Source organism: candidate division KSB1 bacterium, assembly GCA_034506255.1.
GTDB lineage: Bacteria > Zhuqueibacterota > Zhuqueibacteria > Zhuqueibacterales > Zhuqueibacteraceae > Coneutiohabitans > Coneutiohabitans thermophilus.
Map to the genome: position 1 here is coordinate 374,314 of JAPDPX010000002.1, position 57,671 is coordinate 431,984.

Annotated in this window: 37 protein-coding genes (2 of these 37 only partly in view); 25 read left to right on the forward strand and 12 right to left on the reverse strand. The window is 61.2% G+C overall.

The features are described from left to right. The 17 genes from crtI to ONB52_05240 form a co-directional block, all read left to right on the forward strand. A protein-coding gene (crtI, locus tag ONB52_05160; protein ID MDZ7415536.1) for a phytoene desaturase family protein crosses the window boundary here: on the forward strand, positions 1–22 show its 3' portion. Its footprint begins 1,505 nt before the window's first position; 22 of the gene's 1,527 nt are visible here — the last part of the coding sequence; its start codon lies off the left edge, out of view; its stop codon occupies positions 20–22. A gap of 169 nt (positions 23–191) precedes the next feature. Beyond that, entirely contained in the window at positions 192–1,124 is a 933-nt protein-coding gene (locus ONB52_05165) for a phytoene/squalene synthase family protein (GenBank protein ID MDZ7415537.1), read from the forward strand. A gap of 4 nt (positions 1,125–1,128) precedes the next feature. Beyond that, on the forward strand, positions 1,129–1,791 hold the full coding sequence (locus ONB52_05170) for a lysophospholipid acyltransferase family protein (protein MDZ7415538.1): 663 nt from the start codon (positions 1,129–1,131) through the stop codon (positions 1,789–1,791). 293 nt (positions 1,792–2,084) lie between these two features. Next, positions 2,085–3,242, forward strand: coding sequence for a glycosyltransferase (locus tag ONB52_05175; GenBank protein MDZ7415539.1), 1,158 nt, complete (start codon positions 2,085–2,087; stop codon positions 3,240–3,242). Beyond that, positions 3,239–3,922 (forward strand): carotenoid biosynthesis protein, encoded by a 684-nt coding sequence (locus ONB52_05180; GenBank protein MDZ7415540.1) that lies wholly within the window; start codon positions 3,239–3,241, stop codon positions 3,920–3,922. The genes ONB52_05175 and ONB52_05180 overlap by 4 nt, the downstream gene beginning before the upstream one ends. Positions 3,923–3,938: 16 nt before the next feature. Beyond that, positions 3,939–4,667 (forward strand): fatty acid desaturase, encoded by a 729-nt coding sequence (locus ONB52_05185; protein ID MDZ7415541.1) that lies wholly within the window; start codon positions 3,939–3,941, stop codon positions 4,665–4,667. A 98-nt stretch (positions 4,668–4,765) separates the two neighbouring features. Then, a complete protein-coding gene (locus ONB52_05190) occupies positions 4,766–6,250 on the forward strand; it encodes a deoxyribodipyrimidine photolyase (GenBank protein ID MDZ7415542.1) in 1,485 nt (494 codons plus the stop codon). A 24-nt stretch (positions 6,251–6,274) separates the two neighbouring features. Then, positions 6,275–6,589, forward strand: a complete 315-nt coding sequence (locus ONB52_05195) for a DUF1232 domain-containing protein (protein ID MDZ7415543.1) — start codon at positions 6,275–6,277, stop codon at positions 6,587–6,589. 73 nt (positions 6,590–6,662) lie between these two features. Continuing rightward, a complete protein-coding gene (locus ONB52_05200; GenBank protein ID MDZ7415544.1) occupies positions 6,663–8,471 on the forward strand; it encodes an N-acetylmuramoyl-L-alanine amidase in 1,809 nt (602 codons plus the stop codon). A 59-nt stretch (positions 8,472–8,530) separates the two neighbouring features. Next, on the forward strand, positions 8,531–9,058 hold the full coding sequence (locus ONB52_05205; protein ID MDZ7415545.1) for an NUDIX hydrolase: 528 nt from the start codon (positions 8,531–8,533) through the stop codon (positions 9,056–9,058). A gap of 107 nt (positions 9,059–9,165) precedes the next feature. Beyond that, positions 9,166–9,489 carry a hypothetical protein gene (locus tag ONB52_05210; protein ID MDZ7415546.1) on the forward strand — a complete coding sequence of 108 codons (324 nt, stop codon included), beginning with the start codon at positions 9,166–9,168 and terminating at the stop codon, positions 9,487–9,489. A 308-nt stretch (positions 9,490–9,797) separates the two neighbouring features. Then, entirely contained in the window at positions 9,798–10,739 is a 942-nt protein-coding gene (locus tag ONB52_05215) for a histone deacetylase (GenBank protein MDZ7415547.1), read from the forward strand. Positions 10,740–10,893: 154 nt separating this feature from the next. Further along, complete coding sequence (locus tag ONB52_05220; protein ID MDZ7415548.1) at positions 10,894–11,574, forward strand: protein-L-isoaspartate(D-aspartate) O-methyltransferase; 681 nt, start codon at positions 10,894–10,896, stop codon at positions 11,572–11,574. 238 nt (positions 11,575–11,812) lie between these two features. Beyond that, the gene (gene rpiB, locus ONB52_05225) at positions 11,813–12,268 is read left to right on the forward strand and encodes a ribose 5-phosphate isomerase B (GenBank protein ID MDZ7415549.1); all 456 of its coding nucleotides are present in this window, start codon (positions 11,813–11,815) and stop codon (positions 12,266–12,268) included. Positions 12,269–12,377: 109 nt separating this feature from the next. Continuing rightward, the gene (locus tag ONB52_05230) at positions 12,378–13,133 is read left to right on the forward strand and encodes a PspC domain-containing protein (GenBank protein MDZ7415550.1); all 756 of its coding nucleotides are present in this window, start codon (positions 12,378–12,380) and stop codon (positions 13,131–13,133) included. A gap of 108 nt (positions 13,134–13,241) precedes the next feature. Continuing rightward, on the forward strand, positions 13,242–13,745 hold the full coding sequence (locus ONB52_05235; GenBank protein ID MDZ7415551.1) for a DUF5668 domain-containing protein: 504 nt from the start codon (positions 13,242–13,244) through the stop codon (positions 13,743–13,745). Between the two features lie 152 nt (positions 13,746–13,897). Then, positions 13,898–16,321 carry a thiamine pyrophosphate-dependent enzyme gene (locus ONB52_05240; protein ID MDZ7415552.1) on the forward strand — a complete coding sequence of 808 codons (2,424 nt, stop codon included), beginning with the start codon at positions 13,898–13,900 and terminating at the stop codon, positions 16,319–16,321. A 119-nt stretch (positions 16,322–16,440) separates the two neighbouring features. Here the strand turns inward: ONB52_05240 and ONB52_05245 are convergent, their stop codons facing one another. From ONB52_05245 to ONB52_05270, 6 genes are all read right to left on the reverse strand, one after another. Next, a complete protein-coding gene (locus tag ONB52_05245) occupies positions 16,441–17,610 on the reverse strand; it encodes a P-loop NTPase (protein ID MDZ7415553.1) in 1,170 nt (389 codons plus the stop codon). Between the two features lie 295 nt (positions 17,611–17,905). Next, positions 17,906–21,163, reverse strand: a complete 3,258-nt coding sequence (locus ONB52_05250; protein ID MDZ7415554.1) for an AsmA family protein — start codon at positions 21,161–21,163, stop codon at positions 17,906–17,908. After that, positions 21,160–21,963 carry a FecR family protein gene (locus ONB52_05255; GenBank protein MDZ7415555.1) on the reverse strand — a complete coding sequence of 268 codons (804 nt, stop codon included), beginning with the start codon at positions 21,961–21,963 and terminating at the stop codon, positions 21,160–21,162. The genes ONB52_05250 and ONB52_05255 overlap by 4 nt, the downstream gene beginning before the upstream one ends. A gap of 362 nt (positions 21,964–22,325) precedes the next feature. Further along, positions 22,326–30,617 carry a CHAT domain-containing protein gene (locus tag ONB52_05260; protein MDZ7415556.1) on the reverse strand — a complete coding sequence of 2,764 codons (8,292 nt, stop codon included), beginning with the start codon at positions 30,615–30,617 and terminating at the stop codon, positions 22,326–22,328. 173 nt (positions 30,618–30,790) lie between these two features. Continuing rightward, a complete protein-coding gene (locus ONB52_05265) occupies positions 30,791–32,539 on the reverse strand; it encodes a carboxypeptidase regulatory-like domain-containing protein (GenBank protein ID MDZ7415557.1) in 1,749 nt (582 codons plus the stop codon). Between the two features lie 791 nt (positions 32,540–33,330). Then, entirely contained in the window at positions 33,331–35,337 is a 2,007-nt protein-coding gene (locus ONB52_05270; protein MDZ7415558.1) for a molybdopterin-dependent oxidoreductase, read from the reverse strand. A gap of 687 nt (positions 35,338–36,024) precedes the next feature. Between ONB52_05270 and ONB52_05275 the strand changes: the two genes are divergently transcribed. The 8 genes from ONB52_05275 (at position 36,025) to ONB52_05310 (ending at position 50,900) form a co-directional block, all read left to right on the forward strand. Next, positions 36,025–39,648 (forward strand): FG-GAP-like repeat-containing protein, encoded by a 3,624-nt coding sequence (locus ONB52_05275; protein MDZ7415559.1) that lies wholly within the window; start codon positions 36,025–36,027, stop codon positions 39,646–39,648. 650 nt (positions 39,649–40,298) lie between these two features. Further along, positions 40,299–41,846 carry a serine hydrolase gene (locus ONB52_05280; protein ID MDZ7415560.1) on the forward strand — a complete coding sequence of 516 codons (1,548 nt, stop codon included), beginning with the start codon at positions 40,299–40,301 and terminating at the stop codon, positions 41,844–41,846. Between the two features lie 245 nt (positions 41,847–42,091). After that, complete coding sequence (locus tag ONB52_05285; protein MDZ7415561.1) at positions 42,092–42,295, forward strand: hypothetical protein; 204 nt, start codon at positions 42,092–42,094, stop codon at positions 42,293–42,295. 242 nt (positions 42,296–42,537) lie between these two features. Next, positions 42,538–43,968, forward strand: a complete 1,431-nt coding sequence (locus tag ONB52_05290; GenBank protein ID MDZ7415562.1) for a sodium:solute symporter family protein — start codon at positions 42,538–42,540, stop codon at positions 43,966–43,968. A gap of 320 nt (positions 43,969–44,288) precedes the next feature. Continuing rightward, positions 44,289–45,269 (forward strand): threonine/serine dehydratase, encoded by a 981-nt coding sequence (locus ONB52_05295; GenBank protein MDZ7415563.1) that lies wholly within the window; start codon positions 44,289–44,291, stop codon positions 45,267–45,269. A 346-nt stretch (positions 45,270–45,615) separates the two neighbouring features. After that, positions 45,616–46,374, forward strand: coding sequence for an MBL fold metallo-hydrolase (locus ONB52_05300; GenBank protein MDZ7415564.1), 759 nt, complete (start codon positions 45,616–45,618; stop codon positions 46,372–46,374). 19 nt (positions 46,375–46,393) lie between these two features. Then, on the forward strand, positions 46,394–47,977 hold the full coding sequence (locus tag ONB52_05305) for a glycosyl hydrolase (protein MDZ7415565.1): 1,584 nt from the start codon (positions 46,394–46,396) through the stop codon (positions 47,975–47,977). A gap of 658 nt (positions 47,978–48,635) precedes the next feature. Then, positions 48,636–50,900, forward strand: a complete 2,265-nt coding sequence (locus ONB52_05310; GenBank protein MDZ7415566.1) for a hypothetical protein — start codon at positions 48,636–48,638, stop codon at positions 50,898–50,900. Between the two features lie 191 nt (positions 50,901–51,091). On the opposite strand, the gene ONB52_05315 is transcribed toward ONB52_05310, so the two are convergent. The 6 genes from ONB52_05315 to ONB52_05340 all read right to left on the reverse strand — a co-directional run. Further along, complete coding sequence (locus tag ONB52_05315) at positions 51,092–51,454, reverse strand: STAS domain-containing protein (protein ID MDZ7415567.1); 363 nt, start codon at positions 51,452–51,454, stop codon at positions 51,092–51,094. A 518-nt stretch (positions 51,455–51,972) separates the two neighbouring features. Beyond that, complete coding sequence (locus tag ONB52_05320) at positions 51,973–52,725, reverse strand: hypothetical protein (GenBank protein ID MDZ7415568.1); 753 nt, start codon at positions 52,723–52,725, stop codon at positions 51,973–51,975. A 31-nt stretch (positions 52,726–52,756) separates the two neighbouring features. Then, on the reverse strand, positions 52,757–53,449 hold the full coding sequence (gene rpiA / locus ONB52_05325; protein MDZ7415569.1) for a ribose-5-phosphate isomerase RpiA: 693 nt from the start codon (positions 53,447–53,449) through the stop codon (positions 52,757–52,759). Between the two features lie 16 nt (positions 53,450–53,465). Next, positions 53,466–54,386, reverse strand: coding sequence for a P1 family peptidase (locus ONB52_05330; protein ID MDZ7415570.1), 921 nt, complete (start codon positions 54,384–54,386; stop codon positions 53,466–53,468). 38 nt (positions 54,387–54,424) lie between these two features. Continuing rightward, entirely contained in the window at positions 54,425–55,567 is a 1,143-nt protein-coding gene (locus ONB52_05335; protein MDZ7415571.1) for an AAA family ATPase, read from the reverse strand. A gap of 94 nt (positions 55,568–55,661) precedes the next feature. Further along, a protein-coding gene (locus ONB52_05340; protein ID MDZ7415572.1) for an ATP-dependent Clp protease ATP-binding subunit crosses the window boundary here: on the reverse strand, positions 55,662–57,671 show its 3' portion. Its footprint extends 492 nt past the window's final position; the window shows 2,010 of its 2,502 coding nt (coding positions 493–2,502); its start codon lies off the right edge, out of view — the gene reads right to left on this strand; its stop codon occupies positions 55,662–55,664.

Sequence of the window (57,671 nt, forward strand, 5' to 3'; positions counted from 1 at the left end):
TGCCGGGACAGCCGGGCTTTGAGTCCGGCGGAATGTTGCCAGCCTCTCGCCATCCGCCGTCACGGCGGGCGTTTAGGGAGAGAACGTTACGGTGATGGAACCGTCACCCTTGCGGCGACTTGGCCGCACATGCTTTCAGGCTGTCCCGATTGGCAGACTGCAAGTCGGTGTGGGAGAAATCAGGAGTGCCTTTGCGAGAAACAATCATGAAATACTGGCAGGAAAAAAAGCATCGCATGGCGTTTGAACATGCCCGCCGTTCGACGGCTTACCATTCCAAAAGTTTTTACCTCTCCGCCCGCCTGCTGCCCGAGGAGAAGCGCTGGGCGACCTTCGCGGTGTACGGGTACTGCCGCTATGTTGACAACTTGATCGACAAGCAGCGCGGCCGCCACGCCGTCGAGATCGAGCGCGAGCTGGAGTTTCTGATTCATGAGCTGGAAACAGCCTATCGCACCGGCGAGTCCGAGCATCCCATCATTCAGCCTTTTATCGTCGCGGCACTGCGCCATGGTATCCCGATCAAACATCCCCTGGATCTGATCAGCGGGGTGCGTATGGATTTGCGTCATGTGCGCTATGCGACCTTCGACGAACTTTATCCGTTTTGCTACAAAGTGGCGGCGGTTGTCGGCCTGATGATGACCCACATCTTTGGTTATCACTCGCCCGCCGCCTTCGCCTACGCGGAAAAGCTCGGCATCGCGATGCAATTGACCAACATTCTGCGCGATATTCAGGAGGATCGCCGCATGGGCCGCATTTATCTGCCGCTGGCGGAATTGCATGCCTACCACTGCACCGAGCAAAACATTCTGGCGGAGCAGATGACACCCGGCTTTCGCGAATTGATGGCGTTTCAAGTGAATCGTGCTCATTCCTACTACGATGCCGCGGAAGCCGGCATTGCACTGCTGCACGATGATGCACGCTTCGCCGTGTATGCCGCCAGCCGCATCTATCGCGGCATTTTGCGCCGTCTGGAGTCGCGCCACTACAACCCGTTTCTCGGGCGCGTCTATGTGCCGAAACACACCAAGCTCAGCATCGTGCTGGAGGAGGTGTTGCGCACCAAAATGTCCGCCGCCCATGGCGCCCTGGCCTGCCCCGTCGAAACGAGTTGAGACCATGATACCCGCCAAACATGCGCGCTGGGCGGACTTGATCTTTCATCCCTATCTGCGGCTGCTCTGCCGCCGCCATTTCCACCGGCTGGAGATTCTCGGCACGCTGCCGCACATCGACCCGCAGTTGCCCGTGCTCCTGCTGCCCAATCACAGCACCTGGTGGGACGGCTTCTTCGTTTATCTCCTGAATCGCACGCTCTTTCACCGCCGGCCATATTTGATGATGCTGCAGGAGCAGCTCGCGCGCTATGCCTTCTTCGCGCGCCTCGGCGCTTTTTCGATTGACCCGCACTCGCCACGGGAAGTCCGCCAGGCCTTGCGTTATGCCGCGCACTGCCTGCAGGCACAGCCGCCGGTTTTACTGGCCCTCTTTCCGCAGGGCGAGTTGCGGCCGTGGCATGTGCGGCCGCTCGGATACCGTCGCGGTCTGGAGGTGCTGCTGAAAATGGCGCAATGCCGGGTCAATCTGCTCAACCTGGCCATCCAGGCCAGCTTTCACCGCGAGCGCCGCGCGGAAGTGTTTTTCCTCTTTGATGAAAATCGTCGCATTGACCATCGCGATTTTCCCGATCACCGCAGTCTGGAGCGCGCCGAGGAGCGTCTGCTTGCCGAACTGCGGGAACGGTGCGATCGTGGCGAAAGCGGCCTGCCCGTGCTGGTCTGACCTCATGGTGCCGTGAAGCCTGAATCGCGGGTCTTTCCGGCGGCGGCCCTCCCGGGGGTGGCACTCGCTTTCGTATTCAGTCTCTGCCTGAAACCACGAGATTTCAAAAAAATGTTCCTGCAACCGCATGGCCCTTGTCTCAACGTCATGCGGAGACTTCACGGTCTCCGGCTGCGAAAAACTTTGGCTCATCCGGGGCGGGAACGGCTTCGGATCGATATTCCTCACCCGCAGTGCCGGTGAGCGAAGGGAGGGCAATCGGCTGCTGGTGGCAGGGAAATAGTCTTCAAACGATGGAACTCCTGGCTCTCTTGCTCACGGTCATGCTGGTCTTGCTCGGCCTCGTGCTGGTGGTGACGTTGTACAATGCTTTCACCGCGCCGCTGCTCGAACGGCCGCCGGTTTTGGATGATACGCCCTTCGTTTCCGTGCTGGTGCCGGCGCGAAACGAAGCCGCCAACATCATGGCCTGTCTCTCCGGTTTGCAGCAACAACGCTATGCACGATTCGAGATCATCGTGCTTGATGATCATTCCAGTGACGCGACCTCCGCGCTGGCCGGCACCCTTGCCGCACACGACCGGCGGATTCGAGTGCTCGCCGGTGAACCGCTGCCGGCGGGCTGGACGGGCAAGAACTGGGCCTGTCATCAGCTCGGCAAACATGCGCGCGGCGAGATTCTCATCTTCACAGATGCGGATTGCCGTCATCGCGCAGGGGTTATCGCCGCGACCGTCGCATGGATGCGGAAGTATCATCTGGGCGTGTTGACCACCTTCCCGCAGCAAATCACTGTGACCCTGCCGGAAAAACTGGTGGTGCCGGTGATCTACATGCTGGTCTACAGTTACCTGCCGTTGTGGCTGACTTACTATTCCACATCGCCCGCACTGGCGGCTGCCAACGGCCAGTGGCTGGCTTTCACGCGCGAGGCTTACGACCGTCTCGGCGGCCATGCGGCCCTGGCCGCGGAAGTGGTGGAAGACGTGGCGTTGAGCCGGCGCGCCAAGCAGCACGGTGAGAAGATGCTGGTGCTCGCGGGCAACCACGCGGTGCAGTGCCGCATGTATCAATCCTGGCGCGGCGTGTGGGAGGGATTTTCCAAGAATGCCTTTGGTCTGGCCGGCCATCAAACCACTCCGTTCTTCCTGCTGTTGCTGCTGTTGTTCGGAGTGCACGTGTTGCCGTTCGTTCTGATTTGGCTGCCGCCGTTGGCGAAACTCGCGGCCTTGGGCATTGCGATGAATCTCGCGTTGCGGCTGGTGCTGGCGGTGAAATACCAACAGCCGGTGCTGAGCAGCATCTTTTTGCATCCGTTTGCCGTGGTCTTCACGCTTCTCATCGGCCTGAATTCCTACCGCTGGTTCCGCAGCGGCAAAATCGTCTGGAAGGACCGCCGCGTGCCCTCCCAACGGCGCGCCGCCCCCTCCGCGAGCCGGGCTGCCACATGAAGATCAATCCGCACACGCTGCGTGTTGGTTTGGTTTATTTCCTGCTGCTGACGGGCGCAGCCTGGCATGCCCTCGGGGTGTTGCAACGTGCGATGCGGCTACTGGCCGCGCCCATGATGTTCGCACTTGCCCTCTTGCTTTTGGGCGAATATCTGTGTAAGCTTCGCCGCCTGCAGACCACAACCGACCGCAACCTCGTGCAGCGCTTCGCAGGCTGGGGCAGCGCGGTCATTCTTGCAGGCTTTCTTGTGGAGCTGGTGGGGGTGCACACCGGCAGGCTGTTTGGACACTATCACTATCAGGGCGTGCTGCAACCGGAGTTCGCCGGCGTTCCGCTGGTCATCGGTTTTGCCTGGCTGACCATGTTGCTCTCCTCCGCCGCGCTGGCGCAGCGTTTTCTGAAGGCGGGGGCAAGCCCCGGCCGCTCTGCTGCCGGCATTGCTGCTTTCATGGTCTTGTTCGACCTCTTCATGGAGCCGGCGGCAATGGCACTCGGTTACTGGCATTGGCAGGAGGGCGTGGTGCCATTGCAAAACTATGCCGCCTGGTTCGGCATCGGCTGCCTGCTGGCCCATGTTGGCTTGCGACTGGGCGTGTTGCAAACGGAGTTTTCGAGTCTCCCCCGCCACGCCTACCTGGCGCAATTGCTTTATTTCACGATCGTAAACTTGTCACATTGATCGAACAGCAAAACTGATGCATCCCTACGTCACCCAATCCTCGCGCGGGCTGTTGTTTGGCGGCGCCATCATGGCGCTGTGGTTCGGCAATCTCACCATGCTGCTCACCCAGCCGGTTGTCGCGGGCGCCTGGCTCTGGCTGGTGCCCGCCATGCTGTTGCAAACCTTTCTGCACACTGGCCTGTTCATTACGGCGCATGATGCCATGCACGGCACCCTCAGCCGGCACAAGCGCTGGAACGATTTCGCCGGCAGTGTGTGCGTGCTGCTGTATGCGCTGTTCTCTTTCCAGCGGCTGCGCCGCGAGCATCAAAAACATCATGCGCAACCGGCAAGTGTGCAGGATCCGGATTTTCACGACGGCGAACACGCCGGTTTCTGGCGCTGGTACGGCCATTTTATGCTGACCTATGTGACCTGGCGGCAGCTTCTTGGCATGGCGCTGGTTTTCAATCTCCTGCATCACGCGCTGCACCTCGCGCTGGTGAACCTTCTGCTGGGCTGGATTTTCCCGGCGCTGCTCAGCACGCTGCAGCTTTTCTATTTCGGCACCTACCTGCCCCATCGCGAACCGGCAGGCGGTTACGACAATCGCCATCGCACGCGCAGCAATGCCTTCGGGCCGTTCTGGTCGTTTCTCTCCTGCTATCATTTTGGCTATCATCTCGAACATCATGAATTTCCATTCGTGCCCTGGTGGCGGCTGCCCTTCGTGCGCCGCCAGCAGATGCGCCGCGGCAATTGAAGATTCCGCCGGCCTGTGCCCCGCCGGCAGATTCTGCTGATGGTGCCTGCGGCCGCACTGCCGTTTCATTTCACCCGCAATGCAGAGCTTGCCCGTCGATGTCTGTTCCCGATCTCCGCGTCTCGGCCTGCAACACGGCCCCGCCCAATCCCCATGCTGATTACGTGCTGTATTGGATGATTGCCAACCGCCGCACGCAATGGAATTTCAGCCTGCAGCGCGCGGTCGATTATGTGGTGCAGTGGCACAAGCCGCTGCTCGTGCTGGAAGCCCTGCGCTGTGACTATCCCTGGGCCAGTGAGCGGTTTCATCGCTTCGTGATTGAAGGCATGCACGAAAATGCCGGCCGCCTGGGCCGGACCCCGGCATTTTACTATCCCTATGTGGAACCCGAGCCGGGTGCCGGCAAAGGTTTGCTGGCAGCACTGGCGGCGCGCGCCTGCGTGGTAGTTACCGATGATTTTCCCGCCTTCATGCTGCCGCGTATGATCGCCGCCGCCGCCCGGCAGGTGCCCGTGCGGATGGAGAAAGTCGATTCCAACGGCCTGTGGCCGATGCGCGCCACTGATCAGGTTTTCCCAACGGCCTATGCCTTTCGTCGTTTCCTGCAAAAGCATTTGCATGCCCATTTGCTTGCCCTGCCGCTGGCGGATCCTTTGCAAGGCCTGAAACTGCCGAGACTCGGCGCTCTGCCCGGGGAAATTTTGCAGCGCTGGCCACCCGCCGAAGTGACACGGCTCCTCGAGAATCCTGCCGCCCTGGCAAAATTGCCAATCGATCATCGTGTCGCCGCCGTGCCCACCCGCGGTGGCAGCACGGCAGGCCGCGAGAAGCTGCAGACATTTCTCGAACGGCGGCTGGCGCGCTATGCGGAGGAACGCAATCAACCGGAGCAGGAGGTGACCAGCGGCCTGTCCCCGTATTTGCATTTTGGCCATCTCAGCGTGCATGAGGTCTTCACGGAACTGATGCAACGCGAGCAATGGTCGCCGGCGCTCTTGCCGCCCCGCGGCAACGGGGCCAAGGCCGGCTGGTGGGGGGTGCGGCCGGCCGCCGAGGCTTTTCTCGATGAATTGATCACCTGGCGCGAACTGGGATACAACTTTTGCTGCCTGCGCGAAGACTACGATCAATATGAATCCCTGCCGGCATGGGCGCGGGCCTCGCTCGACCGGCACGCCCGCGACCGGCGCAGTTATATTTACTCTCTTGCCCAATTTGAACAGGCCGCGACTCATGATCCGCTGTGGAATGCGGCACAGCGGCAGCTCGTCACCGAGGGCCGCATTCACAACTATCTGCGCATGCTCTGGGGCAAAAAGATCCTGGAGTGGAGCCGCGATCCGCGGGAGGCGCTGGCGATCATGATCGAGTTGAACAACAAATATGCCTTGGACGGCCGCAATCCCAATTCTTATTCCGGCATCTTCTGGGTGTTGGGCCGCTATGACCGGCCGTGGGGCCCGGAACGGCCGATCTTTGGTGTCATTCGTTACATGAGTTCCGAAAACACCACCCGCAAAGTGCGTGTGCGTGAGTATATCCAGCGGTATACCGGCAACCCGCCCGCGCTGTTCGAGTGATTCCTGCGACAAGGAGAATGCACCATGCCCCTCTCCAAAAAGGTTTTCATCACGCCTTCGTTTTGGAAGCTGGTTTGGCACCTGCCCAAATTGCTCCGCCCGGTGCTGCGCCTCATGCGTGACCGGCGCGTGCCGCTGCCCGGCAAGCTTGCCGTCGTGGCGGCGTGCGCCTATGTGGTTTCCCCGGTCGATTTGCTGCCTGATTTCGTGCTGCCACCTTTGGGCCTGAGCGATGATTTCGCCATCCTGCTGGCAGCCCTCCGCTTTCTGTTCAAACTGACTCCACCCCAGGTTCTTCAGGAGCATCTTGGTGAGCTCGATTTGCACGCGATCAGCTAAAACGAAATGGCGCGGCCGTGGCTGCCGGCATACCGCGCCGAATGAGGCGCGCACACCAGCGGCGATTTTGCTCGTGTTGATTTCGCTGTGGCATGTCGCGGAGGCGCCGGCGCAGACGCTGCGGCTCGAGGTGGTTTATCCCCGGGAGGAGCTGACCATCACCGCGCGGGATTCGACGTTTGTGTTCGGCAACTATCAGCCGCCCTCGGCGAAAATCCGGATCAATGGCGTGCCCGCCAGGCAATACCCCAATCAAACCTACATGGCCATGGTGCCGGTCAAACCCGGCAAATTCGTGTTTCGTGCCGTGGCGATTGACACCCTGCCGGCAAGCGGCAGCGTTGATTCGGCTGTGGTCGAACGGCGGGTTTACATTCCTGCTTATCTCGCGACCTCGCCGGCGGCGCCTCTGCAGTTTGACACCAGCTATGTTTATCCCAAAGTCGATCTCGCCATGCGAGCCGGTGAGGTGCTGGGTGTGGCGGTGAAAGCTTCGCCCCGCTGCCGCGCAACCTTCTCCATCGCCGGCGTGGCGCAAGACCTGCCCATGGCGGAACAACGGCCGCGCCGGCAATTTGACTGGGGTGAGGCGGTGTTTGGCCGTGCCCGGCCGCCCAACACACCCGAGGTGATGGGCATCTACACCGGCGTTTACACCTTGCGTGACAGTGATTCCCTGCACAACGCGAGCATTCACTTCCAACTCAGCAACGATCAGGGCGATACGATCACCCTGACGGCGCCCGGGCGCCTGAGCCTGTGGTCCGACGCCATCCCAGAGGTGGCCAGCCTGACCGAAGAATTGACCATCGGCCGCACCGGACCGGGCAATGGCTACCTGCTTTTCCTGCCGCAGGAGGTTAAATTGCGTCTCACCGGCAGGGAGGGCGGATTTTATCGCGCGCGCCTCACTGACGACGAGTCGGTTTGGGTTCCGGTGGCCAATTGCCAGCTCCTGCCCGCCGGCACGCTGCCGCCGCGCACCACCGTGCAGGTTGCCCGCACGCAGAGTTTTGCCGACCGCACACGCGTCACTATTTTCATGGAGGAACGCCTGCCTTTTCGCATCGAACAGCGCACCCAGCCACAGCGCCTGGAGGTGATTTTGTTCGGTGCCACGGCCGATACCGACTGGATCCGCCATGATTACGGTGATCCCCTGATCGGTGAAATTCGCTGGTCGCAGGATCAGGACGAGAAATACCGGCTCAGCATCGCGCTCAATCAAAAGCAACAATGGGGTTATGCCGTCGGCTATGACGGCACGAATCTCGTGCTCGACATCAAAAAGACCCCGAAACTTGCGCCGCCGCCCCACAGCCCGCTGCACGGTTTGTGGATTTGTGTGGATCCCGGCCACGGCCCGGATTTGGGCGCGATCGGCCCCACCGGGTTTTGCGAGAAGGATGCCACCTTCCTGCTGGCGGAGGAACTGCGGGCGCAACTCGAGCGCCGCGGGGCCAGGGTGATCCTGACGCGCACCGTTGCCGAAGAGGGCATGACGCTGGCGGCGCGGCGCAAGTTCGCCGACGTCAGCAATGCCGATTTGTTCATCAGCCTGCATTACAACGCCCTGCCCGACGGCGTGAATCCGTTTCTCAATCGCGGCTCCAGCGCGTTTTATTATCATCCGCAAAGTTACGAGCTGGCAAATAAAATTTTGCGCATGTTGCTTCAGAAGCTAAAACTTCCTAATTTTGGCCTGTTTTACGACAATCTCGCGGTGTGCCGCGTCACCAACATGCCGGCCGTGCTGATCGAGCCGGCGTTTCTCATGCACCCGGAGGAGGAGAAACTGATTCTGTCGCCGCGCTTTCGTGAGCAAACCGCGGCGGCCATCGTCGCCGGCATGGAAGCCTTCGTGCGGGCTGCGCGTGAATGATGCTGCCCCGGCCGCCGGGCCATGCCTGTGGGAACCCTGTTGCAACCGCTCAGGCAGGAATGTATTTGGACTATGCTTATTGCCCGAAATGTGCGGGCCATCTCGAAAAGCGCGCGCTCGATGGCCGTGAGCGCCAGCTATGCTCCCGCTGCGGGTTCATCTTGTACCACAATCCCATTCCCGCCGTTGCCGTGATCGTGCAGCAGGATGATGAGGTTCTGTTGGTGCAACGCGCCGTCGCGCCGCGCGCCGGTGATTGGTGTCTGCCGGCGGGCTTCATGGAGTGGGAGGAGGGGCCGGAGCAGACAGCGCAGCGGGAAGCGCGGGAGGAAACCAATCTCGACATCCGGGTACAGCAGCTTTACGGTGTTTTCCCGGCCAGCGACTATCCCGCCAATCGCATCGTCCTGATCGTCTATCGTGCGGCGATCGTGGGTGGCGAGCTGCGGCCCGGTGATGACGCGCGCGACGCGCGTTTTTTCAAACTGACGGAATTGCCCGAAAATGTGGCCTTCCGTGTGCATCGTCAGATTCTGGCAGCGCTCCAGGAAGAGCGGTTTGCGTCTCTGCCCAAGCAGGATCCGTGATGAAGTGCAGAATACGAATACTTTGTGTGCTGCTGGCCGCTGCAACGCTGAGCGGTAGTTGTCGCTCGGCGCCGGAGTCGCAGCCGACGCCCGCAGCGAGGGTTGGGATGAGCGGCGAAAAAGGTGCGCAAAAAGTCTATCTCGATGAAATGCCCCGGCTGTTTACCACTGCTGCCGGCCGTCAACTCTTGATTCCCGTGACTGGTAGTTTGCCCAATCCGGCCTATCGACTGGACACTCTGCGCGTGGAGCAGCATGACGCTGTGATCGAAATCACGCCGCTGGCGCATTACAATGACAGCCTGATGGTCACGCAAGTCCTGGTGCCCTTTTCCAAAACCGTTGCGGTCGGCCCATTGCAACGGGGTGAATACCAATTACGCTTCCACAGCCGTGCTGGAGTGCAGGAGGCCAGGATCATCGTCGAGTGAGGGGCATGGCAATAAATTGCGACGGTCGCGCAACGTCCGTCCCGCTGCGGAACCGGGGTTTGGGGAAGATGATGAGCTTGCAGGTTAATCCCGGCTGCGCCGGTTTGTAGCGCAGACCTCCTGCCGGCGTTGCTGTGCAGAGAGAATTTCTGCGGTGCAACATTTCAACAGTCGTGCCGGAGTTGATGCCTCCTCCACGCCGGTCCGGCTGCTGCGGAAACGTTTTCAAAAGTGCGCGCTTTCGGCGTGATACGCAGCATGCCGAATTTGCCGGCAGATCAGACTCGAACCTCGCGCGGTGGCGACACATGACGGGTTTCTACTATCATCCGGATTTTCTGCTGCACGACACCGGTGGCGGCCATCCGGAGCGGCCGGCGCGTCTGACTGCGATCATGCAACATCTGGAGGCCACCGGCCTGCTCAGCCGGCTGCACCGCCAACAGCCGGAACCCGCGCCGCTGGCCGCAATCGCGACGGTGCATCCAGCCGGCTACGTGGCGTGGGTGCAACAGAGCTGCGGGCCACGGCTGCACCTGCTCGATTCCGACACTGTGGTCTCGCAGCATTCCTTCCATGCGGCACAACTGGCGGTCGGTGCCGCCCTCGAGGCCGTCGCGCAAGTCAGCGCGGGCAGGCTGCACAATGCCTTCTGTGCAGTGCGGCCGCCGGGCCATCATGCCGAAACGAGCACGGCGATGGGTTTTTGCCTGTTCAACAACGTGGCCACTGCCGCGGATTGGCTGATTCGAAACCGGCGCGCCGAAAAAATCCTGATCATCGATTGGGACGTGCATCACGGCAACGGCACCCAGGAAATTTTCTATGAACGCGGTGATGTTTACTTTTTGAGCTTTCATGAGTGGCCGCTTTATCCCGGTACCGGCCGGGAGGATGAAACCGGCGCGGGCGCCGGCCGCGGCTGCACCCGCAACGTTACCATAGCGCCTTACACCCCCGAGGCCGACTATCTCGAACGCTTTTTTGCCGTGGTGCCGGAAGTGTACGAGCATTTCAAACCCGATTTTGTGCTGCTTTCCGCCGGTTTCGATGCCCATCACCAGGACCCGCTGGCACATCTCCGCTTGACGGAAAGCGGTTTCGGCCGCATGACCGGGCTGGTGCTGGAGCTGGCGCAAACTTATGCCGCCGGCCGCGTTGTTTCCCTGCTGGAGGGCGGCTATGATCGCAACGGGCTGGCGCATTCCGTGGCTGCGCATCTGGAGAAAATGCTGGCAGCGGCGCGTTGAGAGAGCCGGCGTGTGCCGCCTTTCGTCCTCCGGCTGCAACTCTTCCGAGGCCGGAGATACATTCACCCGGCGGGCGCAGAATCGCGCCCGTATCTGTTGTTTGACCGGACGATGATCACAAAACGTCTCGTGCGAGACGGAGTGGGTGCAGGCCATGAGCAGCAAGGGCTGGCAAGACCAATGCGCGAGCGATGATTCCTTCCTGCCGCTGCGGCGGCGCATGGTGACGCAGCAGCTCGAACGTCGTGGCATCCGTGATGCGCGTGTACTCGAAGCCATGCGCAGTGTGCCCCGTCATCTCTTCGTGCCGGAGCGCTACCACGCCCTGGCATATGATGACAGCCCGATCGCGATCGGCTTCGGCCAGACCGTCTCCCAGCCTTACATCGTCGCCTATATGCTGGAAGCGCTGAAGCTGATCGGCATCGAAAAAGTGCTGGAGATTGGCACCGGTTCGGGTTATGAAGCCGCGCTGCTGTCACACTTGTGCGAGGAAGTATATTCCGTCGAAATCATACCGGAGCTGGCGGCGCGTGCCGCCAAAACGCTGGCGGAACTCAACTACACCAACGTGCATGTGCGGTGCACCGATGGCTACAAGGGCTGGCCGGAGGCGGCGCCCTTCGACCGCATCATTCTCTCCGCCGCGCCCACGCACGTCCCCGAACGGCTGGTGGAACAACTCGCGCCCGGCGGCATCATGATTCTGCCGCTGGGTGATCTCGATCAACATCTCGTGCATTTGACCAAAACTGCCGCGGGCAACATCGAGCGCACACAATCCCTGCCGGTGAAATTCGTGCCGATGACCGGGCTTTCCGCGGCCATGAATTGAGCTCTCACCTGCTTGCGATCCCATGCCGGCACCCTCCCCCCGCAAAACCAAACAGGTGCTCACCGAGCGCGACGTCCTGCAGGCCTGGCGGCAGCGCCAGCATCAAATCATCGTGCCTGCCGGTGTGATCATCACGCCTGCGGCGCGCGATGCGGCCCGGACGCGCGGCATGCAATTCGTTGATGCCACCGCCGCCACTCCGCAGCCGGCAGCGGCACCCCCGCCCCCGGCAAGCCCGCTGCTGGTCATCATTGGCTCGGATCATGCCGGCTATCAACTCAAAGAGCAAATCAAAACGCTGTTGCGCGAACTGGGGTACCACCACGAGGATGTGGGCACCTTCAGCGAAGCGCCGGTTGACTATCCCGACATCGCCGAACTGGTGGCGCAAAAAGTGGCGGCCAGACCGGAGCGGCGTGGCATCATCATTGACGGCGCCGGCATCGGCTCGGCCATCGCGGCCAACAAAGTACCCGGCGCGCGTGCCGCCGCCTGCTTTGATCTTTACACCACCCGCAACAGCCGCGAGCACAACAACACCAACGTCTTGTGTCTGGGCAGCCGCAATCTCGGAATTGACATTGCCAAAGAGATCGTCAAAGTCTGGCTGGCCACCGGTTTCGGTGGCGGCCGCCATCTGCGCCGGATCGAAAAGATAACCAGCCTGGAGCAGAAATACGGCCGCACGGCCTGAAACCTGTGGTCTGCTGTTTCGTTTAAGCTGGCGGCCATGGCGGGACGATTCGCATGCCGGCCGTCCCGTGCCTCAACAACAGCAACTTTGAACGACTCAGTTTGTTTTCATGAATCAACCATTCCAAACCCCGCAGCCCTCCGCGCCACCTGCGGGCGGACCTCGCCGCCTGTATCGTTCGCTGAGCGACCGCCGCATTGCCGGTTTGTGCGGTGGCATTGCAGAATACCTTGGCATCGATACCCTGCTGGTGCGCATCCTCTTTTTGCTCACCGGCATCCTGGGTTTCGGCGTGGTGCTCTACATCCTGGGCTGGATCATCATCCCCGACAACCCCGCCGGCCTGACCGTGACCCCGCGTCCGCCCTCGGCCAATGCCCGCTACTTCTGGGGAATGGTTCTCATCCTGTTGGGGGTGGTGTTCCTGGCGGAAGCCAATGACTGGGACTGGCTGGTGCCCTGGCGCTGGCGTCTTTACTGGCCGGACTGGTTGAGTTGGGGGGTGATGTTCTCTGTGTTGCTGATCGGGTTGGGACTGCTGATGATTTACCGCAGCTTCACCACCCCCCCGGCAATCTCTGCGACCACAACTTTTCCCGCGTTTCAGACTGCGTCTTCAGGAGGGCCTGTGATGAATTCCAAACGATTGACCCGTTCCGTCAAGGAACGCATGGTGGGAGGGGTGTGCGGCGGTTTAGCCGAGTATTTCAATATTGATCCCTCATTGGTGCGCATCCTGTGGGTCATCATGACTTTTGTCAGCGGCTTCTTTTTCGGCATCGTGATCTACATCATCATGATGGTGGTCGTGCCCGAGCAACGGCTGGATTCGAGCGAGTCCAGTGCGACCAGGAGTCCGGGCTGATACCGGCGCCGTCCTTCGGCCTTCGCCGTGGGCTCGGCTGTGGATGATTCTCCCGCCACGGCATTGCACACTGTGTAATTCCAACTGGTGACTCGAGGAGAGAAGAGGATGGCAGCGCCGCGTCGTTCATTTTTGCCCGGCATTATTCTGATTCTGATCGGCTTGTTTCTCCTGGGCGATCGCCTCAATCTGCCCTGGCCCGGTTTTGATGTCATCTATCCGGTTCTGTTCATCATCTTCGGTCTGGCGGGCGCAGCCCGCATACGCCTCGGCGATCAAAGCCGGCAGGGCGTTTTCAGCGCTTTCTTCTGGTTGACGCTGGGTCTCTTTTTCCTGCTGCGCAATCTCGATTACATTCCCTATCGTCCCTGGCCCTGGGAGATCGTCGTGACGGCCATCGGCATGGGTTTCCTGGGCAGGTTCCTGTTCCGGCCCAGTGAGTGGGGCACGCTGGTGCCTGCTGCCGCGTTCCTCTTTTTGGGCGGCGGCGCTCTGCTGGATTATTATGAAGTGGTATATTTCCCCTTCTGTAATCTGCAACGCTACTGGCCGGTTCTCCTGATTGCCATCGGTGTTGGCCTGGTCATCAACGGTGTGCGCAAGGCGGCGTAACCCGCGTGCCTCCTGCTCTCCGCCGGTCGTGCCCGCGACATTCGATTTGACATTCAAAGCCTCATTCCCTACCTTCCTGTCCGCTTCTGTCTCCGGAATTTCGAGGAATTGGTCAACGCCTCACTGTTCAAACGCAGGGAATCGCACGCATGATGGCAGCCAGCAAACCGGGCCGGAAAGCCAAACGCACCTCTTCCCGTTTCACCCCCGAAGAAGTTCTGCAGGACTATCGCCTCGCCTGTCTGAGCCGGCAGGTCAGTCTGATCAGCCGGAAGGAAGTGATGGGAGGCAAGGCCAAGTTCGGCATTTTCGGCGATGGCAAGGAAGTGGCGCAACTGGCGATGGCCAGAGTTTTCCAGAAGGGTGACTTTCGCGCGGGCTACTACCGCGACCAGACTTTCATGTTTGCCACCGGCATGTGCAGCCTGCGCGAGTATTTCGCCCAGCTTTATGCGCATGCCGATGTTGAGGCGGAGCCGAACAGTGCCGGCCGCGCCATGAACGCCCACTTCGCCACCCGCAGCCTGGAGAGCGACGGTCGCTGGAAAAATTTGATGGCGATGCCCAACTCCTCCGCCGATGTCTCGCCCACCGGCGCGCAAATGCCGCGGCTCGTGGGCCTCGCCCAGGCCTCCCGGCTCTATCGCGAACTGCAAGAGCTGAAACAATTTTCGACCTTTTCCCACAACGGCAACGAAATTGCCTTCGGCACGATTGGAAACGCCACCTGCGCCGAGGGCATTTTTTGGGAATCGCTCAACGCCATTGGCGTGTTGCAGGTGCCGGCGATCATCTCGATTTGGGATGATGAATACGGCATTTCCGTGCCCAACAAACATCAAATCACCAAGGCCAATCTCTCGGAATTGCTGCAGGGCTTTCAGCGCCGCCGCGGCACGCGCAACGGTTTCGATTTGTACTCGGTGCGCGGCTGGGATTATCCGGGCTTGCGCGAGGTCTACGCGCGCGCCACGGCCATCGTGCGCCGTGAGCATGTGCCCGCCATCATTCATGTGACGGAATTGACCCAGCCCCAGGGCCATTCCACTTCCGGCAGCCATGAACGCTACAAATCCCGCGAACGGCTGGCCTGGGAACAGGAGTTCGACTGCCTGCGCAAGATGCGTGAGTGGATGCTGCAGGAACGCCTCGCCAGCGCGGAGCAACTGGACCGCCTGGAAGCGGAATGCCAGCGCCTGGTGGTCGCGGCGCGTGATGAGGCCTGGCAGGCTTATCTTGCGCCGATTCTGGCGGAGCAGAAGACAGTCGCCGACATGATCGAGGCCCTGGCCCAACAATCTCCGCAAGCCGAGAAGTTGCGCAGGTGCCGCGCGGCGCTTTTGGCCAATCCCCAGCCGCTGCGTCGCGACTTGATGACAACAGCCGCCGAGGTGCTGCTGCTCACCCGCGGAGAGGACGTCCCGGCACGCGCCCGGCTCGCGCACTGGCGGCGCAGCTTCGACCAGGCCACGCAGGAACGCTACAGCTCTCATCTCTACAACCCCACCGCCAGCTCCGCGCTGCAGGTGCGGGAAATCAAACCCGTCTATCCGGCCAAGCCGGTGCTGGTGAATGGTTTCGAGATTTTGAATGCCTGTTTCGATGCGGCGCTGGCGCGTGATCCGCGGGTGCTGGCCTTCGGCGAAGACGTCGGCCGGCTGGGCGATGTCAATCAGGGCTTCCGCGGCTTGCAGGAAAAATACGGCGAATGGCGCGTCGCCGACACCGGCATCCGCGAGTGCACCATCATCGGCCAGGCCATTGGGCTGGCCATGCGTGGTCTGCGGCCGATTGCCGAGATTCAATATCTCGACTACCTGCTTTACGCTCTGCAAATTCTCTCCGATGATCTCGCCACTCTGCTGTGGCGGACGAAAGGCGGGCAAAAGGCACCGGTCATCGTGCGCACACGCGGCCACCGCCTGGAAGGCATCTGGCATTCCGGTTCACTGATGGCCGGTATCATTCACCTGGTGCGCGGTCTGCATGTGCTCGTGCCGCGCAACATGACGCAGGCCGCGGGATTCTACAACACCCTGCTGCAAGCCGACGATCCCGCGATTCTGGTGGAAGTGTTGAATGGCTACCGTTTGAAGGAGATGCTGCCGGAGAACATCGGGGAATTCACGCTCCCGCTCGGTGTGCCGGAGATTCTGCGGGCGGGCAGTGATCTCACCATCGTCACCTATGGCGCCTGTTGCCGGCTGGTGTTGGAAGCTGCGGAACGGCTGCACGCCGTCAATGTCGAAGCCGAGGTGATCGACGTGCGCTCGCTGCTGCCGTTCGATCTGCCCGGCATGATCGGCGCCTCGCTGCAAAAGACCAATCGCATTCTCTTCGTCGATGAAGATGTCCCGGGCGGCACCACCGCCTACATGCTGCAGGAAGTGCTGGAACGCCAGGGTGGTTACCGCTGGCTGGATTCGCCGCCGCGCACACTGCCGGGCCAGCCGCATCGTCCCGCCTACGGCTCGGACGGTGATTACTGGTCGAAGCCCAATGTCGAAACGATTTTTGCCGCCGCGTATGCTTTGATGCACGAGGCGGATCCGCGGCGCTATCCCGCGATTTTTTGACAGGGGTGCCGGCCGGCAGGAGCCCGCCAGCGCGAGCACGGCTTTGTTTCCCAACCAGCAAAATGCCATTCCGCCGCAGCGCCTCCGCGAGGCTGCGCCCGGGCAGGGACCGGCGGATTTCATTGCGAGGGCGAGAGTCCCTGCGTGAGCTGGGTGATGCGCTCCTGGAACATGTGTTCGGGCATGCGGCAGGGCAGCCCACCCTCCTGCAGGTCACACCTTCCCCACAACAAACACTCAATTGAACAAATTCGGCTGCCGTCCTCGGGCTTGTCCTGCAGATCGAGCAGCGGCAGGATGGCGCGCACGCCGCGGCTCTGATACTTGGCCGGCGCGCCGAGCAAATGGCGTTGCACCATGCGCCGGAAACGGCCATGATTTTCGGATTGCGCCGGCAGCAGCTCCTCCGGCCGGCGCAGGCGCACTGCCCGCTGCAGGCGGGAGTCATCGTTCAGATAACCCCAAAACTCCAGCCGCAGGCGCAGCAGATCCTGCGTGGCAATTTGCAGCGACAACCCCTCCCGGATTTCGCGATAATCGTGCACGCAATTGAGAATCAATTTGGGTGAGAGCGCATTGATGATCCGGAAAAAGCGCAGCGCGTCGCGCACGCTGTGCTCGCGCAGACTGCGCCCGATTGCGGTGAGCAGGCGCTGATCCTGCAGATGGGTGGGATCCCGGGAACGGTCGAGCAGCGCCAGCACTTTGGGCGAATCCTGAAAAGAGCGGCGCAGCAGGCGAAAGACGGCAACTTTGAGAAAGTTGTAACATTCCTGAATCGAGGTCGGCTCGGGCGTGGCGACCACGATCTGGACGTCGCCGGCGTTGAACAAATCCACCTCATTGAAAGACGAACCGGCGCCGATGTCGACGATCACGAAATCCGCGGGGAGCTGGCGCAGATGACGGATGATTTTGAGCTTTTCGTTGTATTCGAGGTTGGCGAAACCGGCGCTGCCAGCCGCGCCGCAGATCAATTGCACGCCCGGTAGTGGCGAGTCAAGCAGAATGTCCGCGAGATTTCTGCAGTGGCGGCTGATGAAATCATGCAGCGTGCGCGCCGGCAAGTCGATGCCCATCAGGGTGTGCAAATTGGCGCCCCCCAGATCGGCATCCACCAAAACCACACTGGCCTGGAGCTGCTGCAACACCAGCGCCAGGCTGGCACTCACCACGGTTTTCCCCACCCCGCCTTTGCCCCCTGCAACGGTGATGATGCGCAACGGCCGGTGTGATGAAGCCCGGTGGTGCTCGGAGACCGGATTCGTTTCTGGAGGGGAAAGGGGCATAATTCGCTCGGTACCGGTGCAAGACCAATTTGTAACGGAATAATTACAGACAGCTTTTCCGCAATGCGTAGCTTGTGTCTGATTGAAAACGTTCCTGCCGCGGCCGGGTCCTCCAAAGCGGCACGCCTCGTGATCCGGGGAATGGGCGGCAGCGGCCGAGCGGTTGCAGAAACAATCGTTGAAAAGCCGGTGATTTCGACGGGACACCCGCTCCGCAACATGTCTGTGCAAGCTGGCACCAGCTCCACCACCCGGCTGGTCACCACCGCGGACCGGCGTCGCGGTTGATGACCCATTATTGCGAATCAGGCGACTCCAGGAAATAGCGCAGGGGCAGGCGTGCAAAATCGATGGGGGAGGGCAGGGTGAAAGGCGAGAACCACGGTTTGACCGGTTCCAGCGAGGCATAAATGAAACCGTTTTTGATCTCGAATGACATCGAGCGCACGTTCCACTTCGTCTTGAGCAGCAGCCGCATGTTTTGAATGCCGCGATCGGTGCCCTTGGGGTCGAGCGCCTGCAGCAGGTTCTCCGCCACTTTGTTTTCGATCTTGGTGATATTGAGCCGGCCGCTCAAATTGTGCACGAGCTGGTCCGGCGAGGTGCCGCTGCCCTGCAGCCGAAAGTCGGCGGAAAGGCGCGAGCCTTTTTCGAAGCGCGCGGTCAGCGGCCGCAGCCGCGAGATGTCGATGGAGGAAATCTGCAGCGTGGTGGCATAGCTCAGTTGTCCGGGTGAGCCGTCGCCCAGGCCCACCAGCACATTGCCGAGGAAATTGCCATCGAGAAACTTCATGCGAATCTGCGGCAGATCGAAGCGGGAGTTGGCCAGGCGCACCTCCGCGGCAATGTCCTCGAGCCGGTAGCCCATCACCTCCAGGCGGGCAATGGAGAAATGCGAACGCGGCGTGTCCGGCGCAGGCACGGGCTGGCGCAACATCTCATACAGCAGCAACGATTCGCCGGCATCGGCCAGTGCTCCGGCGGGCAGCCCGTCATCCGCCTGCAGCGTAATCTTCGTCTCCCGGCCCTGCAAGCGGGAAGTGTAGCGCTGGGCAAAATGCAACTCGGCATCGAGATCATGAAGCGCCAGCAGCGTGTCAACGGCCACTTCGCAATCTTGAAGCTGCAGGAAACCGTCGATCCGGGCGGGTTGCGGCGCAAACGGGTCATCGGGCAACAACTGCTCAATCGTCACCCTGCCATGGACTTTGCCGGCAAAGGAGACGCCCGCGGCCGGCGCAATCGCCGGCTGCGCCTGCGGGGTGAGCGCCACCTCGGTTTTCACCTGCATGGCATTCGCCAGGAATCTGCCCTGAACCTGGTACCTCCCGTCCAGACGCCAGGCGGGAATTTCGAACCGTCCCTCGCGCACCGCGAAGTCATCCGTGCCCGCCACCAGCACGCCACGCACCCGCGTTTCCGGCAAGGGCGCTTTCAGGTAATCCGGCAGACGCGGTGCGGCACAGCGTGCTTGAAATTCTCCGAAGGCGGCCGCGGGAGTGAGCGACCAGCGCGTGTCGAGCTGCACGTCTTTCATGTAGAGGCCGAGCGTGCTGTCTTCGTAAACAGCATCCGTTGTTTGCACCGTGAATTCGCCGCGATAGTCCATCTCGCCGTTCGCCAGGGTCTCGCTCTGCAGCCAGCCCGCCAGCCTGGCCGTGCCGGCGATGTGCGGCGCCGGGAAAAGCGAATCGCCCAGCAGATGGTGTGGCAGCAGGGCGATGATTTTCGCCAGATCCAGCGTGCCTTCACTCAGGTTCACCCGCAAAGCCGATTTTTTGATCTGGTAATCGACGTTGAAGCGTGCGCTGCCCGCTCCAAAGCGGAGGTGGCCGTCGGTGAGCTGCGCGTGCGTGAAGTCCGGGGAGAGCGCCAGTTGTGCCGTGGTGCTGAGATGATCGGCGGGAATGTCTCCCGCATCATCGCTGGTGAGATAGGTGAGCGGCTCGTTGCGCAAATGCAGGGCACAGGTGAGATTGCGCAGACTCGGGCCGCGCAGCGTGAAATCGCCGCTGAGACGGCCGCGCAGGCTGTCGGCGGTGAAGGCCGCCAGCTCGAGATTTGAGATCTCGAGGCCGGCCGCGAGCGCAAAATCATTCGCGGCCTGCCCCGCCGCTAGCCGGGAGGGGCGTGCGGGTTGCAAATGGATATTGCCGTTGATCCGCGCACCGGCAAAATTTTCGACAGCCAGGGCTGCCCTCGCGGCTGTGGGAAGCTGATCCGCGTTCAATTCGGCGGTGAGCGTCACGCTGGCGGGGCCGGTCTGCAGCACCGTCATCGAATCGAGTGGCAGCACCAGGGAGGCAAAATCGGTGTTGGCTGACAAAGAGGCGCCGGCGGAATCGGGCCGGGTGGCATAGCTCAGGCGCAGCCGGCCGTGCTCGAGGCCGAACCGGGTGCGGCGGTCGCGATAGCTCAAATCCCTCCCCGCCAGCGTAAAGTTGATCTGCACATTGCCCGCGGCACCGCTGATTTCTGTGCCGGAAAAATCCAGCAAGCCGGCGGCCTCGATATTCGCCAGTGCCGGCAGGAGTTGCGTGCCGGGATGGATACGCACGAGCTGCAGCAGGCGGGCCAGCTCCAGCCGGCCGCGTGTGATCTGCACAGCCCAGCGGGGGCTTTCCTGCTCTCGAGTCATGCTGAGCTGCGCCGCCACTTGTTCCTCGCCGGCGAGCATGAGTTGAAACTCCGGTACCGTGATCCGGCCGGTGGCAAAATTGACCGCAGCCTGCGTGTGCAGGCCGAGCATGGGCAGGGAAAACGCCGGTTGCTTCGCCATCCGGATGGCGCGGGGCGTGACCGTGACCGCCGCGGTGAGGCTCAGTGAATCGCGGTTGACGAGCCGGCCACGAATTTCCGCTGCCAGCGCGGTGCGCAGCGTGAGCGTGTCAGCCGAAGAAGTGGCAGTGTAAAAATAATCGAGTGTGGTGGTGCGGCAGTCGAGCGCGATTGCGGCCTGCAAATGGCCCGCGCGATCGACGGCCAAATCGCTGAGGGTGAGATCGAATGGCGCAAGAGTGACGCGCTGGCTGGTGCTGTCGGTGGCCAACTGCGCGGTGATCGCGATGCCGGTGAGCGCCAACGATTTGAGCGCGAGCCCGACCGGCAGGGCGGTGGCGGCGGTGTCCGTCGCGGGCGCGGCGCTGGAATCGGCAAAGGCCGCCAGCAGCTCATCGAGATTGCTCGCGCCGTCGGGAGGGCGGAGGTAAAAAAGCCGCGGCTGCACAATCGCGATGCCGTCGATCTCCAGCCGGCGTTGCAACAGTGAAAGGAAGCGATAGGAAAACTCGATCCGTGCGATGGCCAGCGGTGCGGGCGCGTCCCCGGCTTTCATGGCTGCCAGCGTGACCCCCTCCAGCGTGAAGCCCGAGAAGAGATTGAAGCGCAACCGGCCGACCGCGAGGCGCACGCCGTAGTTCTCCGCCAGGGTTGTGATCAAAATCTCCTTCAACCGCTCCGCGGGGTAGCGTATCCGCAAATACACCGTTGCGCCGGCGGCGAGCAACAGCACCGCGAGCAGCAGGAAGAGCAGAATTCGGGCGAGGCGCTTCACTGCCGGTTTCTGGTTTGGCGGTCACGCGCGAGATTCCATTTCACCCAGTCCGTTTGCTCGTCCCGGTCGGTGGTTTTGAACGAACCGGTCGATTTCACCCGGCCGTCCCTGCCGATGGTGATCTGCTGCATGTTGCGCACGAGGTACACCCACTCATCGAGGGTGATCTGCGTGGGGCCGGGCACCTGGTGCGGGCCTTCGATCCGGCGGGGGCCCGACTGTGCCGCGCCGATGGTTTGCGGCGTGAGGGTGTTCATCTTCTCCGGCGCATTGCTGATTTTCACCTCGCCGGTGTAGACCTTGAGCTGGGTTTCCTGGCGGGTGGAATCGTGGTTGAGGCGGAAAACCGTGCCGGTGATGGCCGCGCCGGCAAAATCCGAGGAGACTTCAAAGGTCGAATTGGCATCGACGGATTTGACCTTGCCCCAAATGTCGCCCTGCTCGAGATTAATCTTGGTTTCGAGCTTTTTCTCCCGGGTTTCCTCATACAGCTTGATGATGTCGATGGTGGTCTTGGGCGCCAGCCGGATGATATCGATTTCCGCAAGCTGCATTTCCGCACGCGATTGCAGCAGCGTGCGCACCCGGTCGCCACTGTAGACGTTGGTCTTGTATTGCGCGCGAATCCAGTCCGGATCCTGCAACTGTTTTTTCTTGACGTCCCCTTCGACCAGTGTGAACAACCCTTTTTGGGTGTCATCGCGTTTGCGCCGCACGGACCAGGGGCGTGCGGCCAGTGCCATGCAGACGGTCAACAACAGAAAAAGGGCAGCAACGGACAGAAGAATTCTCTTGTGCATGTTTGCTTCCTCGAGTTTGATGCATCACGTGGGGATCGACCGTGGCTGCTGCCGTAAATGCCTTCCTGTGCCGGAGGTCAGCCAGTGAGCCAGCGGGCTGCCGGTTCATGAGCCGGGCAAAAGCGACTGGTATTTTACAATTCTTTTGTTTAAACGCAAGCTTCTCGTCGTTGCCCGCCGGCCGCATTTTGGGGTTCGATGTGATCGGCCGTTTTCAACTGTAACAAAGGTGACCCCGACGGGCATCGCTTGGAAACACTTCCCCCGCGAAAAGACACTCCCACGAAATGGCCTTTTCCGTGGGAGTTGTTTCGCGGCCGAATTTTGTTGCCGCAATTTTGACGGAGAAGGAGGAGCGCTTCTTACCGCCAGTCGCCGGTCAAACCAAAGCTTGCCCAATAAGCCGGATGGCGGTTGTGATAATCGCGCACGAAGCGCTGCGCTTGGCGCAGGGCCTCGGCTTTGCTGGCGCCGGCGGCAAGGTAACGATAGAAACGTTTGACCGTGATGGCGGTGGCGAGATCATCGACGGTCCACAGGCTCGCGATCAGCGCGGGGGTTCCGGCGAAGAGAAAGGCGCGCGCCAGACCGATCACCTCATCGCCACCCGTTACCCGGGCCAGGCCGGTTTCGCAGGCGGAGAGCATGACAAGATAGGTGCGCAGCCGGAGGTTGAAAATTTCATGCGCCTCCAGACGGCCATCATCTCCGCCGGCGCTCGGTGCCAGCAGCAATGCCGAGAACAGCGGATTGCGCTCATCATACACGCCGTGGCAGGACAGGTGCACGAGATTGGCGCGCGCCAGCCCGGCAGTCAGCGCCGCCGGCGTGGCCGCCGCACGGGTGTAGCTCTCGATGTCACCAAAGGTGAATTGCAGGCTCTCGATCTCCTTGGCGGCGAAGGGCAGATCATATTTGGCCTCGCCGACCGCGGGATTGCCGAGCGCCAGCACGCGATAGTTGCGGCGGGCTTCGGCGAGAATCTGCCCGCCCTTGCGATGACAGAAACCCAGCACCGTCGCGCTCGGCGCCAGCGCCAGGGCATGGGTGTCGATGAGATAGGTGCTGTCCGCTCTTTGCAGCGCGGCGAAGGGCACATAGTGCAGCGGGCCGTGCGGCACGATGAGGAGCTGGCGGGCTGCTTGCAGCAGCGGTGCAATCGGCAGGATGAGCTTGTCATACAGCTGCCGGCTGAAGCCTTCAACCGAGGCGCGCTTGGTGATGGCCTTGCGCAACTGCAGGATCAAATCACTCAGGCCGGCGCGCTCCAACGGCGTGGTCACCGCGCGCACCTGTTGCCGGTCGACCACCCAGCTCACCAGCCGGTCCTTCGCAAAAAAATACTCCACCAGCGCCACGCTGTCGGGCAGCAGGCCCTGCACCGATGACACCGGCATCGGCTCGACACTCACCAGATCCGCCAGCTCGGGATTGGCGGTTTTCATTTCCACCAGCAGGTCCGCGTAAGCCTTTTGCAGGCCGGCCAGCGAGTCTTGCAGCGCTGCCAGCGTCGCGCGCTCCCTGGGATCATCAGAGGAGGGATTTTGCTGCAATGCCGAAATGCGGGCGTGTGTGAAGCTGATCTGATCGAGCAGTTTCGTGCGCCGTGCCAAAAATTCCTCCCCGGCGCCGGCCTGCCAGTCCCCGGCGCTGTTGGCGAGCAGATCGGCAAAGCTGCGGGATTTGGCGCGCTCGGCGAACTGCAGCGCCTCGGCTTCGCGCTTCATGCCCAGCAGCAGCAACACCGCCTCTTCGTAGATTTCGCTTTTGTCGTCGATGAAACCGCTGCGGAATTCCTCCACCTTGATCCGGGCGCTTTGGCGCTCCAGGCCCGCGATGGCGCGCTGATAGAAAGCCAGCGCCGCGGCCGGCTCATCGGCCTGCTGCGCCAGTCGCGCGAGCTGCCACAGGCAGCGCCATTGCCATTCCTCCAGCGCGATCTCTTCGGCTTTGGTGAGTGCGTGCTGCAGGGAGCGGCGTGCCGTCCCCTTTTGGCCGCGTTCCAGTTGCAGCATGCCGCGGGTGTAGAGCGCCTGCACCAGCGCCCGTTGATCCCCCAGTTTGGCGGCCAGCGCCTCGGCCTGGTTCAAATAATGCAGCGCCGAGTCACTCTGGCCCAGGGCATGATACACCCGGCCGAGGTTGTTGCAATCGTACAGCAGGCCGCGCTCAAATTGGAATTGCTGGTCGATGCTGCGCGCCTGCAGGAAACTGGTGAGCGCCGGTTGAAACTGCTTTTGTTGAATGTAAACCAGACCGAGATTTTTGTAGACCGTGGCCTGCTCGCGTTTTGCCTCCACCGGCTTTTCCTCCTCCCAGGCCAGGGCGAGCTGCAGAGCATGTTTTTCCGCCTCCAGCGCCTGTTCGAGTTCTCCCAGGCTCATGAGAATCAGGCCGCGGGCATTGTGGCCGCGAATGTCGAGGGCGGGATCGCGCAGGGCGGCCGTGAGCTTGAGAACCTGCTGCTGGTGGCGCAGCGCATTCTGATAGTCGCCGTTGAGCCACTCGCTTTCCGCCAGTGACTGCAATGCGGCGGCGAGATTGGCGGTGTCCGCGAGCGCCGTGAAGGTGTCCACTGCCTGTTGCAGCCGTGGCAGGGCCTCGCGATAGGCTGCCAGGCGGGTGAAGGCGATGCCCGTCAATTGTTGCGCCACGGCCAGGGCGCGTTTTTCCGCGGCGGTGTTTGCCGGTGAAACGGCGGTAAACTCCCGAATGGCGTGCTGCAGCCAGGCCAGCGCCTGGTTGTAGCGATCGGCTTCCAGCGCCAGTTTGCCGAGCAGGGTCTGCACCAGCAGGCGTGGCAGCGGCTGGCGTTGTTCCGCCAGCAGCCGGGCGGACTGTTCCGCCCAGTGCGTCGCTGCCGCATAGTCGTTGCGTGCCTGCGCAATCTTGGCCAGCTCGAATTGCGCGCCGGCTTGGGCCATGACATTGTTGGTCTGCTCCGCGAGCGCGAGGTTTTTTCGCTCCGCGGCTTCGGCCGCGGCATAATCCTTCAACTCGCGGCGCCAGACCGAGAGATTGCGATAACTGCGCGCCATCTGTCGCTGGTCGCCGGCCGCCAGTGCCTGCGCCAGGATGCGTTCTTCAATCGCGCAGGCCGTGACAAAATCCCGGCCCGCCACCGCGCTCTCCTTGATGCGCTCTTCCAGACGCTGCACGTATTCCTGCCGGCCGAGCTGTTGTGCCATGGTCAGGGCGGACTGGTAGTAGCGCAGCGCCTCGGTGTAATCGCCCTGCTGCCGCGCCTGCGTTCCCTTGGCCACGGTGAAATCCAGGCGGCTGGCGGCAAACTGGTTTTTCTCGGCAGTGGTCATGCCGGCGAATCCGACCAGCTCGAAGGCGGCCCAGGCAGGGGATTGCGGATGGTGTTCCCGCACCGCGGCCTGCGCCACGGCAAGCGCGGTGATGGCCGGTTCGGCTTTGAGTGCCGCATAGAACGCCGCGAGAAACGTCGCGCGTGCCTCGGGTGATACGCGCCATTGGGTGCGCACCAGGGAGGGCGTGCCGCAATAAATCAGGCAGCGCTCGAGGGCGATCAGTTCCTCGCCGCTTTGCGTGCCGTCGAACGCAAAGGCGGTATTGGGCAACACCACCAGGCTGGCGGCCAAATCCAGCTCGAACATGCGATGCAGCGGAAAGAGCACGGTGGCGGGCAACCCGCCCGGCTGCTGGCTCACCAGCAGGCGCAGCCCGGAGGACAGGGGATGCGCCGGCTCTGCCAGGAACTGGTGATTGATTTGCAGAATGCCGGCGCTTTGCACGGCCTGCCGCGCTTCACCCGTGCGCCAGTCCTCACCCTGCCGCACCTGCACACCGTTTGCCGCCGCAAGCGGCACCGGTGATCCGCCCTCTGTGGCATCTTGCAGCACCAGAATGTTGCCCGCGTTGAGATTCTTGTTGAGCTGGGCATAGCTGAAGGCCGCCAGGCTCGCCACCTTGGTAAAGCCGAAGAGATCACGCGCGGTTTGTCCCCGGTAGGAAAGCGCGCCGAACGGCAAATAGTGCAGGCAATCATCCGGTATGATGATCAGGTTGGAATAGTCTGCCAGCGCCGGAACGCCCGCCAGCAGCAATTCCCCCAAAGCCGTGGCCAGCGCCAGGCGCTCGGGTTTCTGCTCGAGCAGCGCCTGGCGAAACTGCTGCACACGCTGGCGCATCTCTGCCCGCGTGAGGGGCAGGCGCGTTTGCGTCAATCCGGTTTTGTTGAGACACCATATGATGGTCTCTTTTTCCCCGACAAAGTAGGAGAGCACGGCAGTGGTTGCCTCGAGCGAGTCCTGCACGGTGCGCAACGCCACGGTTTGCACGCTGAAGAAGCTTGCAAGCTGGGGATTTTCCGCCAGCGCCCGGGCGATGACCTGGCGGTACTCGTCCTCGGCCTGTGCCAGCCCGGCACGCACGCGCGCCAGTTCCTTGGGGCGTTGCGGCTCCTCCGCTTCCAGTTTGCGCAATTCGCCGCGCAGGCTGCTGATTTTGCGCTGCAGGAAGGGCGCCTCGCCGCCGCCTTCGCCCCACAGCAGGCGGTGGCGCTGACGTTTGGGCGCGAGATAGCGCATCGCCACGAGATGGGCAAAGGCCTGCGCGCGGCGGCGTTCGCTGAGCTCCAGCGCCGCGCGGCTGTCGCCCTCGCCGGCGAGCAAAAGGATGGCGTCTTCATAAAGCTCGCGCTGTTCCTGTGCCTGGGACAGGCGCTGCTCGATGCCCTCCGGAATGATGGGCAGGCCCTCGAGAATGTCGAGGGCGCTGAAATACCATTCGCGTGCCGATTTTTGTGCCAGCCCGCCGCTCCCGGTCTGCGGGCCGCGCCACAGTCTTGCCAGCGTGCCCAGGGCATGCTCGACGCGCCAGGTCAACTCCGGCAGATTTTTCTCAATGCTCAATTCATGCGCCGCCTCGAGATGCGGCAGCGCGGCGGGATAATCCTGCGCCAGCACGAACAGGCTGGCGAGGTTGCGGCGCACGATCACCTCTTCCGCGAACAGCCGGCGGTTGCCGGCCAGCGCCAGGGCGGTGTCAAAAGCGGCTGCCGCCTGCGCGAGATGCGCGAGTGCATTCCAGGTGGCGCGAAAATGTTGCTCCAGGCCGCTGCGGCTGTTGTCCACTGCCACCTGCGGCGCCTCATCCGCGCCGCTCAGGCTCCGTTGTGCTGCGTTGTAATGCAGGCTGCCGAGTAAATTGAAGATGGCCACTTTCTGGCGCGGTTCGACCAGCGCGGCCTCCTCGATTTCCGGCCGCAGCAGGCGCGCCCGTTGTTCGATGACCCGCAGCAGGGAATCGGCGCGGCGGGCGGGTTGGCCGGGCTGCAACGCGACACTCCCGAGGTTGATCAAATTGACGATCTTGCCGGCGGGGATTTGGTAGCGCTGGCAAACTTGAAACGAAGCTTCGAAACAGGCCAGTGCCTTGTCGAAAGCATGCCGGCTGTACCATAAGCTGCCCAGGTTGTTGAGCGCGATGGCTTCGCCGGGCCGGTCTTGGCGCTGGCGCGCGGCTGCGACTTTTTGCTCATAAGCCGCCAGGGCCTCGGGCAGTTCCTTGCGCGCCTCATGGCTGGCGCCGATGATGGAGAAGAGCAGCGCTTTTTCCTGTTCGCGCGTCAGACCCTCGGTGCTGGATTCGCCGAATTGATCGGCATGCATCCAAAACACCGGCAGCCCCAGGAGCTTGATTTCGAACTTGCTCTTCCGGGGTCTGGGAAAGCCGCTGTCCCCGCGTTGCCGCAGCAGCGCCAGGGAACTGTCGCTCTTTTGAATCGCCTCCTCGGTCTCTTCGTTTTGCAAATGATTGTGCGCGAGGTTGCGCAGCACCAGCGCCTGATTGTGGTTGCGATATTCGCGCCGGCCGGCAGCCAGCACCGCGTTGTAATATTCATTGGAAGATTCATGATCTCCCAGATCCTCGTAGACCAGCGCCAGCCGGTTGAGATTGCGCAGTTCGCCGTCGGCATCGCGCAGGCTGCGGCACAGCGCGACAGCCTCCTTCAGGAAAAAAACCGCCTGCTGCGGGCGGCCGCTCACCCAGGCACATTGTCCCGCCCGCTCGTAAATCACCGCCTTCTGCCGCGGGGAGACGAAGCTGCTGTCATATTGCAGTTTGATCAAATAGTAGCGCAGCGCATTCTCGAAGCCGAATTCGCCGAGATTGTAGTAGTTGTTGGCGAGATTGAGCGCGAGATTGGCCTCGGTGAGCGGCGCCGCCTTCTCATCATTGACCGCGATGCCGGTGGTCAGCACGTCGATGGCTTTTTCATACCAGCGTGCCGGCGGCCGCGGCTTTTGCAGGGTGAGGGCGCGCACGGCATTGTCCAGCAAGCGCGGCGCGGCCAGCGTGATCTTCTCGAAAAAGCCCTTCTTGCGCCGGCGTTCCTGCTGTTCGAGGTTCTCGATGGCCTCGTAATTGAAACCCAGGGTGAGATAGGCCGGCACCAGGCGGTAATTGATCGCCAGGCTGCGTTCGATCAGGGCGCAGGAGCGGCGCAGCAGGCCCACGTCGTTTTCGCCCTGGTAGGAATAAGCCAGCCCCAGGCTGTAGAGCAGGATGTCGTTGTCCGGTGTGGCGGCATTGCGGCGTTCGTATTCCGCCACCGCCTCCGCGATGTTCTCCAACCGGTGCATGGCCTCCAGATACCCGCGATGCGCCTCGAGATGGGAGGGATCATACTCGCGCGCCTGGCGAAAGAGGGCGAGCGCCAGCTCGGCATCACGGCCGCGCAGCAGCACCCGGCCGCGTGCGATCAGCGCCGCCACCAGCTCGGCGCGCGCCTGCGCAAAGACGCTTTGATCACTGCCACGGCGGTCACGCCGGCGCATTGCCTCAAAAACTTGTGAGGCGCCGGGCAGCTCGTGATCCGCCAAATGCAGCCGCAGCAGCGCCAGGGACACGCGATCCGCGAGATTCTGCAGGTAGGGCCCGTGCGGCGTTGCCAGCCGCGCCAGCAAATCGTGATATTCGTTGGTGGCGAGCGCAAGCTCGCCTTCGCGCGCGAGCTGTTGTGCGAGATGGAAGCGCGCCGTCAGGCTGACTTCCGGCCGGGTGGCGTACCTCTGACTCAGCAATTGGTAGGTGGCGAGTGTGTCTCGGCCGGCATGCGAAAGCGCGAGCTGCACCAGCCGCTCGCACGCTTCCGCCTGCCAGTGCCACTGCTCCGGAAACAGGGTGACAATTTTAAGATAGGCCTCTTCGGCCGCGGCCAGGCGCCGGCTGTGCGCCAGGGCCTCGCCCGCCTGCAGCAGGGCCTGAAAACAATACTCGCGCTGTTCGGGATAATCGCGGGCTATGGCAAGCAAATGATCGACCGCGGCGTCACGCTGATTTTGCCGGAGCAGCAGCCGGCCGAGTGCCAGCCGGCTGCGCGCCTGCACTTCGGGCCAGCTTTGCCTGCGCTGCGTGATTTCGCTCAGGAGTTGCACATCGCCGCGTGCCGCCGCCAGCTCCACCTCCGCCAGCGCCGCCGCTTCCTCCCGCCGCGCATCCTCCTGCAACACCACACTCCAGATCGCCAGCGCCTGAATCGTGTCGCCCAGCGCCAGGAAACGCCGCCCCATTTCGACGGCGGCATGATGGATTTGCCGCGTGGAATCCGGAAAGTCGAAGGCAATGGCCGCGAGCGTGAGAATCGCCAGCTCGTGATCCGGCAGGCGGCGCGCGAAGGCGATGCTTTCGCCCGGGGCGGGATAGCGCGCCAGCATGCCGCTTTCCGGAATGCGCCACAGGTCGAGATTGCCGTAGTGATCGGCGGCGTAATAAATCGCGTGATCGCTGCCCCAATGCGGAAACAGCGCGCCCTCGCCGCCGGGCGTGATTTGCAGTTCGCGCGGCACCATGAGCGGCCGGCCGGAGTCATCGCGAACCTGCACCAGGCGCAGATGCGTGCCCGCCTGCGGCGCGGTGGTTTCCGTGCGCTGCACCACCAGCATGTCGCCCCGCGGCGACCAGCTCGGAAAACGGTTGTCGCCCACAAAAGTCACCTGTCGCGGCGGTTCGGTGGCACCGCCATCCGCCGCCACGATGAAAACCTGCCTGCCGGAATGACCCGCCACCGGCGCCACCACCGCCAGGTATCTGCCGTCCGGAGACCACGCCGCCTCGCTGCCGGCCACCTCGCGCAGCGGATGGCTGACTTTGGTTTTGAGATGATAAAGCCACAGCTTTTCCCTGCCACTCGCGCCGCGGCTGAAGGCAATCATGCGGCCATCCGGCGAAAAGACGGGCGACGCTTCGCGCTCGAAGTTGTTCGTCAGGCGCGTGAGCTTGCCCGGCGCCAGGCGATCCTGCTGCTCTGTCACGCGCAACAAAAAGAGGTCGCCCTCGGCATCATCGCGCCGCGAGAGGAAGACGATGAACTTGCCGTCCGGGGACCAGGCCGGGCTGTAGTCATCGCTGGTGTGTGTGGTGAGCGGCACCGATTGGCCGCCGGCAGCAGGCTTGGCCCAGAGATCGTAGTTTTTGTTGCTGCGCGAAACATACACCAACCAGCGGCCGTCGGGCGAGAGCGCCGGCATGATGTCCGCCTCGGGGTGGGAAGTCATGGGATGCGGTTCGAGCAGCACCTCGCGGCCCTCCGGCTGACTGCCGGCAGGGGGGAAGGGCGCAAGGGGGGGAGTTTGGGAAAACAAAGAGGTGCAAAAGATCGCGAGGAAGAGGAAAACAACCATATGGGATCCCAGCCTGGTGATCGAATGATGAAGCGAGGGCTCTGCGTCTGCAATTGCACGGAGAAGCGTGCCGGCGGCGGATAGCCCGGCTTGCAGCCTGAAACACGAAATCCAGCCGGCCCCGGCTCAAGCGCGGCGCGCGCCTCGCCGGAGGCCCTGCAACCGCCGTCCTTTCACTTGCGGTCAAAGAAAACCACATCCGTGCGGCGGTTCAACCGCCGTCCCTCCTCGGTGGCGTTGTCATATTTGTTGCTGATGCCGCTGCCGGTTGCCACGATTCTGGCAGCCGGCACGCCCTGCGCGATGAGATAATTGCGCAGGTATTGCGCGCGGCGGTTCGACAAATCCATGTTGTAATTCAACTCGCCGACATTGTCCGTCCAGCCCGCCAGGCGCACGGTGCGGGTCGGGGTTTTTCCCAGCTCCCGTTTGACGAAAGCAACGCAGCCGCGCAGTTGCGTTTGCGTGGCAATGTCGGAAAGGTCGAGTTTGTCGGAGTTGAACTCGAACAAAAAACGGAATTCCGAGACCACACCCTCCGCGGTCAAGCCGAGCACGATTTCCGGCAGCGTGGTGGCGGCGGTGACTGCTTCGGTTTCGAGATTGGCGAAGGTGTAGCCCGGTTTGGTCGCCGTGATGAGCAGGCGCTTGTGCACGCGCGCCGTGACACGATAGAATCCGAGTGAATCAGTGGCCGCTGCCAGCAAGCGCTCGCCGGTTTCCAAATCCGTGACTGTGACTTCCGCCTGCGGCAGGGGCGCAGCACCGGCATCGCTCACCCGGCCGGACAACGCGATGGTCGCGGCGGGCAGTGCGAAATCGGCAACGTAAAGCGTCTCCTCGCTCACCTCGATCTCCGTGCTGTCCGCCAGATGATCCGGCGCGCTGGCCATCAGGCGCCAGCGATGGGGCAGCGCGGCTTTGGCAGAGTAGAGGCCCCTGTCGTTCACCGTCACCTGCTGTGCCTGCGCGGCATGATCAAGCGGCGTGAGCAACAGCCGCGCGCCCGGCAGCGGCGTGCAGCGATCCTCCTGCATTACCCGGCCGGCGAGAAACGCGGCGGGAATGCGGTAGGAGATGAGATAACCGGAGAGCGTCACAATTTCGCGTGTGATTTCCGCAAAGATGCGGCCGAGTTCCTCGGCGCGTTTGGCGAGAAAATGGCGGCCGCCGGAGCGCGCGGCCAGCTCCACCAGAAATTCGTTGGTGTCCTTGAGAAAATCGATGGTATAAAAAACCACGCCCGCCAGCTCGGGAATCAATCTGCGAATATCCTCCCGGCTTTTCTTGCTGGCATTGTCCAGGCCGTCGGAGAGCACGATGAGGTAGCGCTGGCCGCGGGATGCCCCCGCCAGCCGGGCGCCGGCGAAGATTTCGTCATACAGGTAAGTCTTGTTGGTCAGCCTGCCGGGGCGCAGATGGCTGGTATAGCGGCGGCGCGTCTCCTCGCGGTCCCGGCTCAAACCGTGGGCCTGAATGTTCGGAATCACCTCCTCGCCGATCCTCAGTCCCGGCGAAGCGCCCTCTTCGAAGAACGCCATGGCCACCTCCACGCCCGGGCCGACGTTCAGCAGCAGCTCATGCAGCGTGTTTTTCAGGAGGGTGAGATGATCGCTCATCGAGAAGCTGTTGTCGATGCAGAGAAACAGCGAAACCTCGGCATTCTCGCTCCTGACCAGGGGCTGCACGCAGCTCAGCTCATAGCGGCTCAGGGCCGAGCGAATCTCGAAATCCTCCAACTCCAGGCCGCCCACCGGCCCGCTGGAATCGGTGACCACCACCTTCAGTTTGCCAGGCCCCACCTCCTGATAAGTGATCTCCGGCGCCGCTGCTTTTTGCGGATTGATCGTGATCTGCAATCGCTCCTGCGCATGCAAGGCCGGCACAACCCAAAGCAGCCACACCCAGGAAACAGGTTTCATGGCAGCTCCCCTTATTTTGATTCACAACCACAATTGGAACTGTCCTGCAACGTGGCAGGGTCGAATCCCGACAAGCACCCTCCCGCATACTGCTGTTGCCATCAGCCGGTGGTGTCTCGCAGCAAGAATCTTTTTGAGAACAAGGCATGGCCGTGATGCCGAACGAGAGACATGCCCTCGATCTCTTTTTAATCTGCCACGGCTTGGCCGTGGCATTCCTGTCGAGAGCCTCCACAGGGTCGCAAGATAACGCCACGGTCAAATCGTGGCGGAGCGGTTATTCCTTGCGACCCCCTGCCCTGCAGTGCAGACCGGAGATCGGCGCGCTTTTTTTCAGATCATCCGACTCAAGCGTGCATGGCCACATCACTGTTCTTTGCCTCTGATGAACTCCGATGGAAGTGAGATGTTTATAGCCAAGTGCCGTTCGCCGAAATGAAACCCCAGCGGGGTTGGGCCGTTCGCTATCACGTTAGTCTGTTACAAGACAAATCTTTGCAGAAAAAGCAAAGACTTTTTCCAACTGATAGAAGAACCCAACGAACTGTTAAAGCCTTGTCCGTTGGGTATTTCTATCCGTTGGAGATTTTCTTTTGGGTTGTGGCTCGTCCACGTTGGGGCAAGTGGCTCTCAGCAGAGAAGGCACGGAACTGATTTTGCGATTCTTTTCATCTTGTTGTCGCAAAATGGACGCAAAATTCGGATGATCCCTTTTTCATCGCGAGGCCGGGCCGTTGCAGGTGCCAAATGATACGCACGCCTCCGCATTCACGCAAGGCCTTTTCCCCGCCTCACGGCCACTGCACCACCTCGACCCGTGCATCATTGAAGCAGGCGCCGCCGCCGACCGCATTGAGCGTGTCCGGCGTCAGCGCGTTGGCGGTTTTGCCGTTGCGCGCAGCTCTGCGCCAGGCGCCTTTGGGCATCACCACCACCCCGGACCGCACCCGTGCCTGAATCCTCAAACGGCAGATCACTTCACCGTGCGCATTGAACACCCGCACCCACTCACCGCTCTGCAGGCCGCGGGCGGCGGCGTCCGCCGGATTCATTTCGAGATGGAGCCCGGGCAGATTGTATTCCGCCATCGTGCTGTTGATGGTTTTGCCGGTGGCGGGGCTGATGAGCGCCAACGCATGAACCGGATCGTTTTCCTCTGCGAGAAATTCATAAGGCCGGTCACCGAGCTGGGGCGGCACAAGGTGGATCTTCCCGTCCGCGGTGCGCGGGAAGACGCTGACGAATTGCACCGGCGCACGCCCGGGAAAATCGAAAAAGGCGATTCGCTCACGCTGCAATTGTTCCAACGAAATCTCCCGGCCCATCCCGCGGATTGCACCTGCCGCGCGCGCGAGCCAGGCGGAGGTGTCTCTCTGAAAGTCGGCCTCCGGCCAGCCCATGGCGCGGCCGAGCAGCGCGAACACCTCCTCGTTGGGCTTGGCCTCACCCACGGGGGCAATCACCGGCGCGCTGTATTGCAGCGCATAGCTGCCGTAGGCTTTTTTGATCTCGTGTTGTTCCAGAAAGGTGACGGCCGGCAGCAGCACGTCGGCGCAGGCGGCGGTGTCGGTCATCACCTGGTCGAACACAACCGTGAACAAATCCTCGCGCTGCAGGCCGGCCAGCACCGCGTTTTGATTCGGCAGGGTGGCCACCGGATTGCAGTTGTATACGAACAGCATTTTCACCGGCGGATTGTTCTCTTCCAGCAAAATCCTGCCGAGCCGGTTCATGTTGAGCACGCGCGTGTTCCACGAGTCGCCGGCGGTCATCTCGCACGCATCGAAACCGAACGCCGCACTGTTGCTGAGCGTGTAGCCGCCGCCGCGTTGGCCGAATTTGCCGAGCACCGCGGGCAGTGCGAGAATCGCCGCCGCTGCCTGGCCGCCGTTGCGGTTGCGCTCCAGCCCCCAGCCCACGCGAATCACTGCCGGCTCGCACTCCGCGTAGAGCCGCGCCACGCGCTCGATGGCCGTGGCCTCGACGCGCGCCAGCGCCGCCGCCCGTGCCAGGGTGTAAGGCTCCGCTTTTTCCAGCAATGTTGCGATGCCCACGGTGTGCGCGCGGATGAAATCCCAATTCAGCAGGCCGTGCTCGTGCCAGTAGCGAATCAGCGCAAGCGCCACGGCCAGGTCTGCGCCGGGATAAATCGGGAGATGCAAATCGATCTCACCATCCGAAAAATGGCGTACCGGATCGATCGTAATGATGTGCGCGCCGTTCGCCTTCGCTTGTTTCAAAAACGGCACGAGATGAATGTTGCTGCTTTTGGGATTGGCACCCCAGATGATGATGCAGCGGCTGGCGGGGTAATCTTCAAAGGCGACCCCGGGCATTTTGCCGTACATCCCGCCGGCCGCCTCACTGGTGGGCATGGCGCACACCGCGCGCAGCAGGCGCGAAGCCCCCAGTCTGGCGAAGAAGGCCTTGTCGCTGGTATCCTGGCCGAGCAAGCCATTCGAGCCGCCGTAGCTCACTGGCAAAATCGCCTCGCCGCCCCAGCGGCTCTGAATCTCGCGACAGGCCTGGCAGATCATCGCGATGGCCTCCTCCCAGGTGATCCGCTGGAAGCGGCCGCCGCCCTTGGCACCGCTGCGCCGCATGGGATACAACAGCCGTTCGCTGCCATGCACGCGCCTGCCAAAGTTCGCCACTTTGGCACAAATGAAACCCGCGGTGAGGGGATTCTCCTGCGAGCCGCGAATTTTGCGAATGCGGCCGTCCGTCACTTCCACCTCCAGACTGCACGTGTCCGGGCAATCCATCGGGCAAACGGAGGGCAAGATTTGCGTGGGCATGGCTGGACTCGATTGTGCTTGGTGTAAGTGATAATCGTGATCGGGCTGCGGGCTGTCCGCGATTGCGCGACCGCAAAGTAGACAACGGCGGGAGCAAAGTCAAGCAACCGCCTTCAAACGCAGGCGGCACTGAAAATTCCAGGCCGCCCGGTTTGCCGGGATCAACCGGGTTTGCAGGGTCAACAGCAGGCAAGGGTGTGATGCCTGTTTGCAAAGCGCCGCCACCGGGAAAATCTTTATCGCGACCATTCCTGCAGTGCTGCCTCATTTTGATTGAGGCCTGTGATTCCGCGCGACATTGCGGAGGAATTGCCATGCCACACGCGGCAGCCATCAGGATGGAAACGAGCTTTTGCCGTCGTGCCTTCGGACCCTGAAGGGTCTACTACAAAAGTATTTTCGCGGCAATTGCGGACAAATCGCCTTGCTTCTCCCACGAAAAAGCTTTTTTTGTGGGACTTCACTTTCATGGGCGAAGCATTTTCCCGAAAGAGCTTTTTGTGTGACTTCATTTTCGTGGGAGGTTCTGGATGACTGCTCTCAACGCCGCCCTCGCCTGCTGTGCCACCGGGGCGGAAGCGGTTACTCCTCCGCGCCTTTCACCTCTTGACAACCTGCCAAATTTCGCTATTTTCCCGGTAGCTGAAACAGCGCCCCCGCGGTCAACCACGAAGAAGGCAAGCACCCATGATGACGTTCCGGTTCCGCTCCTGGTTGTTTTGCACGCTCTTGCTTGGTCCGTCTGTCTCCTGCTTTCCCCAACTCGCCTTCCATGATTCAGTGCATGGCATCTCCTGGTCACAGGTGGAGCCGCCCAGCAGCGAAGACCTCGAAAAAAGCCAGCTTCTGCGTGAAGGCCTGGGTTATCTGATGAGCAGCTCCGGTCAGCTTTATGAATATGACGCCTTGCGGCCACAGCGCTGGCGGGCACTCCCCACACCGGGGCAGGGAAGGCGGTTGAAGCTTTATTTCGCCCTCGCCCCCGACGACATCTGGGCCACGGTCGAAGTGCCGGAAATTTACAAAGAACTGATTTATCATTGGGACGGCAAAAGCTGGTCACCCGTTTTCGACCGCAACATTTACAACAGCCGTGTCCTCTATTTCTCCTCTGCGGAAGAAGGTTGGCTGACGTGTGACTACGGCGAAATTTGGCACTATTGGCGCGGCACCTGGCAACGCGAAAAGACCGAAACCTTCCTCCATGTCGCCAACCTCATCCCCGCCCCTGACGGCAGGCTGTTCGCCTTCTGCCGGGCGCCCGAGCAGGGGGCGCTGTTGCGACGGGGGCGCCACCGCTGGGAGGTGGTGTTGACCGGCCTGCCCCCGAACTGCCAGGCCTTCGCCTTTGCCTCGCCCCGCGAGCTCTTGATTGGGCAGGAGACCCCTCTCTCTTTTTCCGCCGACACTTTGTCGCTGCACACCCTGCCGCTGTCCAACCTGCAGTTCCTGTCTGACGGCACCGGCTATGGCATCAGCTTCGATGGCAGGACGATTTATGCTCTGCACAGGAACACGCCGGTGGCATTGGTCAAAAGCCCGCTGCCAGTCACTGAGGTGCGGTTGTGGAGTCGAACGTTTTCATGGATCGTTGGCAGCGGGGGGCTGTTGCTGATGCCGACACAAGGCCAGTCGGCCCTTTTTCACGCGCCCGCACAGAACACCACCGTTTTGCCTCCCCTGGAGCTGCCGGTCACACGGGCATACGGCGTGGGCGTGTTGCAGGAAGCGGCCGGCCGGCCGCGGTGGATTTATTTTGTGGTCACCCACGCGCCCAACATTGCTCTCGCCGCTGACTTGATCTTTCCCGCCGTTGCCCCCGTGCGTCAGAAGGAACGCTTTTTCGATCATGCGCCCGCGCTCAATATCGCCGGCTCGACCGATTATCACTCCCGGCACCCCCAGCCGGTACGCGCCAACTACGATCAAGCAATTGCCACCGGAGACCTCAATGGCGATGGCCGCGACGATCTCCTGGTCACCAGCATGTACGGCCATCCCTTTGTCTACTTCAAAAGCACACGTGATTTCTATTACGATGCCACCGCTCACTCCGGCCTGAAGCAGTGGGGCTCCATTCTTAGACGCCCGATGCTGCCCCAGCTCTTCGACGCCGACAATGACGGCGATCTCGACTTGTTCATCGCCTGCCAGTACGCCAGCAATGCCTTTTTCCTCAACGACGGCCACGGCCGTTTCATGGAAGTGACCGCGGCGGCCGGCCTCACCACTCGCGGCGGCGGCATCGGCGCCTACGCCGCCGATTTCGATGGCGACGGCCGGCAGGATTTGTACCTCACGTGTGTCAACGGTCCCAATCTGCTCTACCGCAATCTCGGCCCGGACGAAAAGGGACAGCCGCGCTTCCAGGACATCAGCGCCCGCAGCGGCGATGCCTGCCGCCAGGAGATCAAGGAATCACAGGGCGCCGCCCTCGCCGATTACGACAATGACGGTGACATCGACCTCTTCGTCTGCAATCGCCTGAGCTGCAATGCCCTGCTGCAAAACGATGGCAGCGGGTTCTTCACCGACGTCACCGTCCGCGCCGGCCTGGCCGATCAGGAACAAAGCATGGGCGCCGCTTTCTTCGACGCCGATCTCGACGGCCATCTCGACCTGCTGGTCACCAACATCGGCCGCGACCGTTACTACCGCAACAATGGCGACGGCACCTACCGCGAGTTCTTCAAGAATTTCGATTGGAACCGCCCCCTCAACCTCATGGATGCCAGCAAACGCCTCGGCGGTTACAGCAGCGGGCTCGTCACCCTCGATCTCAACCGTGATCAGACGCCGGATTTGATCGTGGCCAATTATGACATGGAGGCCATGGTCTTTCGCAATCCGCCGCCGCGTGGTCGTGCCGCCCTCACCATCGCCGTGGAGGGCATTCTCAGCAACCGCTCCGCGATTGGCGCGCGTGTCCTGTTGTTTGAAACCAACCCCGCCGGCGAGGCCGGCCGTCTGGTGGGGCAGCGCCTGATCGAGTCCTGCAGCGGTTACGGCAGCAGCCCCGCCAAAACGGCGCACTTTGGGGTGGATTTCACCACGACCTATGTCGCGCGGGTCTATTTCCCCTCCGGGCTGGTGCGTGAGCTGCACGGCTTGCGCGGCGGCGGGCATCACCTGGTGACGGAGCTGAGCGGCATGGGTGCGAGCGTCATCAAAGCCAAGCGCACGCTGGCGGATTTGTTCCTGGGTTTCCGCAGCCGCGAGCGTTACCTGGTTCTGTTGCTGGGCGCGCTGATACTTTTCCTGTTGGTGAAATTCGGCAGGAAATATTGGGGCGTGGCGGCGCATGAGGTGCCGTGCCTGGTGTGGATATTCGTGCTGAGTTTTTGGAGCAGCTTGATCTTGTGGCTGGCCCGCAGTCAGCTCGTGTTCGTCCTGCGGCCGCTGGTAATCGGAACCGCCCTGACGCTGGCGGCCATGCTGGTCCTCCGCTTCCAGCGCATGCAGCGCGCACGGCCGGCCTCGCTGGAGATGCTGCAGGTGCGGCTGCATGCCTTCGATCACGGCAGCATCATTCATCAACTGCTGAACCGCCTGGCTTTTTATCTCGAAAACCTGCAGCAGGAAAGCCGGCTGCCCCCGGCCGCATGCGAAAAACTGCTGCAGATCGAACGCAACATCCGCTCCCTCCTCAAGCAGGAGATCGAGGCGATTCTGACTTATCTGTATGCCAACAGTTTCGCGCTCGAACGCGCCCATGTGCTGGAAAAGAACTGGCAGCAGTTTCGCCGCCGGCTCTCCGGCCTGCAGCGCAGCCTGCAGATTGGCGAAATGCTGCAACCGGCTCTGCTGGCGGAGCTGCGCCGCAGCCAGGAGCAAATTCGCACGGGCATCGCGGAACTGAAGCAGCGCCTGAGTGCGGAATACTATACTGATGTTCCCGCCGTGATTGCGGATTTGCTGCAACAGCGCGAAAACAGCGGCCTGGTGTTGCGACCGGTGCCGGCATTGCCCCGTGCCCGCATCGCCGCCGCCGATCTCGCCTACGTGCTCGATGAACTGGTGAGCAACAGCCTGCGCCACCTCGACGGCCGGACGCCGCAAATCACCCTCGAGCTGCGCCATGCCTATGATGAAGTTCATCTCGACGTGTGCGACAACGGGGCCGGTATTCCGCCGGATCTCTGGGAGCAGATCTTCAAACCGGGTTTCACCACCAAAGGCGGAGGCCACGGCGGCTTCGGGCTGTTTCATGTCCGGCAGCGCCTCGAAAAAGTGGGCGGCAAAATCTTCGTGGCAGAGAGCCAGCCCGGCGCCGGCACGACCATGCGCATTTGCCTGAAAGCGGAGATCTAGGATTGTGTCGGAGAAATGATCACGCCCGTGAGGCTTTTCTGCACCGCGATAATGGTCAGCCAGTTGCAGAGACGCATCGCCCGGGCGGTTCTTCAGATGACTAAACTCTTACTGCACCGCGAAGACGCCAGGAACGCAAAGAAAGATCTCGGAGTTTCTGGGGGCTTGCCGCTTTGGAAATTTCGGTTCAGCCGAGGTTGGGACATTTTCGGACGGACACGCTAGCGCGTTTCTTTTGCCTGAAGAGTCGTGATCCGCTCTGTCATGCTGCCGGCCTCCTTCCGCCCGGCAGGCCGGTGCCCAATGATGGGAAGAGTCCTGGCGGGATGACGTGAGCAGCGGCCGGTACTGCACGACAAATGCCAGGGCGTGCGGTCAACACCATCGTGATTGTCATTCAGAGGAATGTCCATGCCGCTCGCGGGACACCCATCACGATGAAAATGTAGCGCAGACATCTTGTCTGCAGGCAGGCTGGAAGCCTGCGCTACGGCATTTTTGTGGTAAGCTTGTGAAGTTCTCGCTGACCAAGTCAGGAATTCACAAGATCCTTGTGAGATGACAGAGTCAGGATGAAATTCCGCAGCCCGAATCAGAACAATGACGTTGGAAGTTTAACGCCCGATGCGATTGTACAACCGGAGAACCCCATGCCACGCAAGCGAAATTTTCCTGCCGGCTCTTGGCGTCTCGTCCGCAACTTGGTGACGACCGTTCTGTTCGCGAGCAGCGCCGCGCCCGGCCAGACCCTGTCGCTCAAGCGCCTGGACGCCTACATCGAACAGGCGCGTGTGCAATGGGAAGTACCGGGGCTGGCGGTGGCCCTGGTGCAGAATGATTCCATCATCTTTGCGAAAGGCTATGGCGCACGTGAGTTGGGCAAACCCGGCCGGGTCGATGCCCACACCCTGTTCGCGGTGGCTTCGAACACCAAAGCTTTCACCGCGGCGCTGCTCGGCCTGCTGGTGGACGCCGGCAAGCTCACCTGGGACGATCGCGTCGTGCAACACCTGCCCGGCTTTCAGATGTATGATCCCTATGTCACGCGTGAGTTGAACCTCGTCGATCTGCTCACCCACCGCAGCGGCCTGCCGGTTTTTGGCGGGGATCATTTGTGGATCGGCGCACGCCTCAGCCGCGAGGAAATCATGCGGCGGCTGCGCTTTCTTCCGCCCAGTGCGCCGTTGCGCACCAAATTTCAATATCAAAATCTGATGTACCTGGTGGCGGGCCAGATCATCCCGGCGGTCACCGACACGAGCTGGGACGACTTCATCCAGGCGCGGCTGCTTGCGCCGCTCGGCATGCGCGAAACCGTCACCAGCATCCGCTTTCTTGCCGGCCGCGACAACGTGGCGACTCCGCATGAAATGGTGGCCGGCAGGATTGCCGCGATCCCCTATGACAGCGTCGATGCCACCGGCCCGGCCGGCTCGCTCAACTCGAACGTGCTCGACATGGCGCAGTGGCTGCGGCTGAATCTCGGCAAAGGGGTGTACCGCGGCCGCCGGCTGTTGAGCGAGGCCACCGTCCGCATGCTGCATCAGATGCACATGCCCGTCCCCATCACCCCGTGGGTGGAGAAAAACCTGGGGGTACATTTTTTCGGGTATGGCCTGGGCTGGGCGATGTATGACTATCGCGGCCAGAAAGTCATGAGTCACGGCGGCGGACTCTCCGGCATGTTCTCGCTGCAAACCTGGCTGCCGGACAAAAACTTCGGCGTCGTCCTTCTCAGCAATTTTGCGCCGCATGAACTGAACGATGCGCTCACCTACCGCATCCTCGATGCCGTGCTGGGCGCACCCGAGCGCGACTGGAGTGCGGAGCTTCTGCGCCGGCGCGATGAGCAGCGCGCGCAGGAGGCCAAAGCCGAGGCGGAATTGCAAGCGCAGCGCGTTGCCGGCACGCGGCCCTCGCTGCCCCTGCAAGCCTATGCCGGCACCTATTTCGATGAATTCTCGGGCGCGGCCCAGGTGAAATTGGTCAATGGCAAACTGGTGTTCTACTACAATCCCCGTCACACCGGCGAGATGGAGCACTGGCATTATGACACCTTCCGCCTCACCTGGCAAAATCCGATCTACGACATGCCCAAAAAAGCCTTCGTGACTTTTTATCTCGACGAAACCGGGCGGGTTGAAAAACTCAAGACGGTTTTTTATGATCCGATTTATTTCAAGCGGGTGAGGGAGTAGGGAGGCGGCAGGGGTGCGGCGCCTGTTGCAACGCACGCGGGCGGGCCGGGTCACTCGCGGAAGGCAAAAACGGCTGCAAGCGGGTGCTGCTTTTCCCAACATGCAACACCCGCCGCGGTGCAACCAAATCACCGGTGCGACGATTTTCTTCCGCGCAAATGGAAATCCATGGGCAAAAAATTTTGCTGTTTTTTGCATCTCACTTTGCCAGACAATTGGGAAATCGCTCTCGAGAGGCAATCCTCATGTCCAATTTTTTCCCCATGCCGGCGTCTGACCGCTGGTATCTTGTCATCGTGATCGTTTTTGCCGCGCTGGCGTTTCTGCCGTGGTCGCGCAACCTGCACGTGGCGGGTATGGCAGTGTTCGGGTGGCTGATGGCGGGCTTGATGCTGCTGTCGCCGCTGATCGCACTCCTGCTCATCTGGCGCGAGCGCCGCAAAGGGTGAATGCGGCGAACAGGCCCCGCCCGGTGGCGAGATGCGCGGGCGCCGGGGAAAGCGGATGTGCGGCCGTCGGGAATGCCGTGCCCGGTCGCGCGATCATCCCGGCCTGTGTGTATCATGCTGCAGGCCGCTTCGCCGGTGCCGGCATGATTCGCACAAATTGCAAACGGGACTCTGTGCCGGGCGAAGGCCGACAGAATGACTTGAAAGGACCGGTTTTGACACGCAGGGAAGGGAGGGTTTGCATGACGCTTGAACGCGGCATTGTCGCTGTTTATATGCTGGCCTGCATCGTCATTGGCGTGCTGGCCTCGCGCAAGGTGCTGGCCTCCCGTGACGATTATTGGGTGGCGGGCCGCCGCATCGGCACGTGGGCAAATGCGCTGGCGATCATGGCCACCCTCGCCAGCGGCGGCTCGATCATCGGCGTGATGGGCCTGGCCTACCAGAACGGCATTCCCTATGCGCTCGCCATGTTTGCCGGCGCCGTGCTCGGCTTTCCGCTCGCCTCGCTGCTCGTGGCCAAACCGCTGCGATATTTCGGCAAATTCACCATCACCGATTTTCTCGTCTTTCGCTACCCCCATCCGCTGATGCGCTGCCTGGTGCCGCTGGTGATCGTCATCAGCTTCACGGCCTACATCGTCGCGCAAATGAAAGCCGCCGGCATCACCGCCAACGTGCTGCTCGGCATCTCCTACAACCAGGCGGTCACCGGCATGGCGCTGGTTTTCATCCTGTATGTTTCCATCGGCGGCATGCTGGCCGTCACCTGGACGGATGTGATGCAGGGCCTGCTCATGCTCGCCGTGGTCCTGCTTACTGCCGGCATGATGGTGGTCCGCGTCGGCTCGCCGGTGGCCATCATGCAGCAGGCCACCGCCGCTGCGCCCATGCTCGGTGCCGTCGCGCAGCAGCCGCTCACCGGCTACCTCGGCGCATTCGTGCTGTGGGCCGCGGCAATTCCGGTGATTCCCCACATTGTCATGCGGGTGTTCACCGCCAAAGACGCGCAGGGAGCCCGCCTTTCGCTCAACCTGGCGATGGTCGCCTACAGCGCCATGATTCTCGCAGCCGTGCTGGCGATCGTGCCGGCGGGCAAGATGCATTTCCCGGCGCTGGCGGATGCCGACACGATTTTTCTCGAAGTGATGAAGCAGGAATTTCCACCGTTGATTCGCGGCCTGGCGGTGGCGGCCGTGATGGCGGCGGTGATGTCCACCACCGATGCCCTGCTGCTCGCCTGCAGTTCGGCAGTGACGCATGATCTGTTGGGCGGGTTCCTGGCGCAGCGCTATAGTCTGAAGGCCGTCAACTGGATCTCAGTAGCGGTGGCGTGGATCATCGGTTTGCTGGCGATGTACTTTGCCTATTCCCCTCCGGCTTTGCTCACCGCGTTTTATTCCGCGGCCATCGGGCTGCTGAGCGCCGGTTTGTTCGTGCCGGTGATCGCGGGCCTGTGGTGGAAAAAGGCAACGATCGCCGGCGGGGTGGCGTCACTGCTCACCGGCAGCGTGATCTACCTGGTGGCACAATTCACGCCCGGCATGCCGCCGCTCTCCGCCATTTTGCTGGCCCTGCCCGCGAGTGCTCTCGCGATGTGGCTGTGTCGCCGTTTCACCAAGCCAAAGGAGGCGGAAATCGTCGCGGAAATTGCCCGGCTGCATCGATCCTGAATCTCGTTGCATTTTGCAAAATTGAGTGCACGCGCTCCTGCCGGAAACTTTCCGGGTGTCACGAAGCGCTTTCGCTGCATGCCGCGGCGGTTGCGGCGATATGAGCTTGCATGGTGTGCGACCGCTGTTTCCCGGTATTGCGAAGATCCACAATGGTCCCCGGATGGTCGAATGAGTCGAATGAACTCCGGCGCAAAATGTCATCCACGAAATTGTCATGAATTGTTTTGTGGGATTCGCGTTTTCGCGGGAAAACTCCCGCGGTTGGCGGGTTGCTGGCATGACACTGCGGTGAATTCTCATTCAAACGGGAGAGTGCTTTGCAAAAGATCACGCTGCTTGATGTGTTCGCCGCCCGGCAGGTGATTGCGCCTTATCTCGCGCCCACGCCGCTTTATCCCTATCCCGGTTTGCATCACCTGCTCGGCACCTCCACCTATGTCAAGCATGAGAATCATCAGCCGGTGGGCGCCTTCAAGATTCGCGGCGGCATCTATTTCATGAGCCGGCTCGCAGAGGATGAAAAACGGCGCGGCGTGGTCACCGCCAGCACCGGCAATCACGGCCAGGCCATTGCCTATGCCGGCCGGCTGTACGGAGTCCCCGTCACCATTGTCGTTCCCGCAGCGGCCAACCCGGTGAAGGTCGAGGCCATTCGCAGCCTGGGCGCCCGGCTCGTGTTTCACGGGCGCAATTTCGAGGAAGCGCGGCACTTTGCGGAGGCGCATGCCCACGCCCGCGGCAACCGCTTCATCAGCTCCGGCGATGAGCCGTGGTTGATCGCCGGCGTCGCCACCCTAACGCTGGAGATTATCGCAAGTCTGCCGGAGGTGGGAACCATCATCGTGCCGGTGGGTGGCGGCAGCGGTGCTGCCGGCTGCTGCATCGTGGCAAAGACGATCAACCCGCAGATTCGCGTCATCGGCGTGCAGGCGGAGAACGCACCGGCGGTTTATCTCTCCTGGAAATCCCGCAAAAGGGTGGAGGCGAAGATCGAAACTTTTGCGGAAGGACTGGCCACCGCCGCGCCATTCGATCTGCCGCTTGCGATTATGCTCGAGCATCTCGACGACTTCGTGCTGGTGAGTGAGGGGGAAATGCGGCAGGCGGTTCGCCTGCTGATCGAGCATACCCGCAATCTGCCGGAAGCGGCAGCCGCTGCGCCTCTCGCCGCCGCGCTCAAAATCAAAGCGACACTCGCCCCACGGCCGCTGGTCCTGGTAATGAGCGGCGGCAATATCTCCCTGCCGCAGTTGCAGGAAATTCTAGATCATCCGACTCAAGCGTACATGGCCACATGACTGTTCTTTGCATCTGATGAACTCCGATAGGAGTGAGAGGTTTATAGCCAAGTGCCGTTCGCCTAAACGAAACCCCAGCGGGGTGACATGTGTATCGTGCCTCCTCCTTGATCTCATCTTGAATTGAAGGCAAACGCCGTTACATGTCACTCCCAAAGGAATTTGAAGTTGGAGGTTTTGACAATTACTATAAACATTTCACTCCTGGCGGGGTTGGGTCGTTCGCTATCAAGTTAGGGCAAGTGGCTCTCAGTAGAGAAGGCACGGAACTGATTTTGCGATTCTTTTCATCTTGTTGCCGCAAAATGTACGCAAAATTCGGATGATCCGAAATTCTGGCAGGCATATGACGCGGTTGTGCGAATTTCGTCCCGGCTTGTGGCTCACCGAGCTGCAACTGGAGGAATTCGCCGTGCGCGGGGCGGTGATCCTCGGCAACCAGCGCGCAGCAGTGTGGGACACGCTCTCGCATCCGCGCGACCTGCAGCCGGTGGCGCAATTGCTGGCGCGCCGCGATTTCCTGCTGATTTACAGTCACGCCGATTGGGATCACGTGTGGGGAACCGCCGGCCTGCCTTTTTCCGGCAGGATGATTTGGGCGCATGAAGCTTGCCGCGCGCGCTTTGCCGGCGACGTGCCGGCTGAGCTGCAACAGAAAAAAAACGCCGAGCCGGGCAAATGGGATGAAGTTGTGCTGGTGCCACCCACGCACGTTTTCGCGAGCGCGCAGGCGCTCGATCTTGGCGGTGTCAGCTTGTGGTTGCATCATCTCCCCGGCCATACGCGCGACAGCATTGTCGGATTGCTGCCCGAGTGGGGGGTGTTGCTGGCGGGCGATGCGGTGGAAACGCCGTTTCCCCTGCTCAATGCCGGCAGCCCGCTCGACCTGTGGATGACAGCCTTGCAACGCTGGGCGGAGGACGGGCGCGTGCAACATGTGATTCCGGCGCATGGTGAAATTGGCGGCCGCGAATTGCTGCGGCAAAACCTCGCTTACCTGCGCGGTTTGCGCGAGGGCGCAACCGCCGCCCCCCCTGCCGACTTGGACCCCTTTTATCGAACCGCCCATCGTGAAAACCTGCGCCTGGCGCAGAAACTTGCTTGATTCGCAAGGAGGTGCGGAAATGAGAAAGCTGATGCTTCGGATGTCCGCGTTCTGCATGCTGTTGGTTGCTGCTCCGCTGCCGGCGCAACATCAAAACGTGCTGGTGGGCAACTTGAATTATCCCAATGAACCGTGTATTGCCATCGATCCCAATAACACCGACCGCATGGTGGCTGCCGCCAATTTGGACAACTTCTACTATTCAAACGATGCGGGATTGACATGGACTTCCGGCCGTGCGACTTCGACTTACGGCGTGTGGGGTGATCCGGTGGTGGTGGCGGATGACCAGGGCAATTTCTACTATTTTCACCTCTCGAATCCGCCCAACGGCAATTGGATCGATCGTATCGTGTGCCAAAAATCCACAGATGGCGGCCGCTCATGGTCGAGTGGAACGTTTATGGGGCTGGTGCCGATGGCCGGCAGCGCCAAAGCGCAGGACAAAGAATGGGCGGTCGTGGATCGCAACAATCACCTCTATGTCACCTGGACGCAGTTCGATCGCTACGGCAGTGCCGCTCCGCAGGACAGCTCGATCATTCGCTTCGCCAAGTCAACGGATGGCGGCGAAACCTGGTCGGAGCCGGTGCGGATCAACCAAGTTGCGGGTGATGCTATTGACAGCGATGATACCGTGGAGGGCGCGGTGCCGGCAATCGGGCCGCAGGGCGAGATCTATGTCGCGTGGGCCGGCCCGGCCGGCCTCCGGTTCGACAAATCCACCGACGGCGGGAAAACCTGGCTGGCGGACGATATTTTCATCGACGCCATGCCCGGCGGCTGGAATTTTTCCGTGCCCGGCATCTATCGCTGCAACGGTTTCCCGGTGACGGTTTGTGATTTGAGCGACGGCCCGCGGCGCGGCACGATTTACGTCAACTGGTCGGATCAGCGCAACGGCGAAAATGACACGGATATTTGGCTGGCGAAATCTCAGGATGGCGGGGCGACGTGGAGCGCGCCGATCCGGGTAAATGACGACAGCCCCGGCCGGCATCAATTTTTCACCTGGATGACGATCGATCAGGTCAATGGCACGCTCTATTTCGTCTTCTATGATCGCCGGAATTACAGCGACAACCGCACCGACGTTTTCATGGCGATGTCACGCGATGGCGGTGCCAGCTTCATCAATTTTAAAGTCAGCGAATCGCCTTTCATCCCGCGGCCGGAGATCTTTTTTGGCGATTACACCAATATCGCGGCGCACAACAACGTCGTGCGTCCGATTTGGACACGGCTCAACAATGTCGAATTGAGTTTGCTGACGGCAATCATCGACCTCGACAAGATTACGGCTGTCCGGGAGCCGCCCGCGCCGCTGTCGCAGGCGCAGACCCCAGCGCAGAATTTTCCCAATCCCTTCGCCGAGGCCACCTGTCTCTCCTTCAAATTGCACCGGCCGGCGATTCTCAGCTTGAAGATCTATGATCTGCTCGGCCGGGAAGTCGCGACCGTCATCGATCGCAAACCCTACGGCATCGGCCAGTACGTCGAGAGCTTTCACCCCCGTGACTTGGGATTGCCCAGCGGCGCTTATTACTTCGTTTTGCAGAACGGCAGCGCGGTGATGAGGAACAGGATGATCTATGTCAAGTAGGAGGGGTGTTGCAGAAGCACGTTTTCCCAAACGGCGCAACGCTGCCCCTCATTTCACAGAGCTGCGCGCGAGAAGGCCGGCATTGCCGGCTTGCTCTTTTGGGAAGGGCTCAGTGACATCCGACCCAGTCAAGCCTGTCGTGCAGCAAGTATTCTGTGCAACACAGGCGAGCGCCCTCGGCGCGTGCGCCTCCTGGCAAAGGGAGTACCATCTCACAGCAGAGAAAGCTATGCAGATGACAAGACAGGAGGCAGCGTTTGTTCCTCCAATGAGGGCTGCCCTGCACTCCGGCAAAAATATCGCTTGACACTCTCCTGCCGGCTAGATAATGTTCCTGCACGCCGCCGGCAGGAGCTTGGACCAGGCCGGAGCAGCGGGCTGAGCCTGCTGGCAGGAAAATGGGAAGGGACAAGTTGCACGGCCAAGGCCGGCCGGTTGTGACCTGCCATACTCCGCAGAAAATCGCCAGGCCCGGGTGTACCCAGATCAAAATGGGTACGCCCGGGCTTTTTGTTTTTGGGATCGCCAGGAGAGGAGTGCTGCCATGAAAAGTTTCCGCCTTGCCAGAATGCTGTTGGCGCTCATCTTGATCGGGATTGGCGCTGATCAGCAATGAGTCGTTGCGCAGTGGTCCACTGACCCGGCTGAGAACCTGCAGGTGCTGCGCAATTGTATCGCCCCCTGCATCGTTTCTGATGGTGACGGCGGTGTGATTATTGTCGGCGAGAGTTTTACGGTAAACCCCGTGCTCTATGCGCAACGCGTGGACCGGTACGGCAATATCGTGTGGGATCCCAGCCTGCGCGGCATACGAGTGACCACTGCCGGGGATGAACAAGCAGGAACACTAGTTGTGTCCGACGGCGCTGGCGGAGCCTATCTAGGCTTCAATGCGCTCACGATTGTTGGATATGGTGGCGAGCCGCCGGAGCCGATTTATTCGAGCTTTGTCCGAATACAGCGCTTTGATTCGCAAGGCAGACAACTCTTCGGTCCGGAGGGCATAACAGTCTATGACTACCCAGTTGACACTTTGGAAGGGAGACAAGACATTTATGCTCTTGTCCCGAACGACAGTGCCGGCGTCTATGTGGTCTGTGGTGACGCTCACGGGCCGGAGGGATTGAATGTCTATGTGAACTACGTTAGGCGCGATGGCCAAATAGCTTGGGAAAGTAGCATTGCACTAAATCCGGCAACGAGGAGTTTCATTCAAAAGGATTTCATCGTCTATTCTGATGGCGAGAGCGGCCTGAACATCTATTATCTTCCTGGTACGTCCTCGTTACCCCACAGATTCCGCCGCATTGACAAAAACGGGCACGTCACAGTCGACAAATTCATCGACACCGGCTTGACTGTCTTTTACCTTTTTTCCGACCTGAGGGGCGAATGTATTTTCTTCTGGCAGGATTTCAACCAATTCAACCGTTTGGATACCATTCGTTGTCAGAAGATTGATCGCAACGGAGAGAAATTATGGGGCGAGAAGCCGTTGATTGTTGATTCCGCTGGCCAACTTTCTATTCCTCTTGGGATTGGGAAATTGCCTGACGCTACCGGCGGCGCGTTTTTCGCCTATCACTCTCGTAACACCACCAGGTTGGTCAGTCTCGACGGTCACGGAATAGTTCGATTCAACAAGGCAGTGGGTAGTTTTGATGGCATGGCATGGAGCCTGCAACCGTGTATGACTTTGACCCAAAAAAGAGGCATCCTTTATGGTACTACTTATAGTTACGGTGGAGGAAAGTCCGTACACGCGATGGACTCCACCGGACAAGAGTTGTGGCCGGCTGTTATCTATACCACGCGCGAAGCATACACCGATTGGAATGGCATGGTCTCCGACGGCAACGATGGCGCTATTGTGGTCTGGTTTGAGATTCTTCCTTTGCGAGGCATATGGGCGCAGCAGGTCAATGCGAGAGGGCGATTGGGAGAAATAACAAATGTGAAGGATCCTGCGGATCAGAAGTTCTTGCCCAGGATGTTTCAACTGTTTCCCGCTTATCCCAACCCTTTTGGAGGGGCCGTTCGCATGGCATATCAAATGGCGGAAGAAGGAGTGGCCAGACTCAGTTATTGGGAGGTTCCGCTCACTGCGCCGAAGGGCAAACATCCCTCTTTCTCGCTCGGCGGCACACAAGCCAAATACGTTTTCATGTCGGGCCGTGCCGCGCCATTTGAAGTCAAGCTCAGTTCTGCCACTTTTTCCAAGGTAAACATGCTGGCCGGGAACATGGTGCAACGGGCGGTGGGTCTGGTCGAGCCGGTTTCCGGCGCGTGGCTGAATCTGCGCGTGGAAAATTTTCTGGTGCAGCATGCGGACGGCAGCTTTTCGGCAGTCGACTTTGCGGCCGCGCCCGCGGATACGGCGAAATTGACCGCCAGCGAGGCTTGGGCAGCGCTGGCCTCGGCGGATTTTATCCTGCCGGCGGACGCGGAAAGTCTGCTCGTGGTTTATGCCATTGCCGGCGAGAAGGCGACAAGCTTGTCCGACGGCAAAGCACCGCTGGCACTCACGTTTAAAGTCGAAACCATTGGCGACGCAGCGCTGACCAAAACGTCGCAGACCCTGGCATTGTCCTCCGACCAGGCCTTCAATCAGGCCGGCGTGTTGCCGGGCGTAAGCACCGGCGGTTTGCGCAAGGATTCAAGAGTAATTTTGAGAGTTTACCCGAGTCATCAAAAAGCGATGCAGAGGTGGTGGCGAGCCAGGGGCATGTTTATGATCTCAGCAACAGCACGACGGGCGCGTCATCGAAACCGCTGGCGACGTGCGCAGGGCAGGTGCCGGCGAGTTTGGTGTTGGAGCAAAACTTCCCCAATCCCTTCAATCCGGAGACGGAGATTTACTACACTCTGCCGGCAGCCGGCTCCGTGCGGGTCGCGATTTACGACATCACCGGCCGGTTGGTGATGACGCTATTCAAGGGCGAACAGCAAGCGGGCCGTGATATCATTCGTTGGCATGGGCGGGACAGTCATAGCCGGCCGGTTGGTTCCGGCGTGTATTTCTGCCGGTTGGAAACCCCCGCCGCGGTGCAGACGCGCAAGTTGATGCTCGCGAAGTAGGCGGACACAGAATGGCCGCACTCCTCTGCTGCTCCCTCAGTTCCTCGAAATCTCTTCGCAGCCGTCGAAGGCCGCCAGCGCTTCGTGCTTGCTGTCGTGCGCTTCGAACATGCGATTGAGATTGGTCAGTTGCAGCAATCGCCGGACGTTGCGGTGCACGCCGGTGAGCTTGAGTGCGCCGTTGACCGCGTGCAGTTTGCGGGCGGCGCCCACCAACACGCCGAGCAGAGTGCTGTCGAGGTATTCACACCGCGATAGATCGATCAGCAGGCGGCGCTCCCCGGCTGCGATGAAATGAAACAACTGGTGGCGCAACTCGTTGGCGAGCGCAAAATGAGTCTCGCGGCTGGGGATGCAAACGATGAGGATATTGTTTTCGTGGTTGGTTTCGCAATGCATGAAACGCCTCCGCAGAATTCTGCAAAATGGCGACCGGCGGTGCCGGCGGGTGCGTGGTTGATTGACGGATTGTGATGAAGACGCGGTTGGATACGCGTGAGGCGGGTCAAGAATCGGTGTGTAACCCCCGCCAGAATGCCACTTTAGTACCGGCGTCGCAGAAAAATGCAGAAAAAGGAAAAACGATTGCCTGTTTGCAATCACGAGCTTTTAAGAAAGTGTTGCTGCAAGGGCTTGGCCGTTGCATCGAAATCTGCAGCGTCTCCCTGAGATTAGGCGATCATTCCAGCGCCCGGAAAGAGGCTTGCCGCATGACATATGGCGTTTTCCAAATGCGTGCGTAGGAATCGTAGTCTTGTCCCCTCGTGGGACACTGTGGCAATCGCGGATTTATTGGCTTTGATAACCGCCCACCAGGAGCGGAGGCTACGAACCCGCTCACCTAATTGAAAACCACCATAAGGAGACAGGGGCTCTTCATGCAAACGAAAAGCGCAATAAGGCAACAGACGAACGGACTATTCAGCGTGAATGGACCGGCGCCATTGCCGCTCGACCTCGGCGTCGGGCAGGTCCCACGCCGCCAGGCAGGCCTCGGGCCAGGTTTTGCCCTCCTGAAATTGACGAAGCAGGGAATTGAGCTTGGCGGGTCCGTATTGCTCTTCGAGAAAACGGGCGAGGCGATAGAGGGTGAAATAGAGGGCGGCCAGCTCTTCCTGATTTTGCGCGGCGGCGAGGCGCGTTTCGAATTGGGAAAATTCCGTCACCGGCGCAGCGCGCCGGCCGGGCTTGAGATGCTCGATCTCGCCGGAGTGAAATACTGCCAGGGCTTCGCTCAACCAGCGCGGGCAGTTTCCGGCCGTGGCAGCGTCGAGCAGCGCGTGCATGATCTCGTGCCGGAGGGTGGTGGTGAGAATGCCGCGCTCACGCAGCACGCGCACCGGTTGCAGGTGGATGATGCCGTCGCGATATTGCGAAGCCAGCCACCAGGGTGAACGCGTTTGCCGGCAGAAGGCATAAGTCGTGGCGGCGAGATCGATTCGAACATGCGCCGGAGTGGGAAGCGGGTATTTTTCACCGATGGCTTGCCAGGCGGCGACGGCCAAATCCAAAACTGCGGCTGCCTCGGTTTCGCTGTGATCAGCCGGGAAGGTGACTGTCACCGGGCCGCGTGCCAGTGTGCGCCGCGGCTGCTGGTCTGCCTGCAGGCCGGCGGCGAGCAGCAGCAAGGCAGCGGCGATCAACCACCATGGCCGTGCCGGCCGGTGCATTTTATTCTTTGCCAGAGGGAAAAGACCGCCGCTAAGCCGCCCATCTTTCTTCAACGCTGCCATCGCGTTTGCCCACGATTACCAAATCCGCGATGCCGACGAACAACCCCACCTCGACCACGCCGACAATGCTCTTGAGAAGCGGCAGCAGCTTCTCCGGCTCGGCGATTTCGCCAAAAGCGCAGTCAATGATGAAATTGCCGTTGTCCGTGCGAAACGGTTTTGCCGGGCTGCCGCGCAGCAAGGTTTTGCAGCCCGTGCTGCGCAAAATCGCGGCGGTCGATTGCCAGCCGAAGGGCAGCACTTCCACCGGCAGGCGAAACCGGCCCAGCCTGGGCACCAGTTTTTTTTCATTCACGATGATGATGACCCGGTCGCTGCGCGTGGCAATGATCTTTTCACGCGTGAGCGCACCGCCCCCGCCTTTGATGAGATTGCAATCCGGATCGACTTCATCGGCGCCATCGATGGTGAGATCGATTTTTTGAAAGCCGGCGGCATCGTTGCGCAGCGGGATGCCCAGCCGTTTGGCGAGTTGTGCGGTCGCGGTGGAGCTGGGCACGCCGGTGATGCGCAAGCCCTTTTTGATTTTGTCACGCAGCGCGTGCAGGGCGAGGGCGGTGGTGCTGCCGGTGCCCAGACCGACGATCATCCTGTTTTCGACGTATTGCACCGCGGCCAGCGCGGCATTTTGTTTTTGCAGATCGGTCGAGAGACGAGGCATGTGGCGCTTTTACCGGTTAGGAATTGGAAACCCGCACTGCAGACACAATCGCTGCAGCAACAAGATCAGCGGCCAGCGCGCCAACCGCCAGCAGACTGGCCCGCTCTGTACCGCACGAAATGGCGAAGACCATGTCGCCGTCAAACGGGGTGTGCGCCGGACGAATGGCGCGCGCCAGGCCGTCTTGCGCCATCTGCGCGACCTTGGTAATTTCCACGCGGTTGAATTGTGCGTTGGTGGCGACCAGCACCAGTGTGGTGTTGCTCCAGGCATGCGCCGGCGCGAAGGGATGCGCCTGCAGATAGGCCTGGGTGTCCAGGAAGCTGCCGTCGGGCTGGCGCGCACCAGCCACGAGCATGCCGGTTTGGGGATCGACGATGTCGCCGTAAGCATTGACCACAGCCAGCACGCCGATCACCAGTTGGCCGTGACGCCAGGAGGCCATGCCCAGTCCGCCGGCCATGCTGTGCGGCACCCCGAGCACTTTTCCGACGGTGGCGCCACAGCCCGCCCCCACCGCGCCCTGACGTGACTCCGTCGTCGAAGCTTCGCAGCAGGCTTGATACGCCATCTCGGCAGTCGGCCGGACCCGGGGATCGCCAACGTGCAAATCGAAGATCACCGCCGCCGGCACGATCGGCACCCTGGCCACGCCGACATCGAAACCGACATTTTGTTCCTCCAGGTAGCGCTGGACGCCGGCCGCGGCATTCAAACCAAACGCGCTGCCGCCGGTGAAAAGAATGCCATGGACTTCCTGCACCAGGCGCACCGGTTTGAGTGCCTCGATCTCGCGCGACCCCGGCGCGGAGCCGCGCACATCGACTCCCGCAATGGCGGGAGGCGGCGGCAGGATGACGGTGCAGCCGGTGCGTGCGGCCGTGTCATGCGCATGGCCCACGCGCAGGCCGGGAACCTCACAGAGGGAAGCAGACATGCGAGCAAGACCAATCAGGAAGAGAAAGCGGTGTCGGATTACTTGACCAGCGTTGGTTTCAAACCGCGACGGAAAAATCCGGATTTCTTCGCCAGGGAATCCTCGCCCACCCCGCGGTCGCTGAAGAAGAAGAGATCACTGATCATCAGCCCGATGGAATTGCGCAGCGGTTTCCAGTTTTCGCGGTAGGCCTCGCTGTCGACGCTGGTGCCGTCCTTGTCCTTCACCACCAGCCGCACACGCTGGGGGTTCTCGCGGTTGATCATGAACGGGGAATGGGTGGTGTAGACGATTTGATTTTTGATCGCCAGGTCTTCCATGACCCTGATCAGGTCCTTTTGGCCGGCGGGGTGGAGGTGAATGCCGGCTTCATCCACCAAAAAGATGAACTCATTGGCACGCGCGTCCACGGTCTGGGCGATGAAGTTGATGTAGAAGGAGAGATACCAGCGAAAGCCCAGGCTGCGCGATTCCGGTGTATCAAACACGGTGGTGCCGTCGGAAATGTCGATGTAAAGAATGTTGCCGTTGACGTTGAGTTTGATCTCGATGGTGGGTTCCTGCGACCAGGCGCGGCGGACCTGCTGGGTGATCAGGCGGCTGGCTTCCTCGCTGGCACGGCGGCCGCGGGTGGAATCCTCGAAGATGAGCTCGGGGTTGTTGATGCCGCCGATGCGCAGCAGGTTGCGCTCGGTGCGGTAATGATCGCCGCCCTCCAGCAGGTCTTCCAGCGTGGCGCGGTTTTTGAGCAACTGGATTTCATCGAAATAAAGCAGCTTGGGCAGGGTGGCGAGAAACATGTCCTTCTCACGCAGATTGATTTCCGACTCGCCCACAAAGACGTGGTAGTCGTCGAGCGTCGGGCCGTCTTTTTTCACCAGCAGCGTTTCGCTGTCCTTGAACGCCTCGCTGAAGCGCAACAGATTGCGGCGGTTTTCCTTGGAGATTTGCGAAAACTCCAGCGCCACCTCCGGGCATTTGCCCTGATAATAGTAGTCGGAATACTGGCAGGTGAGGGTATTGTCAAATTGCGCCCCCGGGCTGAAAGCGTGCAGCGCCTTCAGGATGTTGGTTTTGCCGCTTTCGTTGGCACCGACTAGCGCGGTGATTTTGGGATCGAGAGGAAATGCGAGTTCGAAGATGGATTTGAATGCCCTTATAAAGACACGTGATATGGTCATGTGCCGCCTCAACAGGTAGGTGTTCTATAAACAACAAAGCCCGATCTCGAGTTGCCGCCGCAGATCGGGCTGAAACCTTTTTAGAAAAACCGGGTCAATTCTCCACCGCCTCCGATTCGGGCTTCTCGTCGTCGGCCGGGGGCTTGGGTTTGTATTCCGTCTTCTCCACTATCTTGCGTCCGACTTCCACGAATTCCAACCCCTCGCCGCTTTTGTCGACGCGGATCTGGCTGCCGTCGGTGAATTGCCCGCGCAGAATGTGCTCGGCGATGGGATCCTCGATGTTCTTTTGAATCACCCGTTTCAAGGGCCGCGCGCCGTACACCGGATCGAAGCCCTTTTCCGCGATGAAATCCTTGGCGCTCTCGGTCAGATTGATCACGATCTGGCGGTCGGAGACTTTCTTCAACATCTCACCCACCACGATGTCGATGATCTGATTCATGTGTTCGCGCGTCAGGCTGCGGAACACCACGATCTCATCGACGCGGTTGATGAACTCGGGGTTGAACAGCCGCTTGACCTCCTCCATGATCTTGCTTTGCATTTTGGCGTAATCGATTTCGCTCTCCTCCGTGGAGAAGCCGAAACCGCCGGCCTTCTTGATTTCGCGCGCGCCAACGTTCGAGGTCATGATCAGGATGGTGTTCTTGAAATCGACCTTGCGGCCGAGGCCGTCGGTCAGGTGGCCGTCGTCGAGGATTTGCAGGAGAATGTTGAAGACATCGGGATGCGCCTTCTCGATTTCATCGAAAAGCACCACCGAGTAGGGATGGCGCCGGACTTTTTCGGTCAACTGGCCGCCCTCCTCGTGGCCGACGTATCCGGGCGGGGCGCCGGTCAGGCGCGAGACCGCAAACTTCTCCATGAACTCCGACATGTCCAGCCGGATCAGGGCGTCCTCCTTCTCGAAGAGGTATTTGGCCAGTTCTTTGGCGAGTTGCGTCTTGCCGACACCGGTCGGGCCCAGGAAGATGAAGGAACCGATCGGCCGGGTGGGGTCCTTCAGGCCGGCACGCGTGCGCCGGATCGCCTTGCAAAGCAGGTGAATCACCTCGTCCTGCCCGACGATGCGCTTCTTGAGTTCCTCCTCCATGCCGAGGATTTTTTCGTTTTCGGACTGGGCGACTTTGCGAACCGGAATGCCGGTCATCATCGCCACCACGTCGGCAATGTCATCCTCGGTGACGGTGGCAATGACTTCCTCCTCGGTCTCCTTCCAGCGCCGCTTGGCGGCATCCAGCTTGCGGTTGAGGCGTTTTTCCTGATCGCGCAACTCCGCCGCCCGCTCGAACTCCTGGTTTTTGATCACACGGTCTTTCTCCTGGCGGACTTTCTTGATCTCGTCCTCCAGTTTGGTGATTTCCTTGGGCACGACGATATTGGCGAGATGCACGCGCGCGCCGGTTTCATCGAGCACGTCGATGGCCTTATCGGGCAGGAAGCGGTCGGTGATGTAGCGCTCGGAGAGCTTCACCGCCGCGGCGATCGCTTCGGGCGTGTAGACGACTTTGTGGTGCTGCTCGTAGCGGTCTTTCAACCCCTCGAGAATCTGGATGGTCTCCTCGGGGGTGGGCGGATCGACCATGATTTTCTGGAAACGGCGTTCGAGGGCGCCGTCTTTCTCGATGTATTGCCGGTATTCATCCAGGGTGGTGGCACCGATGCACTGCAACTCGCCGCGCGCCAGCGCCGGTTTGAACATGTTGGAGGCGTCCAGCGAGCCGCTCGCGCCGCCGGCGCCGACAATGGTGTGCAATTCGTCGATGAACAGGATCACGTCCTTGGCGCGGTAAAGTTCGTTCATGATCGCTTTCATGCGCTCTTCGAACTGGCCGCGGTACTTGGTGCCCGCCACGATGGCGCCCAGGTCGAGCGTGACCACGCGCTTGTTGTGCAGGATGCGCGGCACCTTGCGCTCGACGATGCGCAGGGCCAGGCCCTCGGCGATGGCGGTTTTGCCCACGCCCGGTTCGCCAATCAGCACGGGGTTGTTCTTCTTGCGGCGGCTGAGGATCTGCGCCACCCGTTCGATTTCGCGTTCGCGGCCAATGATCGGATCGAGCTCGTTCTTGCGTGCCAGCTCGGTGAGGTCGCGGCCGAA

Bases quoted from the DNA above. Each gene is read 5' to 3' on its own strand.
- ONB52_05170 (MDZ7415538.1), top strand. From the start codon at position 1,129: ATGATACCCGCCAAACATGCGCGCTGGGCGGACTTGATCTTTCATCCC.
- ONB52_05175 (MDZ7415539.1), top strand. From the start codon at position 2,085: ATGGAACTCCTGGCTCTCTTGCTCACGGTCATGCTGGTCTTGCTCGGC.
- ONB52_05180 (MDZ7415540.1), top strand. From the start codon at position 3,239: ATGAAGATCAATCCGCACACGCTGCGTGTTGGTTTGGTTTATTTCCTG.
- ONB52_05185 (MDZ7415541.1), top strand. From the start codon at position 3,939: ATGCATCCCTACGTCACCCAATCCTCGCGCGGGCTGTTGTTTGGCGGC.
- ONB52_05190 (MDZ7415542.1), top strand. From the start codon at position 4,766: ATGTCTGTTCCCGATCTCCGCGTCTCGGCCTGCAACACGGCCCCGCCC.
- ONB52_05195 (MDZ7415543.1), top strand. From the start codon at position 6,275: ATGCCCCTCTCCAAAAAGGTTTTCATCACGCCTTCGTTTTGGAAGCTG.
- ONB52_05205 (MDZ7415545.1), top strand. From the start codon at position 8,531: ATGTATTTGGACTATGCTTATTGCCCGAAATGTGCGGGCCATCTCGAA.
- ONB52_05210 (MDZ7415546.1), top strand. From the start codon at position 9,166: ATGAGCGGCGAAAAAGGTGCGCAAAAAGTCTATCTCGATGAAATGCCC.
- ONB52_05215 (MDZ7415547.1), top strand. From the start codon at position 9,798: ATGACGGGTTTCTACTATCATCCGGATTTTCTGCTGCACGACACCGGT.
- ONB52_05220 (MDZ7415548.1), top strand. From the start codon at position 10,894: ATGAGCAGCAAGGGCTGGCAAGACCAATGCGCGAGCGATGATTCCTTC.
- ONB52_05230 (MDZ7415550.1), top strand. From the start codon at position 12,378: ATGAATCAACCATTCCAAACCCCGCAGCCCTCCGCGCCACCTGCGGGC.
- ONB52_05235 (MDZ7415551.1), top strand. From the start codon at position 13,242: ATGGCAGCGCCGCGTCGTTCATTTTTGCCCGGCATTATTCTGATTCTG.
- ONB52_05240 (MDZ7415552.1), top strand. From the start codon at position 13,898: ATGGCAGCCAGCAAACCGGGCCGGAAAGCCAAACGCACCTCTTCCCGT.
- ONB52_05245 (MDZ7415553.1), bottom strand. From the start codon at position 17,610: ATGCCCCTTTCCCCTCCAGAAACGAATCCGGTCTCCGAGCACCACCGG.
- ONB52_05255 (MDZ7415555.1), bottom strand. From the start codon at position 21,963: ATGCACAAGAGAATTCTTCTGTCCGTTGCTGCCCTTTTTCTGTTGTTG.
- ONB52_05260 (MDZ7415556.1), bottom strand. From the start codon at position 30,617: ATGGTTGTTTTCCTCTTCCTCGCGATCTTTTGCACCTCTTTGTTTTCC.
- ONB52_05265 (MDZ7415557.1), bottom strand. From the start codon at position 32,539: ATGAAACCTGTTTCCTGGGTGTGGCTGCTTTGGGTTGTGCCGGCCTTG.
- ONB52_05270 (MDZ7415558.1), bottom strand. From the start codon at position 35,337: ATGCCCACGCAAATCTTGCCCTCCGTTTGCCCGATGGATTGCCCGGAC.
- ONB52_05275 (MDZ7415559.1), top strand. From the start codon at position 36,025: ATGATGACGTTCCGGTTCCGCTCCTGGTTGTTTTGCACGCTCTTGCTT.
- ONB52_05280 (MDZ7415560.1), top strand. From the start codon at position 40,299: ATGCCACGCAAGCGAAATTTTCCTGCCGGCTCTTGGCGTCTCGTCCGC.
- ONB52_05285 (MDZ7415561.1), top strand. From the start codon at position 42,092: ATGTCCAATTTTTTCCCCATGCCGGCGTCTGACCGCTGGTATCTTGTC.
- ONB52_05290 (MDZ7415562.1), top strand. From the start codon at position 42,538: ATGACGCTTGAACGCGGCATTGTCGCTGTTTATATGCTGGCCTGCATC.
- ONB52_05300 (MDZ7415564.1), top strand. From the start codon at position 45,616: ATGACGCGGTTGTGCGAATTTCGTCCCGGCTTGTGGCTCACCGAGCTG.
- ONB52_05305 (MDZ7415565.1), top strand. From the start codon at position 46,394: ATGAGAAAGCTGATGCTTCGGATGTCCGCGTTCTGCATGCTGTTGGTT.
- ONB52_05315 (MDZ7415567.1), bottom strand. From the start codon at position 51,454: ATGCATTGCGAAACCAACCACGAAAACAATATCCTCATCGTTTGCATC.
- ONB52_05320 (MDZ7415568.1), bottom strand. From the start codon at position 52,725: ATGCACCGGCCGGCACGGCCATGGTGGTTGATCGCCGCTGCCTTGCTG.
- rpiA (MDZ7415569.1), bottom strand. From the start codon at position 53,449: ATGCCTCGTCTCTCGACCGATCTGCAAAAACAAAATGCCGCGCTGGCC.
- ONB52_05330 (MDZ7415570.1), bottom strand. From the start codon at position 54,386: ATGTCTGCTTCCCTCTGTGAGGTTCCCGGCCTGCGCGTGGGCCATGCG.
- ONB52_05335 (MDZ7415571.1), bottom strand. From the start codon at position 55,567: ATGACCATATCACGTGTCTTTATAAGGGCATTCAAATCCATCTTCGAA.